Genomic DNA, 56,795 nt, shown 5'->3' with positions numbered 1-56,795 from the left:
CCAGCATCTGGATGAAGAACCACTGATTCCAGCGGTAGTACTCGGGATCGCTGGTGTTGACCTCGCGCTCCCAGTCGTAGCAGTAGCCCAGGCTTTTGATTTCCTTCTTGAAGGACGCGATGTTCTCGGCCGTGCGCACCGCCGGGTGCACGCCGTCCTTGATGGCCGCGTTCTCGGCCGGCAGGCCGAGCGCATCCCAGCCCATGGGATGCAGCACGTCGAAGCCCTTCATCCGGAAGTAACGCGCGTACACGTCCCCGAGCAGGTAGTTGCGGACATGCCCCATGTGCATCTTCCCGCTGGGGTACGGCAGCATCTCGAGCACGTACTTCTTGGGTGCACCGGGGCGGCTGCCTGCCCGGAAGATGCCCGCTTCGTCCCAACGGGTCTGCCACTTACCTTCAATCGCCTGCGGCTCGTAACGCTCGTTCATCACCATACCCATCGAGTCTCTTAGAGGAGGGACGTGCCCCAGGCAACAGTCTCGCCCGGAGAAATCCGTCCCGAACGGACGGCTGCCCCAGGATCGGCTGACGGGCGGCCCCGGGGCCTGGCCGCAGCGCAGGCCCTAGACGCGCAGCAGCCTCGCTGAGAACAGACGCAAGTCCAGCGGGCTCCAGCGGCAGGCAAACATTCCCGCCAACCTGAATTCAAAGATTAACAATAAAAGTGAGGATATGCCGTTGACGGCCAATCGTTGAGCCAGTGACGATTCGCCTCACCGGCATCCTGCCTTGGGGGGAGCCGTCCATCCGCAGCGAGTGAGGACCGAATGACGCTGAGAAGGGCGTTGATTCCGGGGTGCGTGTTTGCACTCTTCTCGTTGGAAACGCTGGCGCAGGACGAAAATATCGCGCCACCGGCAGCCGAAACACAGACACCGGCGGCACCCACGCCAGGGGTTGCACCGCAGCCAGCGCCCACGGCCCCCGCGCCCGCGCCGGTGAGCGGGCGCACGGTGAAGGGCCGGGTCGCGGACCGGCTCACCAACGAGGGACTGCCCCTGGTGCGTGTCATCATCAAGGGCACCACCCAGGGCGTGGAGACGGAGCTGGACGGCACCTTCACCCTGCCCAACGTGCCGACCCGAGCGGTGACGCTGCTCTTCTCCAGTCAGGACTACGGCGAGCGGGAGGTGCTGATTGGCGCCAACCAGCGCACCGTCGAGGTCGCTCTGGAGAACATCTTCGCGGAGGAGATGGTGGTGGTGGGGCGCGCCAGTGAGGTGGCGCGTAAGAACCTGGCCAACTCGGTGGCCTCGGTGAACTCCGAGGAGATCAACCGCGCCCCTGCCCAGACGGTGGACCAGGCGCTCCAGGGCAAGGTCGCCGGCGCCAACATCCAGAGCAACGGCGGCGCGCCCGGTGGCGGTCTCCAGCTCCGGCTGCGCGGCGTGTCCACCATCAACGGCTCCTCCGCCCCGCTCTATGTCATCGACGGCGTGCTCGTCAGCGACGTGGCCATCGCCTCCGGTGTGTTCGCCATCACCGAGTCCGTGGCCGGCTCCAACGCGAACCCCACCCAGGACAACCAGGTCAACCGCATCGCGGACATCAACCCCAACGACATCGAGAGCATCGAGGTCCTCAAGGGCGCATCCGCCGCCGCCATCTACGGCTCCAAGGCCGCCAACGGCGTCGTCATCATCAACACCAAGCGGGGCCGCTCCAGCGAGCCGCAGTTCGAGGTGACCCAGCGCCTGGGCATGTACACGCTGGCCAACAAGCTTGGCACCCGCCGCTTCAACAGCGTGGAGGAGGTGCGCGACACCTTCGGCGAGGCCGCGGTCCAGTACTACGAGCAGGGGCGAAGGTTCGACCACGAGGCCACCCTGGCCGGCCGCCGCGACCTGTCCTCGGAGACGCTGGCCAGCGTCAGCGGCGTGACGGGCAACACGAAGTACTTCGCCTCGGCGATGATCAAGAACGACGAAGGCATCATCGCGAACACCGGCTACGAGAAGCAGTCGTTCCGGCTGAACCTGGGCCAGAAGCTGGGTGACGCGGTGGAGGTCAACGTCGCCACCAACCTGGTCCACTCCCTGGGGCAGCGCGGTCTGACGAACAACGACAACGCAAGCATCAGCAACTACATGGTGCTGCCGCGCGCGCCGGAGTTCCTCCCGCTAGAGCCCAACTCGGACGGCGTGTACCCGCAAAACCCCTTCCTCTCCAACCGCGCCAACCCATTGCAGACGGCCGCGCTGGTGAAGAACGACGAAAACGTGTGGCGCTTCATCGGGTCCGGAGACCTGACGTGGCACCTGTGGAAGACGGAGGCCCACCACCTGCGCGTGCTGGCCAACGCGGGCGTGGACCGGTTCCAGCAGGAGAACTCGCTCTTCTTCCCGCCCGAGCTCAACTTCGAGCCCATCGATGACGGCCTGCCGGGCTCGTCGCTCTTCGGCACCAGCCAGGTGCGCAACCTGAACTCCGGCCTGAACCTGGTGCACACTTACAAGCCCACGTCGGGCGGCATCGTGGCGACCACTTCCGGCGGTCTCCAGTTCGAAGAGCGCAACATCGATTCCGTCTACATCGTCAGCAGGAACCTGAACGCCGGCCAGCAGAACGTGGACAGCGGCACCGTGGTCAACCTGCGGCAGAACCGCTCGCTGGTGAGAGACCGGGGCTACTACGTCCAGGAGGAGGTCCTCCTGCTGGACGAGCGCCTGACGCTGGTGGGCGCGCTGCGCGGCGAGCAGAGCAGCGCCAACGGCAACCCCAACGCGCTGTTCCTGTACCCGAAGCTGGCCTCCGCCTACCGGATTCCCTCGTTCCACCCGAAGGTGAACGAGTTCAAGGTCCGCGCGGCCTACGGAGAGACGGGCAACCTTCCGTTGTACGGCATGAAGTTCAACGGCCTGCGCGCCACCGGCAACATCGCCGGCAGCCCCGGCCTTGTGGGCACCGGCATCGCGGGTGACAGGAACATCAAGCCGGAGCGGCAGCGCGAGATTGAAGCCGGCGTGGACGCCCTCCTGTTCGGCGGCGACGTGGTCGCCGAGGTGTCCCTCTACCAGCGAAACATCAGCGACCTGCTGCTGCAGCGCGCACTGGCCCCGTCCAGTGGCTTCGCCACGCAAATCTTCAATGGCGGCTCGCTGCGCAACCGTGGCGTCGAGGCCATGGTCCAGGTAACGCCCGTGCGCGGCGGCTTCGAGTGGACCAGCGGCGCGACATTCGCCCTCAACCGCAGCCGGGTGACGGCCCTGCCCGTTCCCGCGTTCCTCGCCGGCGGGTTCGGCACCGGACTGGGCGCCTTCCTCATCGAGGAAGGCTCGACGGCGACGCAGATTGTCGGCAACGACGGCGTCGACGAGAACGGCCGCCCGATTGTCCGGAAGATTGGTGACACCGAGCCCACCTTCCGCATGTCCTTCACCAACAACCTCAAGTACCGGGACTTCAGCCTGTCCTTCTTGTTCGACTGGCAGCAGGGCAGCGACGTCATCAACCTGACGCGGTACATCTACGACAGTGCAGGGACGTCACCGGACTTCACGACGGGCGGGCGCGAGCGGCTCGCACGGCGCCGCACGCAAGCGAGCGCGTACCTCGAGGACGCCAGCTTCCTCAAGCTGCGTGAGGTGACCTTCATGTACCAACTGCCCAAGGACTGGGTGTCCATGGTCCCCGCGGTGAAGTCCGCCCGGCTCAGCCTGAGCGGGCGCAACCTCATCACCTTGACTGGCTACTCCGGGTTGGATCCCGAGGTGAGCAACTTTGGCAACCAGGCCGTCGCCCGCAATGTGGACGTGGCCCCCTTCCCTCCCAGCCGCAGCTTCTGGACCTCCATCGACGTCGGGTTCTGAGCCATGACCATCCAATTGACCAAGAAGACATTCGTGGGGCTCTTCACCGTCCTGGGCCTGAGCGGCTGCGGGAGCATGGACGTTCCGGACCTGAACAACCCCAGTCTCGATGACTTCCGCGAGCGGCCCTCGCGCCCCGCGGTGCTCACCGCTGCCACGGGCCTGCTCGTCGGCCACCGTGCGGGCGTCGCGGCCCCCAACGGCTACGTGGCCCAGTTGGGCATCATCGGGCGCGAGGTGTACGTCATCGACCCTGCGGACCCGCGCTCCATCGATGAACTGTTGGGCCCCACCATGGACCCCGGCACCCCGGCGTTCGGCGGCAATCACTGGACCAACCCCTACCTGAACATCCGCAACGCCAACGCGCTGCTGGAGTCCCTGGGCAAGGTCCCCAACACGCCAGACGCCGAGAAGGAAGGCATCCGCGGCTTCGCGAAGACAATGCAGGCCCTGGACTTCCTCGTGGTCATCAACACGCGGGACACCCACGGGGCGCCCATCGACGTCAACCTGCCCATCGGCCAACTGGCCCCCATCGTCGGCAAGGAGGCGGTGTTCGAGCGCATCGCCGCGCTGCTCGACGAGGGCCACGCCCACCTGGAGAACGGGGGTGAGACCTTCCCCTTCCAGCTCAGCCCGGGCTTCGCCGGATTCAACACGCCCACGACGTTCCGGCAGTTCAACCGCGCGCTCGCCGCGCGGGTGGCTGTTTACCGGGGGCGCTACCCCGAGGCGCTCACCGCCCTGAGCCAGTCCTTCCTCAACCCGAGCGCATCGTTGGACCTGGGCGTCTACCACTCCTTCGGGACGAACTCCGGCGACACCGACAACGGCCTCATCAGCGTCAACGTCTACGCGCACCCGTCGACCGTCACCGACGCGGAGTTCCAGGAGAATGGCACCGTGGATGACCGCGTCGTCCGGAAGCTCACGCGCCTGCCCGAGGCCACGACCGCGGCGGACGGGAAGGTGTCGACGGAGTGGCGCTTCCGCATCTACCCCACGAACAGCTCGCCCGTGCCCATCATCCGCAACGAGGAACTCATCCTCCTGCGCGCCGAAGCCAACATCGGTGAGCGGAACCTCGGACCGGCGGTGGACGACCTCAACTTCATCCGCACTACCTCCGGCCGGCTATCCCCGCGCCTGGACATCGATGAGAACAATGCCCTGGACGAACTGCTGAAGCAGAAGCGGTACTCGCTCCTGTTCGAAGGCGGCCACCGGTGGATTGACCTGCGGCGCTACAACCGGCTCGACACGCTTCCCCGCGTGCTGGACCCGAACTTCGCGCCCCACGAGCGCTTCCCCATCCCCGCGTCGGAGATGAACGCGCGGCAGTAAGGGCTTCTCGCAATCTCTGAAGCTCCAGGTGCACGGCAGTCAGGCGTGCACCTGGAGCGCGGGCGCTCAACCGCCCTGCTTCAGCCCGGCCCGTTCGGCGACGAGCGCCCCCAGCGCGGACCAGTCCAAATCGCCGTGGCCCTGCGCGACGCCTCCCAGGAACTGGTCCTTCACGAGGCTGGCCAGGGGCATGGGCACCTCGGCGGTGCGCGCGGCGCCCAGGACGAGCTCCACGTCCTTGAGGCCCAGCCGCATCTTGAAGCCCGCCGGGCTGTACTTCTCCTCGGCGATGAGCTGCGCGTACCCCTCGAAGATGGGTGAGCGTGCGAAGACGGACTGGAAGACCTCCAGGAACACCTTCGGCTCGATGCCGGACTTGCGCGTCAGGGCGAAGGACTCGGCGAGCGCCTCCATCATCGACGCGATGAGGAAGTTGCCCGACAACTTCACGACGTTGGCCGCCGGGGCACTTTCACCCAGCACGGTGAGGCCGCGCCCCAACGCCTCCAGCAGCGGGCGGCAGCGGTCCACGTCCTGCTTCGGACCGGCGGCCACCACCCACAGTTGCTTCGACGCCGCGGCGGTAGGGCGGCCGAACACCGGCGCGGAGAGATACCGCTGGCCGGCGCTCGCATGCGCCTCCGCCAACCGTTCGGAGAGTGCCACGGAGAGCGTGCTCGACGAGACGTGCACCGCGCCCGGCGCCAGTCCCGCCAGGAGGCCGTCCTGGCCGAACACCGCGGATGTCACGGCCGCATCGTCCGCCAGCATGCTGAAGACGACCTCCGCGCCGCGAGCCGCCTCCGCGGGGCTGCGGGCGACGCGCGCCCCCTTCTCCTTCAACGGCGCGGCCTTGGACTCGGTGCGGTTCCACACCGTCAGCTCGTGCCCCGCGGCCGCCAGGCTCGCCGCCATGGGCAGCCCCATGTTGCCCAGGCCAATGAATCCCACCTTCATGCGCGTCTCCTCTCTGGAAACAGCCCGGATAATCCGCGCCCGGGAGCCCCACCACCGCAAAGCACGCGCACGTCCAGGAGCGAACGGGACGACCTATTCTGGCCGGTCCTCGGAGACATCCAGGCGCTCGAAGGCGTGGCCCAGCGCCATGACGCCCAGCCACACCTCTCCCACCAACACCCCCGCCGCGACGAAGCCCGCCACGGGCAGGGACCAGGGGCCCAACAGCGTCGACACAGGGAGGCCCACCACGAGCGCCGCCAGCCCCGCGGGAATCAACCCCACCAGCATCACCACCAGCGTGCCCACGACGGCCAGCAGGCGCTGCCCCATCGCCTCGATGCCGCGTGCCCGTTCGCCTGTGTCCGCCGGTACCCACGAGGGAAAGAGGACCACCGCCGCGTTCTGCACGAAGAGACCCGACAGCGACACGGCCGGAAGCAGGAACGCCAGCGCCAGCCCTCCTGGCCACCACCAGCCTCCCAGGCGCGACGCCTCCACACCGGGCCCCAGGACGAGCGCCACCGCCAACAGCGCGAGCTGGAAGGAGGCCAGGGCCAGCGAGGATGCCGCCAACTGCGCGCGCACCACCTGCCTTCCTGTCAGTGGCATGGCGCGCAGCAGGTCCAGCTTGGGCAGGTCCATCCGCAGGTCCATGCGGAACGCGCTCGGCCCCACCACCGTCAGCATCACCGACAACGCCAGCGCCACCGGCCCGAGCACCCGCCGCGTGTCCGTGAACAGACGCGTGTCACCCATCATCGCCGCGATGACGCCGCCCAGGATGATGAAGGCGAGGAACACCGCGAACCCGCCCCCCATCCGCTTGCGCGCAATCAGGTTCTTCCAGATGAGCGCCACCTCCGGCCGGCCTCGAGGCAGCAGCCGGAATGGCGGGCGGCTCAACGTGAGCGAGCCCACCCGCGTCATCCGCCCCGAGGCCCGCAGCATGCGCTCCCGTGAGCGGGACTCCGCGCGCACCACCGCCGTCTCCTCGAACGGAACTTCGGCCCAGAGCACCCAGCCGTAGTGCGCCGCCATCAGCGCCAACGCCAGTGGCAGGGCCCACAGGAAGTCGTCCACGCTCTGCGCCAGCGCTGGCGCCACCAGCAGCCGGCCCGGCCACAACACGGCCGCCACGCCGGGTGACGCCGTCAGCGCCTGCAACCACCCGCGAAGCGCGCGGCCTGACGACAGATCCTCGGGCACCGGGTGCTCTCGCAGCGAGGTGAACACCGCCAGCGCCACGAGCGCCAGGACACCACCCACCGCGCCCCAGCGGACCACCTGGCCCCAGAGGCCCCATGCCGACAGCCGCGTGCGCACGAAGGACGCCGCCGTCGAGTGCAGATAGAGCGTGCCCAGGGCCAGACACGCCCCCACGAAGAAGAGGACGGGATGCGGGCTGATGGTCCTCCCGAGGAACAGCGTGGCGAACAGCGCGCCCAGCGACGTGCCCAGGAGCCCGCGCACCAGCTTGTATTGCAGCAGGGCCCGGCGAGCGACGGGTGCGGGGAAGAGCTGCACCACCTCCGTCTCCGAGAACGTCAGCGACGGCCGGTCCCGGCCCAGCGCCCACGCGGCGAACAATGTCCCCAGCGCGGAGCCGACCAGCGACAACTCGGCGAACAACCGCACACCTTCGGGCACCGTGCCCACCGGCCCACGGAAGTCCAGACGCCGGAAGAAGACGGAATAGAGATACGCCGCGCCTACCAGCACGCCCAGGAGGTAGCGCGGCTTGCGCAGCCGCTCCAACTGCCGCCGGATGCGATTGCGCCAGGTCGCGGCCCAGAGGAAGGCCACCGCGCGAGGGAAGCTCACGGCGCCTGCGTTCCCGCGCTGGTGATTCGGACGAAGAGCTCTTCCAGCGAGGCGTGCTCCCCTTCCGCGCCACTCAGTCGCGCGCGGATGTCTTCCAGGCTGCCCAGCGCCATGGCCTTGCCGCCCGCGATGACGAGCAGCCGGTGGCACAGCTCCTCCACCAGCGGCAGCAGATGCGAGGACAACACCAGGGCCGCGCCCTCCTCCGCCCGGCGCCGCAGCGATGCCTTCATCCGCCGGATGCCGATGGGGTCCAGGCCGGTGAGTGGCTCGTCCAGGAGGATGAGCTTTGGCGAATGCAGGAAGCCACAGGCGATGGACAGCTTCTGCTTCATGCCTCGCGACAGCTCGCCCGGCAGGGACTTCTCCTTGCCCATCAGCTCCATCTCCTCCAGCAGCGCGCGGCCCCGCTCCTCCCAGTCCTCCACGCCGTAGAGCCGCGCCGTGAAGTTCAGGTGCTCCCATACCGTGAGGTATTCGAAGAAGCGCGGCTCGTCCGGCAGGAAGGCCAGCGCGCGCTTCGCGTCCACCGGCGTCCGCGACAAGTCATATCCCGCGACCAGGATGCGGCCCGAGCTGGGCGGCAGGATGCCCGCCAGGCACCGCAACGTGGACGTCTTCCCCGCGCCGTTGGGCCCCACCAACCCGAGCACCTCGCCGGGCGCCACCTCGAAGGTGAGCCCCTGCACGGCCTTCACCTCGCCGTACGCCTTCTCCAGGCCCTCCACCCGCAGGACGGAATCCATTCGTGCGCGCTCACCTTCAGTCCAGCTTCAGCAGGTCCCGAACGGTATCCAGCACGACCTTCGCCTGCACGGGTTTCACCAGGTACGCGCTCGCGCCCAGCTTCATCGCGCGCTCCCGGTCCGCCGCCGCACCCTCCGTGGTGACGACGATGATGGGGACGTTCCGGTACTCGGTCGCCTGCCGGATGTGGCTGATGAGCTTCAGCCCGTCCATCAGGGGCATGTTGATGTCCGTGAGCACCAGGTCGAAGCGGCCCTGCGTCAGCTTCTTCAAGCCCTCGGCGCCGTCCTGGGCCTCGGTACACACCACGCCGGACAGGCGCTGCAACGCGTACATGATGCTGCGCCGCATGGCCTGCGAGTCATCCACCACCAAGGCTCGAATCTGCTGCGTCATGGGCCGGGGACGTTAGCACCCGTGCGCCAGGGGCCGGAGTTTCAGCGCCGCCGCCGCGCCAGGGCCGCGAGCGCCGGGCCGATGTCACCCAGTGGAATCACCCGCTTCACCGCCCCGGTGGCGATGGCCTCCCCCGGCATGCCGAACACCACCGAGGTCTCCTCCGACTGCGCCCAGACCTCGCCGCCAGCGCGGTGCACCGCGCGCGCGCCCTCCGCGCCGTCGGCGCCCATGCCTGTGAGCACCACCCCCAGGGCCTTGGCGCCGAGCACCTGCGCCATGCTGACGAAGAGGCGGTCCACGCTGGGCGCGTACTTGTCCACGGGCGTGGACGGCGGCGTTTGCAGCTCCAGCCGGGAGCCTCGCTCGGCCACCACCATGTGCCGCCCACCCGGAGCGATGTACACGTGCCCGGGCTGGACCAGGTCTCCGTCACGGGCCTCCGTCACCGAGAAGGGGCCGATGCGGTCCAACCGGTCCGCGAAGGCGCGGGTGAACTGCGGCGGCATGTGCTGGCAGACCAACACGCACGGCGTGGGCTCCACGGCCAGTCCCTCCAGCACCCGCTGCACCGCGGGGGGCCCCCCCGTGGAGGCGCCCACGGCCACCACCAGCGGCGGCTCGCCCGCCACCGCCATGGCGCGAGCCCCTGGCGCCGCGTGCCGGTAACCGGGGCGCACGTGCCGCGCCGCCCGGACCTTCTCCAGCAGCTCCACCCGAAGCGCCTCCATGGCCTCGAACGTCGGGTGCTGCGGCTTGGCGATGAAGTCGAACGCCCCCAACTCCAGCGCCTTGAAGACATCCGAGCGGTGCGAATAGCTGGAGATGACGATGACGGGCGTGGGCGCCGTGCGCATCAGCAGGCGGAGGAACGTGTACCCCCCGAGCTTCGGCATCTCCAGGTCCAGCGTCACCACGTCGGGCTTCAGGTCCACGACCTTCTTCAGCCCCTCTTCGCCATCCGCCGCGCGGTCCACCACTCGCACGTCCGGCTCCGACTCCAACATCGTGGAGAGGGTCCGCCGGTTGTGGGCCGAGTCGTCGATGACCAGTACGGAGATGACGCCCTTGCTGCTCATCGACGCGCTCCTTCGTCCAGCTCCGGCCTCCGGTACACCAGGTCCCCGCGCAGGTGAACGAACTCGAAGTCCGAGCCCAGGTTCAGCAGGTTCTCTGAGTGTCCCAGCAGCAGGTACCCCCCTGGCACCAGCCGGTCCCGAACGATGCGCAGGAACTTCCGGCGTGCCGCCAGGTCGAAGTAGATGAGCACGTTGCGGCAGAACACCACGTCCATGCGTGGCACCAGTTGGCTACCCACCTCGTCCAACAGGTTGTGGTGGCCAAACGACACCCAGGCGCGCACTTCGTCCCGGACGCGCACGCGGCTGTTGCCCAGCGAAACGAAGTGGCGCTCCAGCAATTCCGGCGAGGTGGCGCGCAGCGCGGAAGGCCCGTACTCCGCGCGCCGCGCCATGGCCAAGACGCGCCGGGAGATGTCCGTGCCCAGGACTTCCACGTCCCAGTCGTCGAAGCGGCGGCTGTCCTTGAGGAGCATCGCCAGCGTGTAGGCCTCCTCCCCGGACGAGCACCCCGCGGACCACACCCGCAGGCGCCGCAGCCGCGCGTTGCGCCGCGCCACCACCGGGAGCAGTTCGTCCGTGAAGGCCTTGAGCTGCATGGGCTCGCGGAAGAAGTACGTCTCGTGCGTGGTGAGGGATTCGACGGCCGCCTCCAGCTCGGCGTGCCGGTTGGCGTCGTAGCGCAGGTAGCGGTGGTACGCGCCGTAGTCCGGCAGCCCCAGCAACTCCAGCCGGGGCCACAGCCGGCGCTCCATCACGAACTTCATGTCCTCGTGCACCAGGATGCCGCAGTGCGAATACACGTGGTCCCGGAGGAGACGGAACTCCTCCGCTGACATCTCCGGACGTCCGTCGTCGAAGCGTGCCATGGAGCCCTCTCAGCGCCGGAGCAGGCGCTCCACGGCATCGGAGAGGGCTCGCAGCGCCAGGGCGTCCGACTCCGCCTCCAGCGCCTCCCGGGCGGCGGACAGACACTCCGGCCCCGCCGAATCTCCCAGCACTCGCGCCGCAGCCGCGCGGACATCCCAGCGCGCGTGACGCAGCAGGGACAGCGCCATCGTCACCCCGGCTGACGACTCCGCCCCCGCCGCCAGCGCGGCCTTCACCACCTCCACGTCCGGATGCCCCGCGGCCTCCCGCAACACCCCGGGGCCCGCCGCTCCCATGCGCGCCAGGGCCCGCACCGCGGCCACCGCCAGCGCGCCATCCGCATCCCGCGTCAGGGCCACCAGGTCCGGCACCCGGTCCAACGCGCCGCAGTCCCCCGCCGCCTCCACCGCGGCCACTCGCACGGAGGGGTCCTCATCCCTCAGGACCGGAGACAGCAGCGCGCCCGCGTCAGGTCCGCCCAGTCGCGCCAGGGCCCGCGTGCCCGCGATGCGCACCGGCACGGACTCATCCGCGAGCGCCGCGCGCACCAACTCCCGACCGACGTCGCCATCCAGCTCACACGCCGCCACCACCGCCGCCGCGCGCCACCGAGGGTCCTCGTCCCGCGCCAGCCGCTTCAACGTGGGCAGGGCCGGCACGCCACCCACGCGGGCCAGGGCGGCGACCGCCGCGGGCGTGGCCCTGCGCGCCACCGCGTCCTCCAACGCCTCCAGCACCGCCGGCCGGCACGACTCCGCCAGCCCGGCCAGGGAGCGCGTCGCCGCGCCCGCGAGGGATGGCTCTTCCAGCAGGGCGACGAGCGGCGACACCGCCGAGGCCGCGCCTGTCCGCCCCAAGGCACGCACCACCACCGCGCGAAGCTCGTCCTCCACCCACTCCAGCAACGCGCACAGCGGTGCCACCGCCGAGGCGTCGACCAGGTCCACCAGCGCTTCGGCCGCGGCGGCCCGCGCCGGCAGGGACAGGTCCGGCAGTCGATGAAGCAAGGTGCGCCCGCCGTCCGGCCCCAACCTGCCCAGCGTGTGCAGCACCTCGCGCAGCAGCCGCGCCTCGCGCGCACACTCCGCCACGGGCACGGCCAGCGATGCATCGCCCAGCGAGGCCACCGCCACCAACGTGCCCGCGCACACCATGACGTCCTCGGACGCCAGCGCCTCGGTCAGTCGCGGCGTCATGCCGGGCAGGGGCAAGAGCGCCTTCCGCACCACCGCCTCGAGCTCCCCGCGCCGCGCCCCCGCGGCACGCGCGGCCTGGGTCCCCAGCGCGGACAGCGCCGCCTCTCTCACCGAGCGCAACTCCGACGTGAGCCCCTGGCAGATGCGCACCGTCGCGTCCGCCTCCGGAAGGAGGCCCAGCATCCGGTAGGCGCTCCGCTGAAGCCGAGGGTCCTCCAGCAAGGCCTTCACCACCGGCAGGGGCGCCGCATGCTGAAGCAACGTCAACCCTTCCAGGGCGGACAGGCGGAGCAGCGGCTCCGGCTCGGCCAGCAGCGCCTCCAGCGCGGTGACGGCCTGCGCGCCGCCAATGCGTCCCAGCGCCTCCGCCGCGGACACACGCACGTTGAGGTCCGCGTCCGAGAGCGAACGCACCAGGGGACCCTCCGCGTCGCGCCGCCCCAACTGCCCAAGGATGTCCGCGGCGAACTTGCGTTGGTCCGGGTCCGGATGGGTCAGCAGGTCCACCAACGGGCCCAACGCGACACTGCCCATCCCCGCGAGCGCCTCCGCCGCCGCGTTCCGAGCCCCCGTCTCCCCTCGCTCCCCCAGCACGGAGATGAGCCGGGCCGCGAGCTCGCTCGAGGCGGGCATCCGCTTGAGGGCCTCCGCCGCGACGTGGCGCACGCGCCAGCTCTCGTCATGCAAGCCGACAATGAGAATCTCCAGAACGCCCGCGGTGCACGGGTCCAGCGACTGGAGTGCGAGGTAGCGCGCCTCTTCCTCGACCGGGGGCTCGGAGTGGGGGCTCATGTGTCGAAGACCTGGTCAGAGCCTGGCTGGAGGTAGAACCAGAGGGCGTAGGCCCCCAGGACCGTGCCCAGGGGAACATTGGGAATGGCGAGGATGCCCAGCACCAGCGTCAGCGTCCTCGACCACGCTTTGCGGTACAGCAACCCGAAGCCGGTGATGACACCCGGCAACCCCAGCAGCGCCAGGCACCCGCCCACGCCCATGCCCACGGCAACAATCAGCGCCCGTTCCTCGGGCTTCGCGCTTGGCAACATCCCGCCCATCGCCCCGAAGAACAGCATCACTCCCACGGCGATGAGCACCGACAGCCCGTTGATGACGATGAAGAGGATGCCGAGGATTCGACGGTGCTGCTCCAGTCCTTGATGGTCCATCTCAATCCCCCATGTGTGCGCCTACGTCGTGTTCCTTGAAGACTCGCGCTCCAACTCCACGCGCAGCAATGCCTTGAGGTCCAGCAGCAGCCGGAGCCGGTCCGGTGGTCCACAGACACCGACGACAAAGGGCGTGTGTCCCGCCACCCTCAGCGCGGGCGCGGGCTTGATGTCGCCACGCCGCACGCGCAGTACCTCCGCCACCCGGTCCACCTTCACCGCCACGCGCCGCGTGCCCAGCTTGCAGACCAGCAGCCGCGTCTTCGGCGTCTCCAGCCCCGGCGCGCCCAGGAGCCGGCACCGCAGGTCCACCGCCGGCAGGATGAGGCCGCGCAGATGGAGCACACCCTCCACGAACGCCGGGGCGTGGGGGATGGGGGTGATGCGCTGGAGCGGGAGGATTTCCTCCACCCGCATGATGTCCAGCACGTACTCCTCCGCGCCGATGAAGAAGGCACAGAGTTGCACCACCGTGTCCGCGGCCGAGGACACTTCATCCGGGACCACGTGGGGACGCCGCGACAGCAGGTTGACGGAGTCCTTCATGGAGCGAGCGCCTGTTCCGCGTCCAAGAGGATGTAGAGCATGGGGCCACGCCGGCCCATGCCCACCACGCAATCCCTGTCACCCACGCGCATCCCCGGTGGCGGTGCCTCCAGCATGGACGGCTTGAGCTTCACCACGCCCACCACGCCATCCACCCACACCCCCGCGGGCCCCGTCTCGGTGCGCAGCACGAGGATGCGAGCACTCCGGGGCGGCGCCGGCGCGTCGGGCCCGGCGACCAGGGGCGCCCGCTCCGCCAGCCGCAGCCGCACCTTGACGTCGTACACGGGCAGCAGCTCACCGCGCAGGTTCATCACCCCCAGGAGCTGAGGCTCGGCGCGGGGAATCTCCGTCAGCGGCGGGACCTTGGAGATTTCACGCACCCCCCGGATGGGGACCGCGTAGCACTCCCCTTCCAGGCGGAAGGCCAGGTACTCCTCGGGCACCTCTTCAGGGGTCGCGGGCAATACGCCGTCGCTGCCCGCCGCGAAGTCCTGGAGCCCGGAGACGTCCTCGTCAGGACGGTAGAAGAAGTCGTCGAGCAGTTCCGAGAACCGGGACACAGCGACGCAGGATAGCAGCCGGCGCGCCCGTCCGCAGCGAGGGTCAGGCGCGACGCCGCTCCACGGCCATGCCCTCTTCCAGGAGCGCCGCCACGTCCAGCACCAGGACGGTGCGCCGGTTGCCCAGTTCGGTGGCGCCGGAGATGCCCCGGACGGACTGGAGCCGGCCCCCCAGGGGCTTGGTGACGATGTCCTGCTGACCGTGCAATTCGTCCACCGCGATGCCCAGGCGCTCCTGGGCCAGGCCCACCACCACCACGAAGTGGCGACTCACCGGGCGCTCCGGCAGGGCGAACATGCGAGACAGCCGCACGAAGGGCAACGTCTGTCCGCGCAGGTCCAGGACCTCGCGCCGCTCCACGGTGCGGATTTCCTTGGGCTGGACGGAGATGATTTCCAGCACGCTGTTGAGCGGCACCGCGTAGGTGCGGCCACTGACGCCCACCAGCAGCGCGCGAATGATGGCCAGCGTGACGGGGAGCGTGAGGTGGAAGGCGGTGCCCTTTCCGCGCTCGCTCCACACGTCGATGATGCCCGACAGATTGCCCAGGTTGTTCTTCACCACGTCCAGGCCGACGCCCCGGCCGGAGAGCTCGGACACGCTGCGGGCGGTGGAGAAGCCGGGCTGGAAGATGAGGTTGAGCAGCTCCCTCCGGCTCATCTCCTGGGCTTGCGCGAAGGTGATGAGGCCGCGCGTGATGGCCACCTCGCGCACGCGCAACTCGTCGATACCGGAGCCGTCGTCACTCACCTCGATGACGACGTGGTTGCCCTTCTGCTCGGCGCGCAGGCCCACCACCGCGCGCCGGGGTTTGCCTGCGGCCAGACGGGCGTCGGGGGATTCGACACCGTGGTCGATGGCGTTGCGGATGAGGTGCATCAGCGGGTCGCTGAGCTCCTCGACGATGAGCTTGTCCAGCTCCACCTCGCCGCCGCTGATGGCGAGCTCGATTTCCTTGCCCGCCTCGCGGGTGATGCGGCGCACCAGCCGGGCCAGCTTGTCGAACACCTGGCCAACGGGGACCATCCGCGCTTCCAGGAGGCCTTCCTGGAGGGCTTCCAGCTTGCGCTCCAGGCCCCGCGTTTCGCGCGCCAGCTCCTGGCCGAACAGCTTGGAGAGCGCCACCGCACCGTCCTGCCTCGCGGACTCCGCGAGCCGCTGGAGGTTGGCCTTGATGAGCAGCAGCTCGCCCACCATGTTGATGAGGCCATCCAGACGACCGATGTCCACCCGCACGGTCTGCGTCAGGGAGCGCAGCGACGTGTCCGCCGTCAGCGCCGCTGGGGTGCTCACGGGGGCACCGGCCGGTGCCGCTGGGGCCACCGAGAGCCCCTTGGGTGATGCCTTGGCGGCGCCCTGGAGGTAGGCGACGACGGGCACGCTGGAGGGTCCAGGCGCGGGAGGCGGTAAAGGCGAGCCGCCAGAGTTGGCAGGTACGTCGGCGTCCGACGTGGGCCATTCCAGGGGCCCAGGCTCCGTGTCTTCCGGTACGTGCGAAAGGAGCGGCTGCTGCGCCTCGGGAGGCATCGCGGCGGGCGTCGCGCGTACAGCCTTCTTCTTGCCGCCGCCCTTGGGCGACGTCGAATGCCCCGCCGCGGGCGAAGCCTTGGTGTCCGCGGACGTGCCTCGGGAGCCGCGCGAGGGCGTTGATCCCTTCCGCGACGCCTCCGGGGCCGCATCCGCCACGCGGACGGGCACATCAGGTGCCGCGAGGGCCCCTGCCGCTGCGTCCTGAGCAGTGCCAGTGTCCCCATCGTGCGTCGCCGTGTCTCCAGGCCGCGTCTCCGACTTCGCGCCCACGGACGCGCGAATCGTCGCGGCGGGTTGCGCGGCCTGAAGCAGCGCGCTCGTCGCGGCCGCCGCGGCCGGGCGCACCGTCAGCGCGGACAGCTCCGCGGGCGTCCCTTTCAGTCCCGTCTCCAGGGACACACGGTCGACCTGCGCACCGAAAATCAGGTCGAACGCGATGCCATGCGCGCCACCCGGCTGCGCGGACGGCAACGTGCTGATGACCTCGCCCAGCGGCTTGAGCCTCGCGTTGAGCTCCGCCAGTCCCTTGTCGAAGTCGGACAAATCAAAGGCGGCCCGCACGCGCCACAACGACACACCCCGCCGCACGTTCTCCCGCAGCCGGTGTTCCTCGTACTCCGTGAAGACGGAGCGGACCTGCGCCTCCAGCTCCAACCGGTCCAGCGGGTCGTCCGCAGCAACCTCCGCCGGAGCGCCCATCGACGCCATCCGCGCGGCCATCGCCTCCACGCGGGCGGACAGGCTTTCGCTCTCCGCGCCGCGAGCGGCCTCGCCCAGCAGCGCCTGGAACGCATCCAGCGCTTCAATCAGCGCATCCAGGACCGCGCCGTCCAGCAGCAGCTTCCCCAGCCGAAGCCTGTCGAGCAGATCCTCCGTCCCATGCGCCAGCCGGGAGATGCGCTCCTGGCCGAACAGCCCGGACAACCCCTTGAGCGAATGCGCCGCGCGGAAGATGCCGTTGACCAGGTCCGGGTCCGCCTCGGAGCCCCGGCGCTCGTCGAGCGCGAGCAGGTCCCTGGCCAGGGCGTCGAGAATCTCCGTTGCCTCGGCCACGAACTCGGCCAGCGCCTTGCTTCCCGGACTCACGGCAGCTTCAGGTAGCGCCGCAGGAGCGCTTCGAGGCTCCCGGGGAGGAAGGGCTTGACCAGATACTCCGCGGCGCCCAGCGCGAGCCCGCGCTCGCGGTCTTGATCGCGCCCCTCCGTGGTGATGATGAAGAGCGGCACTTCGCGGTAGTTGGGGTTCTTCTTGACGAAGTTGATGAGCTCCAGCCCGTTGATGTCAGGCATGTTGATGTCGGTGATGATGAGCTCGAAGCGGTGACGCGGCAGCAGCTTCAGGGCCTCGAAGCCGCTCGAGGTCACCACCACCTCGACGCCCTCCACGGCCTCGACCATCGCGGCGATGTACTCGCGCGATGCTTTCGAGTCCTCGACAATCAACACCTTGACACGCATGTGCGCTCGCCCCGGGCGAGACATGCTAGCAGAAGGCCCGCCCGCCCGCCGAGCGTCAGCCCTTGCGTGCAGGCAGCGACTTGACGAGTCCCTTGTCCGCCAGGACGGCCACCCGTTCGCCCTTGAACGCAGGCAGGAAGCCCTTCTGGAAAGCCGCGACCCGCGCGGCGTCCTCCACCTGGCCACCGGCGGGCACTTCCAGCGCCACGGACTCCACCCGGGCCTTGGACAGCACCCGTCCCGCTTCAGCCATCGCGTCGTTCAACGTGCCCGCGTCCAGTCGCTGACGCGCGCCCAGCCCCACGACGAAGATACGGGGCACCGCCAGCTTCCCGTCCGAGGGCAGCAGCAGCCAGTCATCCTTCGCGCCCGTGAAGAAGCCGGCCTTGAGCACCCGCGAGAGCGAGCCACACAGCCGCCAGTCCACGAAGCCCGCGGAGGACGGCAGGGGCCGGTCATCCTCGGCGATGAAGAGGCAGAGCGCGTCCACCCCGCCGAGCGTGTCCAGGCCCTCCAATCCAATGTCGTGCGTCGTCGTCTGGCTCACGGCGCGTCCCTCGCGGCTGGCGTCAGCGGCTCACGGCTTGTTCAAGGCGACCGCGACGCGGTCCAGGAGCCCGTTGACGAACGCGCTCGATTCTTCATTGCCGAAGTTCTTCCCCAGCTCCACCGCCTCGTTGATGGACACCTTGCGGGGGATGTCCGGGCGGTACTTCAGCTCGAAGATGCCCAGTCGCAGCACGTTCCGGTCGATGCGCGACATGCGGTCCAGGCGCCAGTTGTGGCTGTGGCGCTCGATGAGCTGGTCGATTTCGTCCCGGTGGGACTGCACACCTTCCACCAGTTCCCGGGCGAACTTCACCGCGTCCGGGTCCCTCTTGCTGCTCTCCTCGGCGGCCGACCAGGCCGACTCCAGCGCCTCCGCCGTCGTCGCGGTGGCCATCTCCAACTGGTAGAGCGCCTGCAGCGCACGCTCACGTCCCGTTCTTCGCGCGCCCATGGCTTACGCCTTCCTTCCGTCCGTCGCCGACATCTTCGCGTACAGATTGACCATCTCGATGCAGGCCAGTGTGGCCTCCGCTCCCTTGTTCCCCGCCTTCACGCCCGCCCGGTCGATGGCCTGTTCCACCGTGTCCGTCGTCAGCACGCCAAACGTCACCGTCGTGGCGGGGGTGGCGGCCGCGGCCTCGAAGGCCACCGCGCCAATGCCCTTGGCGCACTCGCCGGCCACGTAGTCGAAGTGCGGCGTCCCGCCCCGGATGACGGCGCCCAGGGTGATGACGCCCACGTACTGCCGCGTCTCAGTCACGCGCCGGACCAGACCGGGCAGCTCATAGGTTCCGGGGCAGCGGTACACGTCGATGTCCGCGTCGGCCACGCCGTGGCGCACCAGCGTGTCCACGGCGCCCTTGGCCAGCTCCTCGGTGATGAAGCCGTTGAAGCGGGCCACGCAGATGGCGAAACGGCCCTTGGGGGGTAGAAAGTCACCGTCGAAGTAGCGAGGCATGCCGCGCTTCCTACACCACCCCGGGGCCCGGCGTCGCCTGCTACGGCGTGCCAAACCCCGCAGCCGCGATGGCCGCCGCCGTCAGCCCGCCACCTCCCCCGGGAGCCCCCTGGCCCCGCTGGAGCGCGAACAGCCGCGCCACGTACTTCCCTATCTGGTCCGCCTCCAGATTCACCTTCGACCCCACGCCCCGCGCCTTCAAGGTGGTGCGCTCCTGCGTCTCCGGGATGAGCTGCACCCGGAACCGGTCCGCCTCCACCGTGTTGACGGTGAGGCTGATGCCGTCGATGGCCACCGAGCCCTTCTCGATGAAGTACGGCGCCAGTTCCTCCGGCAGCCGGAACCCCATCACCCAGGAGCCTCCCTCCGGGTACGTCTCCAGCACCTCGCTGACGGCGTCCACGTGGCCAGAGACCAGGTGCCCACCCAGCCGGTCCCCCAGCGCCAGGGCCCGCTCCAGGTTCACCTGGTCTCCGGGCTTCACGGAGCCCAGCGTCGTCCGGCGCAGCGTCTCCGGCGCGGCCTGCACGCGGAAGCTGTCGCCGGTGCGCTCCACCACCGTGAGGCAGGCGCCGTTGACGGCAATCGACTCGCCCAGCTCGAAGGCCGCCGCGCCCAGCGAGGTGTGAATCCACAGGTCGGTCATCCCGCCGGGAATGACGCGCTCCACCCTGCCAAGGTCCTGAATGAGGCCGGTAAACATGGGGCCGCTTATAACGGACCGGCCCCGCCTGCGCCCACGGCCGCTCGTGTCCTACAGCAGCGCCTGGAGCAGGATGTCGTCACCGTGGCGTTCGAAGGCGAGGTCCTTCACCGCCAGGGCCTGGGCCATCTCCTTCACTCCCAGGTCGCCGGCCCACGACAGGCCCGGGCTGCCAATCAGCTTGGGCGCCAGGAACAGCGCCAGCGAATCCGCCAGGTGCCCACGCAGGAAGGAGCCGTACATCTCCGCGCCGCCCTCCACCATGACGTGGTTGTGGCCCCCCTTCGCCAGCCGCCGCAGCAGGGCCTTGAGGTCCACCTGTCCCGCCTTCTCGCGGAGCTGCCAGACGTCCACGCCCTGGGCCAGGAAGCGCCGCGCCTTGCGGCCCTCCGGGTCCTCCAGCGTGGCCACCACGGTGCGCGCGGGGCTGCGCTGCGTGAAGAGGGTGTAGCCCGGGGACAGGCGCAGGTGGCTGTCCACCACCACGCGCAGCGGGTCCTTCCCACCGCCTCCGGGCAGCCGCGTGGTCAGCTTCGGGTCGTCCTTCCGGACGGTGTTGGCGCCCACCAGGATGACGTCCACCGAGTCCCGCAGCCGGTGGACCCAGGCGCGCGCCGGCGCCCCCGTCACCCAGCGCGAGTCACCGGTCGCGGTGGCCAGCTTCCCGTCCAGCGTCACCGCCGCCTTGAGCGTCACCCAGGGCAGGCCCGTGCGGATCATCTTGAAGAAAGGCCGGTTGAGGCGGTCCGCATCCTCCGCGAGCACGCCCGTGAGGACCTTGAGGCCGGCGCGCCGCATCCGCGCCACGCCCTTGCCACTCACCTTCGGGTTGGGGTCCGCCGACGCGCAGATGACGCGCCGGACGCCCGCCTCGATGATGGCCATGCTGCACGGCGGGGTACGCCCGTAGTGGTCGCACGGCTCCAGCGTGGTGTAGAGGTCCGCGCCCTTGGCGCGCGCACCGGCCGCCTCCAGCGCGACGACTTCCGCGTGCGCGCTGCCCGCCTTCTTGTGGTAGCCGCGGGCGATGATGCGCCCGCCCTTCACCAGCACCGCGCCCACGACGGGGTTGGGGCTGGTGCGGCCCAGGCCCTTGGCGGCTTCCTCCAGCGCGATGCGCATGAAGAACTCAGCCACCGCCCGGTCGAAATCCGCCGCTCGCTTCGCCCGGGGCGCCCGTGTCGCTTCCAACCTTGCCCGTGTCAACAGCCGCATGTGCTTTCTCTAACCGCCCTTGTCCACCGGTGCCGAGGGAGGCGCCTGGCGCTGCTCGCGCGCCTCCGCCTCGCGCAGGGCCTTCAGCTCGTCCATGAACTCCGCGATGTCGCGGAAGCTGCGGTACACGGACGCGAAGCGGACATAGGCCACCTCGTCCAGCTGCCGCAGCCGGCGCATGATCTCCTCGCCGATGACGGACGAGGGCACTTCCTTCTCGCCCATGCCCTGCAGCTGCCGCTCGATGGCGACCACCGTCTCCTCGAGCTGATCCGCGGACACGGGCCGCTTCTCACACGCCTTCTTCAGCCCGTTGACGATCTTCTCCCGGTCGAACGCCTCGCGCCGCCCATCCTTCTTCACGATGAGCGGGTAGAGCTCCTCCACCCGCTCATACGTGGTGAAGCGGCGCTTGCAGGTCAGGCACTCGCGGCGCCGCCGGATGACGGAGCCCTCGTGTGACTCACGGGAGTCGATGACCTTGTTCTCGGCGTCCTGACAGAAGGGGCAGCGCATGGAAGGGTACGGCCCGCCAATCTACTTCAACCGCGAGGCGTAGAGCGGGAACCCCTGCGAAAGCTCCTTCACCTGCCCCTTGATGCGGGCCAGCGCGGCGTCGTCCTGCGCGGCGTCCAGCGCCTCGCCGATGAGCCGCCCCACCACCGCCATCTCCGCCTCGCGCATGCCGCGCGTGGTGATGGCCGGCGTGCCCACCCGGATGCCGGACGTGGTCATCGGCTTCTCCGGGTCGAACGGAATCATGTTCTTGTTCACGGTGATGCCGGCCTTGTCCAGCACCTCTTCGGCCACCTTGCCCGTGAGCTTCTTGGGGCGCAGGTCCACCAGCATCAGGTGGTTGTCCGTGCCACCGGACGTCAGCCGCAGGCCCGCGCGCTGGAGCGCCTCCGCCAGCGCCTTCGCGTTGGCGACAATCTGCCGCTGGTACGCCTTGAACTCCGGCGACAGGGCCTCCTTGAAGGCCACCGCCTTGCCGGCGATGACGTGCATCAGCGGGCCGCCCTGGATGCCGGGGAAGATCTGGCTGTTGATGGCCTTGGCGTAGGGCTCGCGGCTCAGCACCAGGCCGCCCCGCGGACCGCGCAGCGTCTTGTGCGTGGTGCTGGTGACGATGTCCGCCACCGGCACCGGCGAGGGGTGCACGCCCGCGGCCACCAGGCCGGCGATGTGCGCCATGTCCACCAGCATCGCCGCGCCCACCGCGTCGGCGATCTCACGGAACTTCGCGAAGTCCAGCGTGCGCGGGTACGCACTGGCGCCCACGACGATGACCTTCGGCTTGTGCTCCTTGGCCAGCGACTCCACCTGTGCGAAGTCGATGGTCTCCGTGTCACGCGTCAGGCCGTAGTGGACGACCTTGTAGAGCTTGCCGGAGAAGTTGAACGTGGCGCCGTGGGTGAGGTGGCCGCCGGAGTTGAGGTCCAGCGACAGCATGGTGTCGCCCGGCTTCATCAGCGCCATGAAGGCGCCCATGTTGGCCTGGCTGCCGGAGTGCGCCTGCACGTTGACCGCGTCCGCGCCGAACAGGTCCTTGGCGCGGGCGATGGCCAGGTTCTCCGCGACGTCCACCACCTCGCAGCCGCCGTAGTAGCGCTTGCCGGGGTAGCCTTCCGCGTACTTGTTGGTGAGCACCGAGCCCACCGCCTCCATCACCGCCGGAGAGACGAAGTTCTCCGAGGCGATGAGCTCCAGCCCTTCCTCCTGGCGCTGGGTCTCCTCGCGGAGGACGCGGGCAATCTCCGGGTCCACTTCGGCCAGCGTACGGATGTTCTCCATGGCGGACTCCCTCGAACGACGGGTACGGCGGGGCCGTTAGCCCTGGGACTCGGCCTCGCGAATCATCTGGACGCGCCGCTCGTGGCGGCCGCCTTCGAAAGCAGTGCTGAGGAACGCCTCCAGGATGGCGCGGCCCACGCCGGCCCCCACCACGCGCTGGCCCAGGCACAGCACGTTGGCGTCATTGTGGGCCCGGGCCATCCGGGCCTCGAACTCCGTGGTGCACAGGGCCGCCCGGATGCCCTTGTGCTTGTTGGCGACGATGCTCATGCCAATACCGGTGCCACACACCAGCACGCCCAGGGTGGCCTCCCCGGACGTCACGGCGCGGGACACCCGCGCGGCGAAGTCCGGATAGTCCACCGAGTCCCGCGTGACGGGACCCACGTCTTCGTGGGCCACGCCCCGCGCGGTGAGCGCGGCCACCAGCTCCTGCCGGAGCTCCAGGCCCGCGTGGTCTGAAGCGAGGATGACTTTCACGCGGGTTTCTCCTGAGACGGCTAGAAGCGCTTGAACACCAGCACGGCGTTGGTGCCGCCGAAGCCAAACGAGTTGCTCATCACCGCGTCCACCCGGACCTCACGCGCCTGGTTGGGCACGTAGTCCAGGTCGCAGTCCGGATCAGGCGTCGTCTGGTTGATGGTGGGCGGCAGGATGTTGCGCGCCAGCGCCAGCGCGCTGACCACGCCCTCGAAGCCACCCGCCGCGCCGAGCATGTGGCCCGTCATCGACTTGGTCGACGACACGGCGAGCTTCCGCGCGTGGTCGCCGAACACCGTCTTGATGGCCTTGGTCTCGTTCGCGTCGTTGAACGGCGTCGAGGTGCCGTGAGCGTTGATGTAGCCCACGTCCTCCGGGTTCATCCCTGCGGACTGGAGCGCCAGCCGCATGCAGCGCGCCGCGCCCTCGCCCTCCGGCGCGGGCTGGGTGACGTGGTACGCGTCCGAGTTGGCACCGTACCCCACCACCTCCGCCAGGATGTTGGCGCCGCGCTTCTTCGCGGCCTCCATCTCCTCCAGCACCAGGATGCCCGCGCCCTCGCCCATGACGAAGCCGTCACGGTCCTTGTCGAAGGGACGGCTGGCCCCGGCCGGATCATCATTGCGCGTGGACAGCGCCTTCATCACCGAGAAGCCACCCAGCCCCAGCGGGGTGATGGCCGCCTCGGCGCCGCCGGCGATGACCGCGTCCGTCTCACCCAGGCGGATGGACTTCCAGGCCTCGCCAATGGCGTGGGCACTGGTGGCGCACGCGGACACCGGCGCCCAGTTCGGCCCCTTGCAGTTGTACCGCATGGAGATGAGGCCCGGCGCCATGTTGATGATCATCTGGATGATGAAGAAGGGCGACAACCGGTCGAACCCCTTCTCCAACCCCTTGCGGTGCTGCTCTTCCAGCGAAGAGATACCGCCGATGCCCGAGCCGACGATGACGCCGACCTTCTCCGGCGTGTAGCCGTGCGGCGCATCCGGGCCAATGGGAATGCCCGACTCCGTCACGGCCATCTGCGCGGCGGCCAACGCGAACTGCGCATACAGGTCCATCCGGCGCACTTCGCGCTTTTCGATGAACGCCTCGGGCTCGAAGTCCTTCACCTCGCCCGCGATGCGCGTGTCGATTTTGCCAACGTCAAAGCGCGTGACCTGGGCAATACCCGACTTGCCGGCGATCAACGCCTGCCAGTTCTTCTCGGTTCCGGTTCCCAGAGCCGAAACAAGCCCGGTTCCGGTGACGACGACTCGACGTTGTGACACGGTCCTCTCCGGTGGCGCCTGGGACACCGGGGACGCCGCGCATCACGCGGCGCCGCCCCGCACCCCGGCACGCCGTGGTGCTGCCTACTTCTTGTGGGTGTTGATGTAGCTGACGGCGTCGTTGACGGTCTTGATGTTCTCCGCCTCTTCGTCGGGAATCTCGACCTCGAACTCCTCTTCCATCGCCATGACGAGCTCCACGATGTCGAGGCTGTCCGCGCCCAGGTCCTCGATGAAGGAGGACTCCGGCTTGATCTCATCCTCTCCGACACCAAGCTGGTCGGCGATGATGGACTTGACCTTGGCCTCAATGGTTGACGTCGACATAAGTGTAGAACCCTCCAGGAACCAGATGTGGCCCGGCTGGCTTCCCGGACCATGTCGAAAGCGGGCGCGGTATATCCCACGCCCGGCGGCAATCCAACCGTGGGTTACATGTACATTCCGCCGTTGACCTTCAGGACCTCGCCGGTGATGTAGGACGCGGCGTCCCCGGCCAGGAAGAGCACGGCACCGGCGACCTCCTCCGGATTGCCCAGCCGCCCCAGGGGGATGCCCTCCAGCATCTTCTGGCGCATCTCGTCATTGATCTGATGCGTCATGTCCGTCCCGATGAAGCCGGGGGACACGGCGTTGACGCGGATGTTCCGGCTGGACAGCTCGCGCGCCACGGACTTGGTCAGGCCGATGAGCCCCGCCTTGGACGCCGAGTAGGCCGCCTGACCGCCGTTGCCCATCTCCCCCACCACGGAGGTGATGTTGATGATGGCGCCGCCCTTCTGCTTCATCATGGGCCGGCTGACGGCGCGGATGAGGGAGAAGGCGCCCTTGAGGTTGGTGTCCAGCTGCTTGTCCCAGTCCTCGTCCTTCACCCGCATCACCAGGCCGTCCACCGCGACGCCCGCGTTGTTGACGAGCACGTCCAGCCGGCCGTGGCCCTTGACGATGCCGTCCACGGCGCTGGCGCAGGCGGCGCTGTCGGACACGTCGAAGCGGATGGCCTCCGCCTTGGCGCCCTCCGCCTGGAGCAGGGCCACCGTCTCCTGGGCCGCCGCCTCGTTGCCCGCATAGCTGATGACCACGGTGGAGGCCCCCGCCTTGGCGAAGGCCACCGCGCACGCCCGGCCGATGCCGCGCGAGCCACCCGTCACGAGCACGACCTTGTCCTTGAAGCCGCTCATGGTGCCACCCCCAGTGCCGCGAGCGCCTTGTCCAGGCTCGCGGAGTCCTCGACGTTGAACAGCTCGATGTCCTTGGTGATGCGCTTGACCAGGCCCACCAGCACCTTGCCCGGCCCCAGCTCGATGATGCGGGTGACGCCTTCGGCCTTCAGCGCCTCCACACACTCAATCCAGCGCACCGGCGAGCTCACCTGCTCCAGGAGCAGCGGCACCACCCGCGACGCGTCCGCGTTGGGACGGGCCTCCACGTTGGTCACCACCGGCACGGACGGCGCGGACACCTGGATGCCGCCCAGCACCTCCGCCAGCCGGGGCTGCACCGGCGCCATCAGCGCGCAGTGGAAGGGGGCGGACACCGGCAGGGGCATCACGCGCTTGGCGCCGGCCTCCTTGCACTTCACCCCGGCGCGCTCCACGGCCGCCGCGTCACCGGCGATGACCGTCTGCTCGGGCGAGTTGTAGTTCGCCGGCGACACCACCTGCCCCTCGGCCGCCGCGTCACAGGCCGCCTTCACCTTCTCCGGAACCAGGCCCAGCACCGCGGCCATGGCGCCCACGCCCGCGGGCACCGCCTCCTGCATGAAGGTGCCGCGCGCGCGCACCGCCCGGACCGCGTCGCCCAGGTCCATGGCGCCCGCCGCCACCAGCGCCGAGTACTCGCCCAGCGAGTGCCCCGCCACGAAGGACGGCGCCGGTCCCCGCTTCGCGAACACCGCGTGCGCCGCCAGCGACACCGTGAGGATGGCCGGCTGGGTGTTGGCCGTGAGCTTCAGCGCCTCGTCCGGGCCCTCGAAGCAGAGGGTGGAGAGCTTCTCTCCCAGGGCGGCGTCGACCGCGTCGAACACGGCCCGGGCCTCGGGGAACTTCTCATACAGGTCCTTGCCCATCCCCACGGCCTGGCTGCCTTGCCCGGGGAACACGAACGCGACCTTCGACATGCGGACTCTGCCTCCTCTTCAGCGGCCGGGGCCGCAGGCTGGACGCCCTGTTGCCGTACCTGACCAGGTTGAGCCAGCAATTTCCGCGAGGCGCCCCGCCACCAACCCGAGGCGGCCTGCACGCTCCGGGCGAAGGCTCTAATCGGAAACGCCCGCGTCTGTCGCTCTTTTTCCCTTCGGATGGGTCGGAAGCCACGCCGCCGCGCGCCCGATGCAACGCGTCAACTCCGCCTGCACGCCCCCCTCCGCCATGGCCAGCGCCGCGCCCAGCGCGTTGAAGAGGGCCCGGGGCGTGGAGCGCCCATGCGCGACGATGCCCACCCCCTGGATGCCCAGCAGGGGTGCCCCGCCGTACTCGGCGTAGTCCACCACCCGGCGAAGCCCGGCCAGCGCGGGCTGGAGCAGCATCGCCCCCACCTTCTCCGCCAGCCCGCCGCGCCGCTCGATGGCCTGACGCAGCATGCCAATGACGCCCATGCCCACACCCTCGGATGTCTTCAGGACGACGTTTCCGGTGAACCCGTCCGTCACCACCACCTGCACCTCGCCGGAGAAGAGGTCCTTGCCCTCCACGTAACCCACGAAGTCCAGATCCGAGCGCCGCAGCAGCCCACTGACCTCCCGGGTGAGCGGCGTCCCCTTGGAGGACTCCTCACCATTGGAGAGCACGGCCACCCGGGGCCGGGGCACGCCCATGCGCGCGCGCACGTAGGCCTCCCCCATGACGGCGAACTGGGCCAGGTGCGACGGCTTGCAGTCCACGTTGGCGCCCGCATCCAGGAGCAGGCACCGGCCGCCGCCCTTGAGCGCGGGGAAGAGCGCGGCGATGGCGGGGCGCTCCACGCCCGGCAGCCGTCCCAGCGTGAGCAGGCCCCCGGCCATGACGGCGCCGGAGTTGCCCGCCGAGACGAGCGCCTCCGCCCGGCCGTCCCGCACCAGCTCGAAGCCCACCCGGAGGGAGGAGTCCCGCTTGCGGCGGAAGGCGGTCGAGGCGTGCTCGTCCATCTCCACGACTTCAGAGGCATGGTGGACCTGGAGATTGGACGGAGGCCGCAGCTTGCCCAGCAGGGGCGCCACCTTCGCCTCGTCCCCCACCAGGAGCACCTCATGGCCGGGGTGGGCCCGCGCGAAGAGCACCCCACCCTCCACGGGGGCGGCGGGCGCGTGATCGCCGCCCATGGCATCCAGCACCAGCCTCATCCCCACCCTCTCCTTGCCCGCCCGGCGTCCGGCCGGCTGTCGGTGTCGGTATCCCACCCGCCGGGGGCGGGCGGCGCGCAGCACAGCAGGAACCCTGCAGGGGGGCAACGACTGGCTGATACGCCCTGGGGCACGGCCGGAAGAATGGCGCCCGCGCCATGGACGTTGTCACCGGGCACCGTCCGGGATAGACGGTGCCCGGGAGATAACGGGCCCTCCCGCGTTGCCGCATTGACTCGGGGGCTTCGAGCCGCTAGGGTCCGCCGCCTTCCGAAGCCGGACATGGAGTACGGGAGCCTTCGTGCGACCGCCCCAGACCGGTTTCGAGCAGAGAGTGTTGCGCACGGAGCCGGGGACCCCGGCACAGCGCGAAAGACATTGGACTCAACCGGTCCGGACCGGCGCGAACGCTCCGGGTCGGGGTCGAATATAGAGGTGAGCCGTGGGTGTCCCCAAGAAGCGTACTTCGAAGATGCGTCGCGACCGCCGCCGTGCGGCCAACAACAACCTGCGGAGCGCCGTGCAGGTGACCAAGTGCCCGAACTGCAAGGAGCCGGTGATGCCTCACCGCGCCTGCACGTCCTGTGGCCAGTACAAGGGCCGGGAAGTGGTCGCTCAGGCCGAGGCCTGACGCACAGTCGCATACAGCGCCCTTCCCGGGCGCTGAGAAACACGACGGGCCGCGTCTCCATCCAGTGGAGGCCGCGGCCCTTGTCGTTTCAGGGCCCCCTCTCACGAGGCGGCCCTGCACTCCAGGCTCACTTCAGTTGTTGAGCTTGATGTTCTTCAGCGGCGCCAGGCGCGGATCCACCGGCCGGGTGTCACAGGTGCAGGCGACGTCGTTGCGGTTCGCGCCGCACTGCGAGCACAAGCCCTTGCAGTCGTCCCGGCACACGGCGTTCATCGGCAGGGCCAGCAGGAGCTGCTCCCGGACGATGGGGTCCAGGTTGATGGTCTTCCCGTCGAAGAGTTCCTGATCCGCATCGTTCAGCTCGAAGGAGCCGCCAGACTCACCCTGGCTGCGCTCCTTCTTCTCCATCGCCTTCTCGTCGTCATCCTTGAAGTCGTCGCCCCGAGCCAGGGACTCCGGCACCAGGTTGAGCGTGAACTCCACGGGGACCTTCATGGCCACGTCGGCGAGGCAGCGCTTGCAGGGGCTGGTGACGTCCACCGTGAAGCGCCCCTCCAGCAGCACGCCGCCGCTCAGCTTGCGCAGCGACGCCTTCAACGTCGCCGGGGCCGTGGCTCGGAATCCGGTATCCTCGCCGGAGGCAGCGCCTCCCAGCGTCTCACCGAGCAGCTCGAGATTGACGGGCTCCTCGAGCTTCAGCCCTGCGTCCTTGATTTGATCAACCTTTACGAGCATTTACGCTACTTCCAGGCCAAAAGGGGCGCGCAACATAGAGGGTGGCCCCTCCAGCGTCAACACGCCCTCGTGCAACACCGCCACGAAGATGTCACCGCGCCGTCACCCCCGACGGGCCGGCCTTCGTGGATTCTCTCGATAACGTTTTGATAGGTTCGAATCGATGCACGCACATGGCTGGCGGTTGCGCGGGTGGGCCCTCATCCTGGTGCTGGGCCTGAGTGCCCGACCGGGCTGGAGCCGGCCCCTCTTCCCTGAGCCTGTTCTCTTGCAGCTCGGCCCGGCCAGCCCGGCCATCACCGAGGCCCGCGAGCAGTTCGACCAGGGCGAATTCGAAGACGCACGTCGCACCCTCCTGGAAGGCCTGGATGCGCCGGACCTGACGGATGATCAGCTGGTGGAGATGTACCGCCTGCTGGGCCTCACGGCCCTCTACCTGGGGGACGAGCCCCAGGCGCGCGACGCCTACGAGAAGCTGCTCCAGGCCCGGCCGGACTACGAGCTCCCCCGCAGCTCCCCGCCCAAGCTGCGCGCCCTCTACGCGCGCATCCGCGAGGACATCAAGAGCCGGCGCGTCCGCCCCGTCACCCTGGACGTGGACCCCATCCCTGATCCACCGGGTGGCGAGCCCGTCGTCGTGGAGGCCTCCATCCAGGACCTGGCGCTGGGCGCCCGCGCGCGCCTCTTCTACCGGCGCGCCGGTGACGAGGCCTACAGCTCGGTGGACTTCGCGCGTGAGCGAGGCCCCGACGGCCGCCCCCTCGAGCGCTACCGCGCGGTGTTGCCGGCCTACGAGGTGCCCACCGAGGCCGAGGCCTACGAGATGGAGTACTACTTCGAGGTCGCGGACGCGGCGCAGCGCCGGCTCGCGGGCCGGGGAGACTCCTTCCAGCCGCTCATCTTCCAGGTGGCGCCCCGGGCCGTGCGCGCCGGCGCCGCCGCCGACCCGTCCTCCCGTCCCTGGTACAAGAGCCCCTGGCTCTGGGTGGGCGTGGGCGCGGTGGCCATTGGCGCCACCGCCGGCATCGTGGCGCTGACCTCCGGCGAAGAGCGGGGCCGCGTTCCCATCACCATCCGCGTGGAGCCCCCCGCCCCATGAGCCAGCGCCTCCTGTCCCCGCTGTTGCTGCTCGGCCTTCTTGGCGCGTGCGGCCCTGACGCCGAGCCCGCGGGCCGCTTTCCGCTCGCCCTGACGATGGAGCGCGCGGTGGCCAACAACGTCCAGGCCCTGCAGGTGGCCGTGGTGTCGCGGGGCTCCAGCCGCAGCTGCACCGAGATTCAGCGCACGTGCCTGGGTACCCAGGTGCGGCGTGACGACCTGGTGGTGCTGAAGGACGCCCAGGGGCGCGAGGGCAGGGCCCTCCGCTTCCCCGTGGACCTGGCGACCCTCCAGTCGGGAGGAAGCCTGGAGCTGGCGGTGGATGTGCCAGTGGGCCGAGATTACGCGCTCGTCATCGAGGCGATCACCACGGGGACCCCGCCCGGCTTCCTGGGGAGTTCCTGCAACTACCTCCGTGAGGTCAACGCGGGCGACAACGCCCCGGTGATTGCCGCGCCCCTGACGCTGACCGGTGGAGATTGCAATCCGTCCATCGCGCCCTGAGCGCGGAGGGACTCGAGAGGGCTTCATGTCGCGCATCCTGATTATCGAGGACGAGCAGGACCTGGCGGGTCTCGTCGAGTACAACCTGCGGGCCGCGGGCTTCGAGACGGAGACGGCGAGCACCGGCGCGAGCGGGCTCGCCAAGGCGCGCGCGCATCCGCCAGACCTGGTGCTGCTGGACCTGATGCTGCCGGACGTGGCGGGCAGCGAGGTGCTGCGCATGCTCAAGACGGACACCGAGCTGCGCAAGGCGTCCGTCATCATCGTCAGCGCGAAGGGCCAGGAGTCCGACCGGGTGCAGGGCCTGGAGCTGGGCGCGGACGACTACGTGGTGAAGCCCTTCTCCGTCCGCGAGCTCCTCCTGCGCGTCAAGGCCGTGCTGCGCCGCGCGGACGCGGAGGACGGGCCCTCCGCGGTGCTCGCCTCCGGCGACATCAGCCTGGACACCACCCGCCACCAGGTGCGCGTGAAAGGCGAGGAAGTGCTCCTCACCGCGCTGGAGTTCCGCCTGCTGCGCACGCTGCTGGAGCGCTCGGACCGGGTGCAGACGCGCGAGGTGCTGCTGTCGGACGTCTGGGGCATCCAGGCGGAGATCCACACCCGCACCGTGGACACGCACATCAAGCGGTTGCGCGAGAAGCTGGGCCCCGCCGGGGACATCATCGAGACGGTGCGCGGCGTGGGCTACAAGCTCAGCCCTCCGTGAGGCCGCCCCGCCCATGCCCCTGCGCGCCACACTCCTTCCGCTCCTGCTGCCCGCCGTCGTCGTCGCGACGCTCGTCGCCCTCCTCGACGGGCCGAAGGAGGTCTTCGCCGCGGCGCTCGTCGCGCTCGCCGGCTCCCTCATGTCCCTGGGCGTGAGCCGCGGAACCCTGCAGCGGCAGCTCGACCTGCTGGCCCGCCACACCCGGGAGCGCGCCGAGGGCGCCCCCCCCGCCGCTCCTGGCGTCCCCGAGCGACTGGACGAGGTGGCCGGGCTCGAAGGCGCCATCGACTCGCTGCACGCCCAACTGTCCGCGCGCAACGCGGCGCTCACCCAGGAGGCGCGCACCCTCACCGCCGTGCTGGACGGCATGACGGAAGGCGTCTGGGTGACGGACGCGGAGGGCACGGTGGTGCGCCACAACGACGCGCTCCGCCCCCTGCTGGCGTCCACGAGCAGTCCGCTCACCGGCCAGCGCCCCCTGGCCCTCATCCGGAACGAGGCGCTGCACGACGCCGTGATGCGCGCCTGCCGGGAGAGCGCATCCAGCCACCTGGAGCTCACGCTGGACGGCCACTTCCCGCGCACGCTCTCCATCCGGGTGACGCCGCTGGCCAAGGATTTGCCGGGCAGCGCCGCCGTCTTCCACGACGTCACCGAGCTTCGCCGGCTGGAGAAGGTGCGCAAGGACTTCGTGGCCAACGTGTCGCACGAGCTGCGCACGCCCATCACCGCCATCCGCGGCTACGCGGAGACGCTCCAGGGCGGCGCCCTCAATGACCCCGTCATGGCGCCGAAGATGGTGGAAATCATCCACCGCCAGTCCGAACGCCTGTCCGAACTGGTGGAGGACCTGCTGGAGCTGTCCCGCCTGGAGTCGCGCGAGGTGAGCCTGAAGCTCGCCCGCGTCACCCTGGCCGACGCCGCCGCCCGCGCCGCCGACACCGTGCGCCCCAAGGCCGAGGGCAAGGGCCAGGCGGTTTCACTCCATGTCCCCCCAGGTCTACTCGCGGTGGGGGACCCCCGGGCCGTGGAGCAGGTGCTGCTCAACCTGCTGGACAACGCGGTGAAGTACACGCCCGCGGGTGGCCGGGTGGATGTTTACGGTGCGTGCGAGCAAGGCCGCTGCGTGGTGCGGGTGAAGGACACGGGGGTGGGCATCGAGCCCAAGCACCAGTCGCGCATCTTCGAGCGCTTCTACCGGGTGGACAAGGGCCGCAGCCGGGACATGGGCGGTACCGGACTGGGGCTCGCCATCGTCAAGCACCTGCTGCAGGCCATGGACGGCGAGGTCAAGGTGGAGAGCGAACCCAACGAGGGGAGCACCTTCACCATTTTTCTGCCCCTGGCGGCTTCATCGAGCGCGGCGACAGGGTAGGATGGAGTGACCATGCGGGTCGCCATCCTCGCGGACATCCACGGCAATCTTCCTGCCTGCGAGGCCGTCCTCGAGGACATCGCCCGCTCTGTAGCGCCCGACTACATCGTCGCGGCCGGAGACCTGGCGCTGCGTGGCGCCCATCCCCGGGAGACGGTGGACCTGCTCTTCGACCGGTGTGACTCCGTCCTGATGGGCAACACCGACTGCTACCTGGCGGGCAACTACCTGGGCGGTGCCTACCGGGAGAAGGACCACTGGAAGACGGAGCTGCTGCGCTGGACGCGGGACCAGCTGGGCGGCGCGCTGCTGGAGAAGCTGGGCGCCCTGCCCTTCTCCGTGCGCTACACGCCACGCAAGGGACAGGACCTCTTCGTCTGCCACGCCAACCCGCGCAACCTCGAGGAGTCGCTGGACCCCACGCTGGATGACGTCGCGGTGCGCCGCTTCTTCAGCCACCTGGACGCGGCGGCCTGCGCCTTCGGGCACCTGCACTTCCCCTACCGCCGCCGCGTGGGCCGCATGCTCATCGCGGACGTGGCCAGCGCGGGCATCCCCCGGGACGGAGACCTGCGCCCCGCCTACGGCGTCTTCACCTTCACGCCCAAGGGCTGGCGGGTGCAGATTCGCCGGGTGCGCTACCCGGTGCGCAAGGCCACCCAGGCCCTCACTGCGCGCCGCGTCCCCGGCGGACCGCTCCTGGTCCACAAGCTGGTGGAGGCGCGCTACCGCCACCACAACGCGCTGATGGAGGCCGCGCGGCGCCACTCCGGCCTGCCACCGCCGGGCCCGGTGCTCCGCCCGCCGCCAGGGGCCGCCTCGCGCGCCGCGGCCACGCCCATGGACAGTCGTCCCTCCCCGGAGGTCGACCCCGCCTCGTTGCCCACGGACCTGGACGGAACCGTGACGGGCGCGGCGCCGCTGCCCCTGGACGCGCTCAACGATTTCGAAGGGTAGACGTTGTCGCCAGTCCGTTGCTTGCGTGGGGACGCCCGGAGTGATTCACGGCGCTCACCATGTCTGCACGCGAGCTGCCGCTGCTGTTCATCCGCCACGCCGTCGCGGAGGACTCTCACGTCCTGGGCGATGAAGCGCGCGCCCTCACCCCGGAAGGCCGCGCGGCCTTCCGCCACCACGCACGCAAGCTGGCGCGCCTCACGCCACTGCGCGGCATCATCACCAGTCCGCTGGTGCGCGCCGTCCAGACGGCGGAGCTGCTCGCCGAGGCCTTCGGCGTGTCCGGTGTGGAGGTCCACCCCGCCCTGCTACCCCAGCGCGGCGCGCACAAGCGCATCGTCGACCTGGGCCGCGAGCGCGGCGCGGGCTGGGCCCTGGTGGGCCACAACCCCTCGCTGGAGCGCGCGGCCATTCGCGCCCTGGAACATGAGCTGCCGGACAAGCTGCGCAAGGGCGCGGCGCTGGCGCTCCATCCCCTGAAGAACGGCGGCTTCACGCTCGCGTGGTGGGCCACGCCGGGCAAGCCCGTGAAGCGCCCCGGCGACCTGCGCTGACGCGCCTCAGTGCGCCGCGCCCAGCAGGAAGGACAGGACGAGCATGGCCAGCACCGTGGCGGTGATTCCCACGTAGAGCCGGTCCTTCTGCTGGCGGAAGATGAGCAGCGACAGGGCCACCCGCATCACCGGCACGGCCATCATCACCAGCAGTCCCGCCATGACGAACGCCTGGCCCCGGGCGGCCAGCGCCCCCGCCACGACGTCCCTCAGGGTGTGCGGCACCGGGTGCGGCGAGGTGAGGCGCAGCAACGCCTCGGAAGAGACGAGGTAGTCCGGGTGGCGGAAGAAGGTCACCACGGTGCCCAGCGTCACCAACGCCAGGCTGGCGGCCACGCCGTACCGCAGCAAGTCACTGATGAGCTGCTCCGGATGGAGCAGCGAAGCGTCCTCGCCGTCCTGCACCGCCGCGGCGGCGGCCTCGGGACTTCGCGGCTCCGGCTTCGGTGCCTCGCTCATGACGCCCACCCCTTGCGCAGCATCTCGAAGGCCACCCACAGCAGCACGCCCACGAAGAGCGCGCGCAGCCACGTGCTGTTCACCCGGGCCATCAGGTGGCGCGAGCCCAGCCACGCGCCCAGCGTGACGCCCACGCACACCGGCCCCGCGATGAACGGGTCGATGTTGCCGCGCGCGAAGTAGACGCCCGCGCTGGCCGCCGCCGTCACGCCAATCATGAAGTTGCTGGTGGCCGTGGACACCTTCAGCGGCAGCCGCATGGCCAGGTCCATGGCCGGCACCTTGAGCGCGCCCGAGCCGATGCCCAGCATGCCGCTCACCGTGCCCGCCACGTACATCAGCCCCAGTCCCGCCAGCGGCCGCGTGACGCGGTAGGACACCTCACGGCCCTGCGACTCATCCCAGTAGCTGCCGTGCAGCGCCAGCCGGTCCGCCAGCGCGTCCGCGGGCACCGGCGCCTCGGCGCTCGCCCGCATCCGCCGCAGCATCACCAGCGCCGACCACGCCATGACGCCGCCAAAGACGAGGTACACGCCGCGCCCACCCACCAGCCCGGACATGTACGCGCCGCTGAGCGCGCCCGCGGTGGTCGCCAGCTCCAGGAACATGGCCACGCGGGTGTTGGCCATCCGGTCGCGCACGTAGGCCGCCGCCGCGCCGCTGGACGTGGCGATGACGGAGACGATGGACGCCCCCACCGCGTACTGGATGTCCACTTTCAGGAGCAACGTGAGCACGGGAATCAGGATGAGCCCGCCGCCAATCCCCAGCAGCGAACCCAACAGCCCCGCACCCACGGAAAACCCCAGGACGACGAGCATGAAGAGGAAGGGAGTCATCGAAGCTGCTCCCCATCCTCTCCCCCTCACCGGCCTTTGGCCACCAGGAGAATGGCCCGATTCGAGCCGCTCCCCTGGTTGCCTGCTTCCACCGGGCTACTGCGCGCTGGCCACCACCGCGATGCGCTGAGCACCGTTGCCGTTGGCGAGCGCGCCGGGGGCGTGGGTGTCCGCGCCCAGCTCGCGCAGCAGGGCTTCGCCCACCAGTTCGTCCATGGGGATGAAGCGGCCCAGCAACGGGCGCCAGGCGTGGACCTGCGCGGTGGCAATGTCGAACCACCAGCCGTGCAGCCGCAGGGTGCCCGCGTCGAGACGCTCCTTCACCCACGGATAGGTGGAGATGTGCTCTATCTGCACCAGCACGTTGTTCTGGGACAGGCGATCGTAATCCGACCGGCCCTCACCCAGCGTCGGGTTCGCCTCCATCCGCTGGAGCGCGTCCTTGCCGTGCTCGAGCCAGCCCTTGAGGTTCGGGTTCTCAGGACCCACGCCGCCAGCGAGGATGGCCTTCATCGCGCCGCAGTTCGAGTGGCCGCACACGACGATGTCCTCCACTGGCAGGTTGCGGAGCGAGAACTCCAGCGCGGCCGCCTCGGACTGGTCGCCCGTGGACTGCCCTTTCGAATCCGACGGCGCCACCATGTTGCCGACGTTGCGGACCACGAACAGGTCGCCCGGGTCCGTGGACACGAGCAGGTTGGGCACCACGCGGCTGTCCGCGCAGGCGATGAAGAGGCAGTCCGGCTTCTGCTCCTGCGCCAGCAACGCGAACTTCTCCCGGTAGCTGGAACGGGCGTTGAGCTGAAAGTCCAACAGACCGCGAATGAGCTTCCTCACTGCGCACCTCCAGAGACAAGCGAGTTGTGATTGGGACCGTCAACGACCACGGGGCTGCTCGGCTTCACCGTGCCCTTGCGGCTCCAGACGTCTTCGAGCGACTCGGCGAACACCGAGCCACCCGTCTTGCGATGCGTGTCACACCAGCTCTCCAGGGCTTCGTGCCCGGAGTGGTCCAGCGTCTGCACCGCCAGGTCCAGCTCCACCTTGGAGCCCGACGGAACCTGCGCCAGCGCGGTGGACAGCTTGGGGACGCCGACGAACGTCAGCGCGCCCGAGATTCGTACCTGATAGGACGCATGCGCCTGCTGGTGCACGTCGACCTTGATGCTGCCCAGGTGCCACAGCAGGCGCAGCACCGCGAACGCCAGGCCCATGCCGATACCGGCCAGCAGGTTGACGCCCACCACGCCGGCCACCGTCACCAGATACACGGCCAGCTCCCCACGCTTCTGGAGCTCACGGATGTGGTGCACGTTCACCAGCTTGGCGCCGACGAAGACGAGCAGCCCCGCCAGCACGGTGAGGGGAACGAGCCCCGCCACCGAGCCGAGCAACGTGATGAACAGGAGCAGCCACACGCCGTGCAGCGTGCCCGACAGCCGCGTCTTCGCGCCGGCGGTGATGTTGGTGGCGCTGCGGACGATGACGCCGGTGATGGGCAGGCCACCCGCCAGACCCGAAATCGTGTTCGCCAGACCCTGGCCGAAGAGCTCGCGGTCCAGGTTCGCACGGGGGCCCGTGTGCATCTTGTCCGTGGCCACCGCGCTCAAGAGCGACTCCGCGCTCGCGACCAGCGCCAGCGACAGCACCGCCGTGCCGAAGGTGACCCAGTCGCCCTTGGGGAAGGTGGGCAGCTGGATGCTGGAGAAGATGTTCTCCGGCAGGTCCACCCGGGCCACATCGGCGCCCATGAAGGTCGCCGCCGCGGTGGCGCTCACCACGGCCACGAGCGGCCCGGGGACCTTCTTCAACTTTCCGGGAACGAACTGCCACGCCACCATCAAGCCGATGGTCAGCAGGCCCAGCAGCGTCGCGGCGCCATGAAGCTCCGCAATCTGCCCCGGCAGCTCCTTTACGTTCTGCCACGCGCTCGACTGCGGCGCGCCGCCCATCACGATGTGGACCTGCCCCAGGACGATGAGGATGCCGATGCCGGCCATCATCCCGTGTATGACGGCGGGAGAGATGGCGAGCGCGCCGCGCGCCACCTTCAACCCACCGAGAATCATCTGCACCACGCCCGCGACGGCCACCGCCGCGCACGTCATCGCCAGGCCCATCTGCTGGATGAAGCCAAACACCATGACCGCGAGGCCCGCCGCGGGACCGCTCACCTGGAGGGGCACGCCTCCAAAGAGCCCCACCACGATGCCGCCAATCACACCCGCGATGAGCCCGCTGACGATGGGCGCGCCTGAAGCCAGCGCGATTCCCATACACAACGGCAACGCCACCAGGAACACCACCAGGGAAGCAGGCAGGTCCGTGGCCAGCGCCTTCCAGGGGGAAGCAACGCCCTCAGGACTCTTCGAAGTCGACATCACACCTCCACACAAGTCGCCGCGACTGCCGCGTGCGCTGGTTCACGTGGAGGCCCTCCGCAAAGAGCGTGCCGTCCGCCTTTCGACAGGCTCAGAGGGAACGCGAGGTGATTGCGGTCGGGAATATGAAAACGATTTTAAGTCCCGAATCCAGACTTAAAAATCCTTGAGGCCGCCGACCTCAAGAATCTTGAAGCGCCCTCGCCTACTCCTCCTCGAGCCGGCGGAGGAAGGTGGGATAGGAGAGCCCCAGCACCCGGGCGGCCTCCATCCGGCGCCCATCCAAGCGGGCGAGGACGTGCCGGACGTACAACCGCTCCACGTCCTGCAAGGGGCGCGGAGCCCCGGAGACGACGAACGCGTCGGGGTCCACCTCGGGCGGGCCGCTGGTGCCCTGCGGCTCCAGGGAGGCGAGCTCCAGTTCGGGTCCGGCCTCCAGCACCAGGGCCCGTTCGAGCACGTTGCGCAGCTCACGGACGTTGCCGGGGAACGGGTAGCGCTCCAGCCGGGCGCGCGCGGCGCTGGAGAAGCTCACGGTCCGGCGCCCCAGCTCGGCGCCCAGCTCCGCCACCAGGGACTGTGCCAAAGGCAACAGGTCCTCGCGGCGCTCGCGCAGCGGCGGAATGTCCACCCGGAAGACGCTCAGGCGGAAGTAGAGGTCCTCGCGGAAGCGGCCCTCGGCCACCTCCTTGGTCAGGTCGCGGTTGGTGGCCGTCACCACGCGCGCGCTGCTGCTCAGCTCGGCGGTGCCACCCAGGCGGCGGAAGGCGCCCTTGTCCAGGAAGGTGAGCAGCTTCGCCTGGAGCTGAAGCGGCAACTCGCCCACCTCGTCCAGGAAGAGCACGCCGCCCGCGGCCACCTCCACCAGGCCGCGGCGGGCGGTTCGCGCGTCGGTGAAGGCGCCGCGCTCGTGGCCGAAGAGTTCACTTTCCACCATGGTGGCGGGCAGCGCGGCGCAGTTGACGTGGACGAACGAGCCCTGCCCGCCTTGCAGCGCGTGCAGGTGGCGAGCAATCACCTCCTTGCCCACGCCCGTCTCGCCCAGCAGCAGCACCGGGCTGCGCGGCGCCTTGGCGATGCGCTCCAGCATCTGCAGCGCGGCGAGCATCTTCGGCGAGTGCGGACGCGACAGGCGCCGCCGTCCGCCCAGCTCGCTCTCCGCCAGCCGCAGCCGCTCCTGGAGCTGCAGGTCCGCGACGGCGCGGCGGGCGCGCAGCACCAGGTCATCCAGCTCCACCGGCTTGGACAGGTAGTCGCGCGCGCCCGCCTGGATGGCCTCCACCGCGCTGGCGATGTCGCCGTGCGCCGTCACCATCAACACGGGCGTGTCCGGAAGCTGGGCGCGCAGCTCCGGCAGGATGTCGATGCCGTCCCCGTCCGGCAGGCGCCGGTCCAACACCACCAGGTCCGGCGCCTCGCGGGACATGGCCCCACGCGCGTCATGGAGTGAATGCGCCAGCGTGACGCGGAAGCCCTCGTGTCGCAGCACGGAGGCCGCCAGCGAGGCGAAGGTCCGGTCGTCATCGACCAGCAACAGATAGGTGCTCATCGGGCCACCTCCAACGGAAGGCGCAGCGTGAAGCGGCTTCCCAGCGGACTCCGGACATAGTTCAGACTGCCACCATGGGCCTCCACCGAGGCACGCGCCATGGGCAGCCCCAGCCCCACGCCCTTGGCCCGTCCGGTGGCGAAAGGCTCCCACAACCTGGGCTCGAGACGCGGATCCACGCCGCCCGCATTGTCCTCCACCACGAGCACGGCGTCATGTTCCTCCCGCGTCAGACGCACGCTGACCCACGGGGCCAACTGCATCCCTGTGTCCTTCGCCACCGCGCCCGCCTCCACCGCGTTGCGCAACACGTTGTCGATGGCGGACACCAGCAGCGCGGCGTCCCCCTGGACCATCAGGGACTCCTCCAGGGACGTGGTCAGTGCCACGGCCTCTGACTCCGGCAGCAGCTTCACGCCCTGGAGCGCGTCCTTCACCAGCAGGTGCACCTCGCAGCGGCGGCGCAGCGCGGCACGAGGCGCCCCGAAGGACAGCAGCGAGCGCGCCAGATGGCTCAGGCGCTCCACCTGCGAGCGCAGCGCGCCCACGGGCAGCTCGCTGCCCGCGGGGGTATGCCGGAGCACGGACAGCGCGGCCTGGATGCCGTTGAGGGCGTTCTTCACCTCATGCGCGATGAGCGAGGCCGCGGTCCCCAGCGCGGCCATGGTCTCCTGGCGTCGCAGCCGCTCCTCGGCCGCCAGCAGCGACCGGTAGGAGTGCCGCAGCAGGAGGATGAAGATGATGAGCGTGCTGCTCAGCAGGGCGATGTGGAACGCCAGTTGCCGCAGGAAGCGCGCCCGGAGGCCCGCGGTGGCCGTCTCCTCCTCCAGGACGACCAACAGCAGGTCGCTCTTCCCCACCCACGCGCCCGCGCCCATCATGTGCTTGTCATCCAGCGTCAGCGGCCCCGGCATGTTCGCCAGCGCGCGCAGCCGCCCCGTGATGTCCCCGGCGCCCAGCTTGAACCCCACCGGCATCAGGATCTGCCCCTGGTCATCCATCAACACCAGTGACGTCTGCGCGGTGGGCCGCGTGGGCAGCGCGCTGGCGCGGAGCTCTCCCAGCAGCACGCCCTTGAAGCGGCCGTCCTGGAACATGGGGACGGCGACCACGATGGGCCCCCCCTCCCCTTCCAGCAGGTCGATTTCCGGCTGGCGGCCCTCCACCATCCGGCGGAACCAGGGCCGCTGCGTCAGCGGCGAGCGCCCCAGCGGCATGTCCGGAGGGTCGCTCCAGACGCGCTCGCCCTCGGGCGTCAGCAGGGCCACGCCCTCCGAGAAGAGGGACGAATGGTAGAAGGCGCTCTCCAACAGGGCCAGCTCCGCCGGAGAGGCGCCGTCCTCAGGAGACAGCGCGGGGTGCCCGGCCACGCGGGCCAGCTCCGCCTCCAACAGCCCCAGGTGGACGCCCAGCGCCTCCGACTGCACCTGCGCCTGGTTGAGCAGCCGGCTCAGCAGCTCCTCGCGCGCGTTGCGCACGTCCTCCACGTAGCCCAGCACGGGGCTCGTCAGCGCCACCAGCCCCACCAGCCCCAGACCGACGAGCGCGGAGCGTCCCCCGCGCCGCTGCGCGTGGGCCAGCTCGCCCGGCGTGGGGGTCAGCGTCGGGAGTGGAGGTGGCGTCGGCGGCAGGTGGGCGGAAGTCATGACAGAGCTCCCTGGGGTTTACCCCGGCGCGGAAGCACCTTCACGCGCAATCAGGCCAACGGGCAGGGGGCCCGCCCGCTGGAGGGCCGACCATCGCCCCGGGGCGACCGTTCCCGCGCGTGTTCCCGCCATGACGAAGTTGTTGCACATGCGTCACACGTTCGGAAAAGGGGGCGCGCAGAGTGGCGGCCCGCCATGCCCCATGTCCTCATCATCGACGACGAACGCGACCTCGCGGAGCTCATTGATTTCAACCTGCGGGGTTCCGGCCTCACCACGCACGTGTCCCATACGGGCGAAGAAGCGCTGGTGGCCGCGCGCGAGCAGAACCCCGACCTCGTGTTGCTGGACCTGATGCTGCCGGACATGTCCGGCATCGATGTCTGCCGGCAGCTGCGGGCCAGCCCCCAGTCCCGGGGCGTCCTCATCGTCATGCTCACCGCCAAGGGAGAGGAGTCCGACCGCATCCGCGGCTTCGAGGTGGGCGCGGACGACTACGTGGTGAAGCCCTTCAGCGTGCGGGAGCTGGTGCTACGGCTGAAGGCCATCCTCCGCCGCGGCGCGCCCACGGCTGGGAGCACGGCGCCGCTGGCGCTGGGGCCCCTGCGCCTGGACGTGGCGTCCCACCGCTTCTTCGTGGAGGAGCGCGAGGTGGCCCTCACCGCGCTGGAGTTCCGGCTCCTGGAGCACCTGCTCGCCCGCCTGGGCCGGGTGCAGACACGTGAACAGTTGCTGGAGGAGGTGTGGGGCCTGTCCTCCTCTCTGGAGACGCGCACCATCGACACCCACGTCATGCGCCTGCGCGACAAGCTGGGCCCGGCGCGTGCGCTGCTGGAGACGGTCCGCGGTGTCGGCTACCGGATGCTGGACCCAGCCGCGGGCTGAGCGACGTGACGGCGATGTCACGTGGCGGACGCGAAACGGACACCCACGTCACGTAGAAGCGCGGCGTCTTCGCGCAAGCCTCACACCGCGTCCAGATTCCGATTCACATCTTCCAGCCAGGAGAAGTCCCCCATGAAATCGCTCCTCAAGCCCCTGCTCGCGGTGTTCCTCCTGGCGCTCCCCGCCGCTGCCCAGGCGGGCACCGTCACCATCAAGGGCTCCGACACCATGGTCATCCTCGGCCAGCGCTGGGCCGAGGCGTTCATGAAGAAGAACCCCACCATCAAGGTCCAGGTCACCGGCGGTGGCTCCGGCGTGGGCCTGGCGGCGCTCCAGAACGGCACCACGGACATCGCCATGTCCAGCCGGGAGATGAAGAAGGCGGAGGCCGACAAGCTCCGCGCGCGCTTCAAGGGGCCGCCCGCGCAGCGCTCGGTGGCCAAGGACGGCGTCACCTTCTACGTCCACCAGGGCAACCCCGTGAGCGCGCTCACCACCGAGCAGTTGATGAAGATCTACGTGGGCGACATCACCTCCTGGAAGCAGGTGGGCGGCGCGGACGCGCCCATCGTCGCGTACTCCCGGGAGAACTCCTCCGGCACCTACGTCTTCGTGAAGGACATGGTGCTGGAGGGCGAGGACTTCGCCCCCGCCATCCAGACACTGCCCGGCACCGCCGCGGTGGTGAACGCCGTCTCCAAGGAGAAGAACAGCCTGGGCTACGGCGGCGCCGCGTACGCAGAGGGCATCAAGGAGCTGAAGGTGAAGAAGGGCAACGAGGAGATCGCCCCCAGCGCGGACAACATCAAGAGCGGCAAGTACCCGCTGGCGCGCGACCTCTTCTTCTACCTGCGCGCCGAGCCGACCGGCGACATCAAGGCCTTCATCGACTTCGCGCTCTCCCCCGAAGGTCAGGCCATCGTCACCCAGGTCGGCTACTTCCCTGTGAAGTAGCCACGGAGCGTCACACGAATGTCACAAGAGGCGCTGAATCCCTATGGATAGACAGGCGACCATGGAGCAAGGTCTCACGCGGGTCGTGGCCGCGCCGCGCCTGTCCGCGGCGGCGCGGAGGCGTCAACTGCGGGAGAAGGCCGTCGCGGGCTTCATCACCCTGATGGCGTTCACGGGCATCGCCGCGCTCATCCTCATCATCGTCTTCGTGGCCAAGGAGGCGCTGACGCTCTTCACCGACGCGGACGCCCGCCACGAAGCCAGCCTCGCCAAGATGTTCCTGCCGCAGGAGGGCCGCTACCCGTTCCGGTGGCAGCCCGTGTCGGACACGCCCAAGGTCAGCATGATTCCGCTGTTCGTGGGCACGCTGAAAATCACCCTGGTCTCCATGCTGGTGGCGGTGCCCATGGGCGTCTTCAGCGCGCTCTTCGTCGCGGAGTTCGCCCCGCGCCGCCTGCGCGAACTGCTCAAGCCCGTCATCGAACTGCTGGCCGGCATCCCCTCGGTGGTGCTGGGCTTCTTCGCGCTGATGGTGCTGTCCCCGATGGTGAAGGACCTGTTCCACCTGGATCGGCCGCTCAACGGCACGCTTGCGGGGCTGGCGCTGGCGCTGGCCATCGTCCCGGTCATCTTCACCGTGTCCGAGGACGCGCTCACCGCGGTGCCCCGCAGCTACCGCGAGGCCTCGCTGGCGCTGGGCGCCACGCTCTGGGAGACGGCGTGGAAGGTGGTGCTGCCCGCGGCGGCCCCCGGCATCCTCGCCGCGTGCGTGCTGGGCTTCGGCCGGGCCATTGGCGAGACGATGATTGTCCTCATGGCGTCAGGCAACGCGGACATCGTGTCCTGGAACCTGGGGGACTCGGCGCGCTCGCTGTCGGCCACCATCGCGGCGGAGATGGGTGAAGTGGTGGTGGGCAGCCCGCACTACTCCCTGCTCTTCTTCATCGGCGTGGAGCTGTTCATCTTCACTTTCGTCCTCAACATGGTCGCCTCCACGTGGACGAAGAAGGTCCTCCAGCGGCTGACCGGGAGCGCCTCGTGAAGTACACCACGCGCCGGGCGGTGGGGCTGGGCCTCACCGGACTGACGGCCCTCGCGGCCTTCTTCATCGTGGGCATGCTGGCCCTCATCCTGCTGGACGTCGCGCGCAACGGCGCCCGTCACCTCTCCTGGACCTTCCTCACCCAGCCCCCCAGCGACGGCATGATGGGCGGCGGCATCTTCCCCGCCATCTTCGGCACCGCCGCGCTCACGCTCCTGATGACGCTGGCGGTGATGCCGGTGGGCGTGCTCACCGCCGTGTACCTCCACGAGTACGCGCCGCCGGAGTCACGCTTCGCCCGCTGGGTGCGCGTGGCGGTGGTCAACCTCGCGGGCGTGCCCTCCATCGTCTTCGGCCTCTTCGGGCTCGGCTTCTTCATCCTCTTCGTCGGCGGCAACCTGGACCGGATGCTGGGCTACGAGGAGATGCACTGGGCCCAGCCGGGCATCCTCTGGGCCTCGCTGACGCTAGCGGTGCTGACGCTGCCGGTGGTCATCGTCTCCACGGAGGAGGCGCTGCGCGCGGTGCCGCTGGAGCAGCGCACCGCCAGCCTGGCCCTGGGCGCCACCCAGTCGCAGACACTGGCGCGGGTGGTGTTGCCCGGCGCCCTGCCCGGCATCCTCACCGGCGCGGTGCTGGCCATCTCCCGCGGCGCGGGCGAAGTCGCCCCCATCCTCTTCACCGGCGCCGCCTACTTCCTGCCGGACCTGCCCACGCACCTGGACTCCCAGTTCATGCACCTGGGCTACCACACGTATGTCATGGCCACCCAGTCACCGAACGTGACGGAGGCCAGCGGTCCACTGTATGCGACGGTGCTGGTGCTGCTGGCGCTCACCTTCGCCCTCAACCTCGTCGCGGTCATCATCCGGACGCGCACGCGCCGCAAGGCCGCCAGCGCCCACTGACGGTACGCCTGCCATGTCCCTCCAACCCCAGAATCCCCGAGCGAAGATGGAAGCGCGGGAGCTCACCCTGCGCTACGGCCCCAAGACGGCCATCCACAAGGTGTCCCTGGCCATCCTCGACCGGCGGGTGACGGCGCTCATCGGCCCCTCCGGCTGCGGGAAGTCCACCTTCCTGCGCTCGCTCAACCGGATGAACGACCTCATCTCCGGCACCACGCATTCGGGCACCATCCTGCTGGACGGCATGGACATCCATGACCGCGGCGTGGACGTGGTGGACCTGCGCCGGCGCGTGGGCATGGTCTTCCAGAAGTCCAACCCCTTCCCCAAGAGCATCTTCGAGAACGTGGCCTACGGCCTGCGCGTGGGCGGGATGAAGGACAAGGCGGAGCTGGCCACGCGCGTGGAGAAGTCCCTGCGCGGCGCCGCGCTCTGGGACGAGGTGAAGGACCGGCTGGACGAAAGCGCCCTGGGCCTGTCCGGCGGCCAGCAGCAGCGTCTGTGCATCGCCCGGGCGATGGCGGTGGAGCCGGAGGTGCTGCTGATGGACGAGCCCGCCAGCGCGCTGGACCCCATCGCCACCGCGAAAATCGAGGAGCTCATCCACGAGCTCAAGTCGACGTACACCATCGCCATCGTCACCCACAACATGCAGCAGGCCGCGCGCGTCAGCGACCGCACCGCTTTCTTCTACATGGGCGAGCTGGTGGAATGCGGCCCCACCGAGCAGATCTTCACCAACCCGCGAGAGAAGCGCACCGAGGACTACGTCACCGGCAAGTTCGGGTGAGCGGAAGAAAAAGGGGACCGGACACATGCCGTCGACGCATACGGACAAGGCCTTCGAGGCGGACCTGAGGGATTTGCGGGAGAAGCTGCTCGCCATGGGCGCGAAGGTGGAGACCCTCATCGTCCAGAGCATGAAGGCGCTCACCGACCGCGACAGCACCCTGGCCGAGAAGGTCGTCGCCGCCGACAAGGACGTCAACCGGCTGGAGGTGGACATCGACGAGCTGTGCCGGAAGATTCTGGCGCTGCGCCAGCCCGCCGCCAGCGACTTGCGCCTCATCACCACGGCGCTGAAGATCGTCACCGACCTGGAGCGCATCGGCGACCTGGCGGTGAACATCGCCGAGCGCTCCATGGACCTGAACCAGGCCCCCCCGCTGGCGCCCTACGTGGACACGCCCCGGCTGGCGGAGCTGGCCCAGCGGCAGGTCCGCATGTCGCTGGACGCCTTCGTCTCCGGCGACGTCGCCAAGGCGGAGGAGGTGCTCCGGGGCGACGACTTGCTGGATGCCCTCTTCCTCAAAATCTTCAACGAGCTCCTCGCCTACATGATGGAGGACTCGCGCAACATCCGCCGCGCCACGGCGCTGATGTTCATCGCAAAGCACCTGGAGCGCATTGGCGACCACGCGCTGAACGTGGCGGAGATGGTCGTCTACATGGTGCGCGGCAAGGACATCCGCCACCCGCAGAGCCGCAACCTGGCGGAGTAACCCGCGGGCGCGGGCTTCACCGCCCTGTCACCGCGAATTGCCCGGCCCGCCCCGGGCGCTTCGCGGGGCTGACGTGGAGGGCCTCTAGCGTGGCAACCGTGGTCGCGCCATGACGGCGCACCGGCCCCGGGGATTGCCCGCGAATGTTGCTCGCCTCCACCGTCCTGCTGCTTGCCGCCTGCCTCGGATTGTTCGTCCTCACCGTCCAGTTCGCACTCGTGCTGCGCCACCGGCGCGAGCCGTCCCCCTCCGCGCGACCGGGCACGCCCCGCCCGGGCATCTCCATCCTCAAGCCGCTGTGCGGCGTGGATGACGACCTGGAAGCCAACCTGGCGCGGTTCGCGAGGCTGGACTACGCGGGCGCGTACGAGGTGGTGCTCGGCGTCAAGGATGCCAGGGACCCGGCCTTCGCCATCGCCCGCGCGGCGGTCGCCCGCTGGCCCCACGTCATGCGCCTGGAGGTCCAGGAGGGCGAACCGGGCCGCAACCCGAAGGTGAACCAGCTCATCACCCTGGCGGACCGGGCGCGCTACGACGTGCTGGTCATCAGCGACAGCAACACGCGGGTGGCGCCGGGATACCTGGAGGAGATTGCCCAGGCCTTCGAGGACCCGGAGGTGGGCTGTGTCACCCACCCGGTGGCGGGCATGGGCGAGCGCACCTTCGGCTCGCTCCTGGACAACCTGCACCTGGGCGCCAGCGCGGCGGCGGGGATGATTGCCGCCAAGCGGCTGGCTGGCCAGGACATCGTGGTGGGCAAGTCCATGGCGCTGCGCCGCGAGGACGTGGACGCGCTGGGGGGCTTCTTCTCCGTGAAGGACGTGCTGGCGGAGGACTACGTCATCGGCCAGTGGGTGACGCGGAAGCTGGGCCGGCGCGTGGTGATGGCGCACACGCCCGTGTTCAACGTGTCGCTGCGCAAGAGCGTCCTGTCCTTCTTCCAGCGCTATCTGCGCTGGAGCGTGATTCACCGGACCGCGGTGTCCCCGGGCACGTACCTGGCCCAGGCCCTGCTGAACCCCACGCCGCTGGCCCTGCTGGGCGCGATGCTGGCCCCCTCCTCCGACACCGCGGCGCTCTGCCTGGGCGTGGCCCTGGGCAAGGTCGCGGTGGACCTCTCCACCGTGCGCGCCCTGCGTCCGCAGGCCCTGTCGTGGGACGCGGTGCCCGCCGTCTTCGCCAAGGACGCCCTGCTCTTCGCGGCCTGGAGCTACGCGCTCTTCTCCCGCACCGTGAACTGGCGCGGCACCCGGCTGCGCGTGGGCCGGGGCACCCGGCTGATGCCGGTGCGCACGGCGGGAATGACGCCCGAGCCCGCGCTGCCCCAGGGCGACCGCATCCTCGCGGGCTGAGCCAACGAAGCGCCCTTCCAGGGCCTGCCTGCCCGAATGCTGGACGGGCACCATGTCACCGCTCGCGGAGAATGATGGCGCCCTTCAGCAGCGTTCATCTCAAGTCGGGGGAGGACGATTGGCGCGACTGGCAACGGATTACGGCGCAAGAAGGGTCTTGGTCGTCGATGACGACGCGGACTGGAGGGAATTCCTCCGGCTCAGCCTGGAGGACCTTGGCTACGAAACGACCGAGGCCTCGGATGGGCAGGAGGCACTGGAGGCGCTGAGGCGTGGCGGACGCTACGGGGTGATGCTGCTGGACCTCAACATGCCGGGCATGTCCGGGCTGGAGGTCGTGGAGCATCTGCCACGCGGGCCGCATCCCCGCATCGTCTTCCTGACGTCCGCGGCGGCGCAGGATGTAGGCAGTGCCCTGCTCTCGGGGCCACACTACTACCTTCCAAAAGGTGCGAGCCGCGACCAATTGTCGCTCCTCTTGCAGTCACTTGGTGAGTGAGCAGCCCGCCTCCGGCGTATAGGGTAGAGGGCCCCTGAGAGGAGGGCCATTATCGTCACCGAGCTTCTCATCATCCTGTTGCTGGTCCTGGCCAACGGCATCTTCGCCGGTGCGGAGCTGGCCATCATCTCTGTCCGCCGGACGCGGCTGCGGGAACTGATTGAAGAAGGCAGCACCTCCGCGAAAGCAGTGGAGGCCCTGCGCGGCAACCCTGAGCGCTTCCTGGCCACGGTGCAGATTGGCATCACCGTCATCGGCGCCACGGCGGCCGCGTTCGGTGGCGCGAGCATCGCCACGCGTCTGGGTGACTTCCTCACGGGACTGGGAGTGCCCGAGCAGCAAGCGGACGAAGTCGCCCTGGCGGGCGTGGTGGCCTTCGTCTCCTACCTCTCGCTGGTGCTGGGCGAGCTGGTGCCCAAGTCGCTCGCGCTGCGTGCCGGCGAGCGCTACGCGCTGCTCATCGGCCGGCCTCTGCGCGGCCTGGCGTGGCTGATGCAACCGGTGGTGTGGTTCCTCACCGCCAGTTCCAACGTGGTGCTGCGCCTGTTCGGCGACCGGACGAACTTCACCGAAGGCCGCCTGTCCGCGGAGGAGCTCCAGCAGTTGGTGGAGGAGGCGGCGAAGCAGGGCACGTTGGATCCACACGCCGGCGAAATTGCATCACGCGCCTTCGAGATGGGCGACGTGACGGTGGGCGAGCTGTCGGTGGCCCGGGACGAGATGGTGGCCCTGCGGCGGCACTCCAGTCCGGAAGAAATTCGCCGCGTCCTGCTGGAGGGCGGCCACTCGCGCATGCCGGTGTACGAGGGCACGCTGGACAACATCGTCGGCTACGTCATCGCCAAGGACCTGCTGGGGGTGGCCTGGGAGGGCAACCTCATCATCCTGGAGGACGTGATGCGTCCGCCCTTCTTCGTCGTGGAGACGATGCGGGCCATGGACGCGCTCAAGGAACTGCAGAAGCGGCGCATGCAATTGGCGGTGGTGGTGGACGAGCGCGGCGGTGTGGTGGGGCTCGTCACCGTGGAGGACCTCGTGGAGGAGCTGGTGGGCGACATCCTCAGCGAGTCCGAAGTGCCGGAGGAGTACGTCAAGCGCGAGGGGCCGAACACCGCCCTGGTGCTCGGCACCGCGAGCATCCGCGACGTCAACCGGGAGCTGTCCCTGGACCTGGACGAGGACCAGGACTACGCCACGGTGGCCGGCCTGTGCATCGCCCTGTCCGGTGGCGCCATCCCCGAGCCGGGCACCAAGGTCCAGACGGAGGGAGGACTCGTGCTGGAGGTGGTGGCGTCCTCTCCCCGCCGTGTGGACACCGTGCGCTTCCACCTGCCCCCGCCCGAGGAGCCGGCGGAGGCGTGAAGCCTGGCACCCAGCCTTTGGCTCAGGAGGCCAAAGGCGTGGGAGGTGCGGCGCGGCCTCAGGGACGCAGCGAGTCAAAGTAGCAGTAGAGCTCCACGGAATCTCCAGCCCCAAACGCACTCCGGGCGACGAGATAGAACCGCATGGGGTTCCCTTCGCGAGGAATCTCCGGGAGGACGTAGCGCAGCTCGGTGGTGAACCACGCGGTGTAATTGCCGCCGAGCAACGTCTCGATACGGTAGTCCACCACCGGGTGCCCATAGTCGAACTCGGGCGGCGTCCAGGCGAAGGTGATGTTCCCGTCCGAGGTATCGCAGGTGGCATTGCGCGGCGCTGACGGACGTCGGGATGGCATGCTCACGATGCGCTCCGAGACGGTACCCCACCCCGCCTCGTTCTGGGCGACGACCGTGAAGTGATAGGTCGTCGCGTTGAGCAACCCCGTCACGTTCAACGTCAATTCGGTCGTCTCCACGGTCCGCAGGACCTCGTCGTTCAGGTACACCGTCACCAGATAGCCGGTGATGGGGCGGCCTCCCGTGTCCTCGGCGGTCCAGCGCAAGAACACGCGCTCCGTGTACGGATTGGCCGTCAGCGTGGGAGCCCCTGGCGTCGTGAAGGGTGTGGCAGAGACGGAAATCCCAGCCCCCTTCGCATGTCCGTTGTCGGCGACGACAGTGAACGTGTACGCCGTCCCGTTCGACAACGAGACCAGCGTGGCCTGCGTCTCCGTGACGGTGACGGTCACCGGCTCGGCCTCAGCCCCCGCATCCTCGGCCTGCACGGTGATGACGTAGCCAGTCAGGGCCATGCCCTTGCTATCGGCGGCCTCCCACGTCAGCACGACCTCCTGGTTCCCAGGCACAGCCACCAGGTTGCTCACCGCGCCGGGCGTCACGTGCGGCGTGACGAGGGCCGTGCGCGTGGACGCAGCACCACGGCCCCGGTCGTTCACCGCGAGCACGCTGAACGTGTAGGCCGTGCCGTTGGTCAGGTCAGGGATGAGTGCCTGGGTCGCGGACGCCGGCAAGGTCACGACCCGGACCTCGGTCTCCCCGGAGAAGACATGCACCGCATATTCGAGAATCGCGCTGCCACCGTCGTTCGCGGGCGCCGCCCACGTCACCGTGACCTGTGAGTCCCCCGCCACCGCCGCCACCTGGGTCGGCGCCTGGGGGACTGTCACCTGCGGTCCCTGGGGAGGCGGGTCATCCGAACCGCCACATCCCATCCCTCCAAACAGCCCCAGCAGCACCGCGGCCAAAAACCGGATTCGTCCGTTCATCACGACAGTCCTCCCCCATCACTGGGAAACGCAGGCCTACAGCATCACGCCCGCCTCCGGGAAGAGAGGCGGCATGGACCCTGCCCTTCGGAAGGAAGTGCTCGCACAGCCCTGGCGCAGGACAACCGCCCACCTGAACAAGCCCATGGGAAGAGCGGGCACTCAGCCCTTACAAACGCTCAGAACTCTGGAGATTCGGAACCAGGGACCATCCAGCCGAATCTCGTCGCGACATCCCGGCCGCGCGAAAGACAAGACGCGTTGACCTCGGTGCGCGCGCACGCGTCCACGCGCCCCTGGCCCCATTCGAATCATCCAAGCTGGCCCGAATGAAGTTCCCCAGGTCTTCTGCGTGCCGCGGTTGAAAACCGTCACGTCCGCGTCGGACCAGGTGAATACCTCTCCCCAATTGAAGCTGATCTGCCCCCGTTCTTCGGACCATGCGTTACGAGAGTCCTGCGGCGATGCCTTTGCCCATCACAACTGCGCAATTGCAGCCATGGGCGCGGGCATGGAGCCCGTCTTGTCGGAGAAGAGCCCCGCGCACGAAGAGCGGGCGGCATTGTTTCAGCGCCTCCTGCCAAGCACGCTCGAATCCGTGCAGTTGGCTCACGTGCTCTTCTCCAGGCTCGAGAGTACCGGGCAGCAACTGGCACGCCGACAGACTGCTGGGCGCGCCCATCACCATCGGGCTGCCCGGCGTCGCCGCTGAGCATCGCTCGTTCGGGCGCCCTGCGGCCCACGCCTGACGTCAAGCCAGCCCCACTCTGAGGTGGCCAGCCTCGGCCTCGGGTAGCGCCCCATACGGGCCTCCCCAGCCGGATGCCACGTCGGGCCAGGTCCAGAAGGTGGCGCGGAGCGCCTCTACAGCGAACACCCGCCGGAAAAGCGAAGGGCCTGGAATCAGCGGGGAAATTCCCCAATGATTCCAGGCCCTTCTACCAGCGCGCGATGCAGGATTCGAACCTGCGGCCTTTGGCTCCGGAGGCCAACGCTCTATCCAGCTGAGCTAATCGCGCAACCGCCTCTCGGCTGAAGCGGGGCCACAAGTAGCCGAAGTCCCCGGCCGAAGCAAGCACGCAATCCCACAACGGACGCCAGAAGACATCCCATCCCAGCGGGGTGGGATGAGGCCCGCCTGCTCACACGCGCCGCCGCCTGGCGGCCATCAGGACCCATCCTGCCCAGCCCAGGAGCATCAAGGGGACATGCCCTTCGCCACCCGCGGCACAGCTCAATCCGCCGCCTCGCGAGCTCACCCGACGGATGATGTTGATGGACGGATCCACCGTGAACGAGGATGCCTGCGACTCGGGGCCCATGTTCTGGGCCGCATCGCGCGCCAGCGCGCTGACCGTGTGGGGCCCTTCGCTGATGGCCGTGGTGAGGGTCAGACGCCACAGCCCGGATGGCTCCACGGGCGCGACACCGCGCTCGACGCCGTCAATGAAGAGCACCACCTGACTCCCCGGTTCTGCGCTGCCCTGGAAGGTCGGCGTCAGAGAACCCACGACCCCCTCAGGGGCCGGCGCGGTGATTTCCGGCGCCAACGGGGGCGTCATGTCCACCCTCCAGACATAGACTTCCGGTGTGGTGTCCACGTTGGTCGCTTCATCACGGGCCCGGACCGCCAAGCGGTGCTCACCTTCGGCCAGCTCGTTTACCGGATACGGCGAGGAGCAGTCCGCGAAGGGGGCACCATCCAGGCTGCACTCGAACCAGATGGGCGCTTCGTTGGACTCGAAGCGGAAGTCGGCTTGCTGGGCATTGGTGTCGACCACCGGCTTCTCGACGATGCTGGTGCTCGGCTCCACCGTGTCCACGCGCCAGGTATGGGTGCCGACCTCGTCCGCCACATTACCAGCCCGGTCGATGGCACGAACGGCGAACAGATGCGTCGCATCCCCTACCGAAACAGCGTACGGCGAGGTGCAGGCACTGAAGTCCGAGCCATTCAGGCTGCACGCGAAAGTCGACCCCTCCTCATTGGACGCGAACTCGAACGTCGCCTGGGGCTGATTCGTCAAGCCATGAGGCTTCACGGTAAGCGTCGTCACCGGTTTGATCGCATCGATAATGAAGAACCGGCTCGTCGTGGGGCCAACGTTTCCTGCCCGGTCCTTGAAAGAGAAAAGCAACGTGTGCTCGCCGTCAGGCAGGGCCACCGGGTGAGTGAAGCTCCAGACCGAGCCGGCGCCCTCGATGACCACCGAGTGCACGAGCTGCGTGCCACGATAAACGTCGACGGTGCCCGCCTTGAGGGAGTCATCATTTGGAACCAATCCCTGGAAGAAGGGAGAGCGTTCCTTGATGTACATGCCATCTGCGGCAGGGCTCGTGATGTTCGGCACCCCAGGCGGGGTCAAATCGACGGTCCAAGTGAACAAGTCGGGCGACAGGTCCCGGAACTCCCCCTCCGCCGCAAAGACACTCAAGGTGTGCGATCCCTCCGACATGTTATTAAACATCCTCTCGGGGTTCGCCGAAGTAGCGCAATTCTGTTCAAGCACTCCGTCCAACTCACATGTGTAGACGACATTGGACAGGTTCGAGGAAAACTTGAACCGCGCAGTCGTCTCCTGGGTGAACTCGCCCAACATGACAGCCTCAATGAACGTCATGACTTCCCCCACCGCGACGGACCACGAGTGCGCAGCCGGAATCAAGTCACGATTTCCCGCCGCATCAATGGCCCGGACGAGAAACTGATGTTCCCCCTCGCTGATGAGCGGGTATTGGTCATTGGGCAATCCATAAGGACTGACGCACGAGAAGTAGTCGCTCCCATCATAACTGCATTCAAATTGGACGCCGGGCTCCACCGAAGAGAACTCGAACGTCGCGACCAGCTTGTTCGTCAAGATGGCAGGCTTTGAGTCAATCTGCGTCTCCGGCGGCGTCCGGTCCACCGTCCAACCGTGGTGGCGAGGATCGTTGTCCACGTTCCCCGCGGCGTCTCTCGCACGTACCCACAACCTGTAGTCACCGTCTTGCAATGGCGGCGTCAGGTAGGAGTACGCACAATCCACCCAAAGTGGGCTCACCTCCGCGGGCGCCTCGGGAACAGGTGGTGGTGACGAATCCAGGACACACTGGTAGCCCACCACGTCTTCCGCAGCAGAAGAGAAGGTGAAGAGCGCCTGGTGGGCGTTGCTCAACGTGCCCACCGTGGTGTTCAAGATCGTATCGGGGCGAATCTTGTCCTTCCGCCACGAATGAGTGGCGGGCGTCGGGTCCACGTTGCCCGCCGCGTCGCGGGCTCTCACCAGGAACGTGAATGCCGCGTCGTCGCCTGGCGTCGGGAAGGAGTCCCCGCTCTCACACTCATCGAAGTCCACCCCGTTCAGGCTGCACTCGAAGTCACTCGCGTCACCCACCGGCTCCGACTGGAACGTGAAGACCACCGAGTCCGCGTTGTTCACCGCCGCTGGCAGCGTCCCTGTCAGCCGAGTGTCCGGCTGCGTCAGGTCCACCGTCCAGGTGTGGTGGCGAGGATTGTTGTCCACGTTCCCCGCCACATCCTTGGCCCTCGTCCAGAGCGTATAGGTACCGTCGGTCAGTACTCGCGTCAGGTAGGACGCCGCGCAGTCCTGCCACTGCGGGCTGCCCTCCGCGGGCGCCTGAGTCGTCGCAGATTCGTCCAGGACGCACTGGAACGTCACAGGACTCTCGTTCGAGTCGAACTCGAAGCCCGCTCGAGGCGCGTTGCTCAACGTGCCCACGGAAGCAGTCAACGTCGTGGTGGGGCGAATCTTGTCCTTCCACCACGAATGAGTGGCGGGCGTCGGGTCCACGTTGCCCGCCGCGTCACGGGCTCTCACCAGGAACGTGAATGCCGCGTCGTCGCCTGGCGTCGGGAAGGAGTCCCCGCTCTCACACTCATCGAAGTCCACCCCGTTCAGGCTGCACTCGAAGTCACTCGCGTCACCCACCGGCTCCGACTGGAACGTGAAGACCACCGAGTCCGCGTTGTTCACCGCCGCTGGCAGCGTCCCTGTCAGCCGAGTGTCCGGCTGCGTCAGGTCCACCGTCCAGGTGTGGTGGCGAGGATTGTTGTCCACGTTCCCCGCCACATCCTTGGCCCTCGCCCAGAGCGTATAGGTACCGTCGGTCAGTACTCGCGTCAGGTAGGACGCCGCGCAGTCCTGCCACTGCGGGCTGCCCTCCGCGGGCGCCTGAGTCGTCGCAGATTCGTCCAGGACGCACTGGAACGTCACAGGACTCTCGTTCGAGTCGAACTCGAAGCCCGCTCGAGGCGCGTTGCTCAACGTGCCCACGGAAGCAGTCAACGTCGTGGTGGGGCGAATCTTGTCCTTCCGCCACGAATGAGTGGCGGGCGTCGGGTCCACGTTGCCCGCCGCGTCACGGGCTCTCACCAGGAACGTGAATGCCGCGTCGTCGCCTGGCGTCGGGAAGGAGTCCCCGCTCTCACACTCATCGAAGTCCACCCCGTTCAGGCTGCACTCGAAGTCACTCGCGTCACCCACCGGCTCCGACTGGAACGTGAAGACCACCGAGTCCGCGTTGTTCACCGCCGCTGGCAGCGTCCCTGTCAGCCGCGTGTCCGGCTGCGTCAGGTCCACCCTCCAAGGATGCCCCGGAGGCGCGTCGTCGACGTTGCCCGCTTCGTCCTTGGCGCGAACCCACAGCGAATTGGTGCTGCCATCGCCCCGCGCGGACGTGAAGTATGGATTGCTGCACGGTGCCCACCGGTTGTCGCTCTCAGCGGGGCGATCCAACTCTTGTGGTGAAGCCAGGATGCACTCATACGTGACGGGGGACTCGTCTGATTCGAACCGGAACAGCGCGACCGCCTCGTTGAAGTCCGAGCGAGGCGTCCCCCCCGTGGCAAACCACGTGTTGGGCCGAGACAGGTCGACCCGCCAGACATGCCGAGCGGGCGTCGTATCGACGTTCTGCGCCGCATCCTTTGCCCGAACCCAGAACGTGTAGGACTCGCCACCCGCCAAGGAGGCCGCCGTATGGCTCCCCGCCGCAGAACACGAACCATCCTGCCACTCCGGTGAATTCACCGCGGGTGGTGTGGCCACAGTGCCTTCCTGAAGGATGCACTGGAAGGTCACGCCCGAGGTCTCATTCGACGCGAACTGGAAGGTCACCGTCGAGAAACGGGATGGAGACGCGGGAATACCATTCGCCGTGAAATGCGTGTCAGGCGCGGTGGTATCAACAGTGTAGATTACCGGGTTGCTCTCCTCCCCTTGAATCCCCTGGGCTTCCGTGACGGCCACCAGCGTCGTGTTGCCGGTTCGCAACGCCCGGCTGAGCGTCACAGCGAACGATGCAGCACCTGCCGTCGTACCGACGGCGGCACGGCCATACTCCGGGCCTGTCACTCGACCAGCAACCAACTCGTAGATCACCACTTCGGTCCCTGGCACGCCCGTTCCCGTGAGCGTGGGCAAGGGATTGTTCGTCGTCACATCCGTGGCGGGAACAATCTCTGGCTCGCCCGGTGCGGCCAGTGCTGAATGCATGAGCGTGGCAATGCCCGTATGGGGAAACGCATTGTTCGCGGGTGTGGCATCAAAGCGGCTACCATCGACCGCGTTGCCCGCGACGCCGTTCGCCACGTTGACCGACACCGCGCACGCATTCGCACTCGTTGCCTGAACCAGAATTCTGCCGCCACCACCACCGCCACCAGGGCCGCGCAAAGCTGAATCGGCGTCGTTCGTGTCGCCGCCAGCGCCACCGCCGGCGTTGAGGTAGTTGGCCGCTCCGCATGCGACTTGCGCGACCGTCCGGACATAGATGGTGCCACCC

At 69.0% G+C, this 56,795-nt stretch carries 53 protein-coding genes and 1 tRNA gene (1 of these 54 running past the window's edge); 18 read left to right on the top strand and 36 right to left on the bottom strand.

The window, feature by feature from the left end:
* Nucleotides 1-439 carry the beginning of a leucine--tRNA ligase gene (gene leuS / locus FL344_RS15620; protein WP_141619105.1) on the bottom strand. 2,063 nt of this gene lie to the left of the window's left edge, so 439 of the gene's 2,502 nt are visible here — the first part of the coding sequence; the start codon lies at nt 437-439; its stop codon lies off the left edge, out of view.
* 504 nt (nt 440-943) lie between these two features.
* On the opposite strand from leuS, the gene FL344_RS15615 reads away from it, so the two are divergent.
* On the top strand, nt 944-3,814 hold the full coding sequence (locus FL344_RS15615; protein ID WP_141619104.1) for a SusC/RagA family TonB-linked outer membrane protein: 2,871 nt from the start codon (nt 944-946) through the stop codon (nt 3,812-3,814).
* Nucleotides 3,815-3,817: 3 nt separating this feature from the next.
* Nucleotides 3,818-5,161, top strand: a complete 1,344-nt coding sequence (locus FL344_RS15610; RefSeq protein ID WP_141619093.1) for a RagB/SusD family nutrient uptake outer membrane protein — start codon at nt 3,818-3,820, stop codon at nt 5,159-5,161.
* 66 nt (nt 5,162-5,227) lie between these two features.
* Here the strand turns inward: FL344_RS15610 and FL344_RS15605 are convergent, their stop codons facing one another.
* From FL344_RS15605 to plsX, 25 genes are all read right to left on the bottom strand, one after another.
* Complete coding sequence (locus FL344_RS15605) at nt 5,228-6,118, bottom strand: NAD(P)-dependent oxidoreductase (RefSeq protein WP_141619092.1); 891 nt, start codon at nt 6,116-6,118, stop codon at nt 5,228-5,230.
* Between the two features lie 93 nt (nt 6,119-6,211).
* Nucleotides 6,212-7,942, bottom strand: a complete 1,731-nt coding sequence (locus FL344_RS15600; RefSeq protein ID WP_141619091.1) for a putative ABC exporter domain-containing protein — start codon at nt 7,940-7,942, stop codon at nt 6,212-6,214.
* Nucleotides 7,939-8,688: an ABC transporter ATP-binding protein gene (locus tag FL344_RS15595; RefSeq protein ID WP_141619090.1), complete on the bottom strand. Its 750-nt coding sequence runs from the start codon at nt 8,686-8,688 to the stop codon at nt 7,939-7,941. The genes FL344_RS15600 and FL344_RS15595 overlap by 4 nt, the downstream gene beginning before the upstream one ends.
* A 16-nt stretch (nt 8,689-8,704) precedes the next feature.
* Complete coding sequence (locus FL344_RS15590) at nt 8,705-9,085, bottom strand: response regulator (protein ID WP_011554738.1); 381 nt, start codon at nt 9,083-9,085, stop codon at nt 8,705-8,707.
* 41 nt (nt 9,086-9,126) lie between these two features.
* A complete protein-coding gene (locus FL344_RS15585; RefSeq protein WP_141619089.1) occupies nt 9,127-10,164 on the bottom strand; it encodes a chemotaxis response regulator protein-glutamate methylesterase in 1,038 nt (345 codons plus the stop codon).
* Nucleotides 10,161-11,033, bottom strand: a complete 873-nt coding sequence (locus FL344_RS15580) for a protein-glutamate O-methyltransferase CheR (protein WP_141619088.1) — start codon at nt 11,031-11,033, stop codon at nt 10,161-10,163. The genes FL344_RS15585 and FL344_RS15580 overlap by 4 nt, the downstream gene beginning before the upstream one ends.
* Nucleotides 11,034-11,042: 9 nt before the next feature.
* Nucleotides 11,043-13,022, bottom strand: a complete 1,980-nt coding sequence (locus tag FL344_RS15575; protein ID WP_141619087.1) for a HEAT repeat domain-containing protein — start codon at nt 13,020-13,022, stop codon at nt 11,043-11,045.
* The gene (locus tag FL344_RS15570) at nt 13,019-13,396 is read right to left on the bottom strand and encodes a hypothetical protein (protein WP_141619086.1); all 378 of its coding nucleotides are present in this window, start codon (nt 13,394-13,396) and stop codon (nt 13,019-13,021) included. Before FL344_RS15570 ends, FL344_RS15575 begins: the two co-directional genes overlap by 4 nt.
* Before the next feature lie 21 nt (nt 13,397-13,417).
* Nucleotides 13,418-13,942 (bottom strand): chemotaxis protein CheW, encoded by a 525-nt coding sequence (locus FL344_RS15565; protein WP_141619085.1) that lies wholly within the window; start codon nt 13,940-13,942, stop codon nt 13,418-13,420.
* The gene (locus tag FL344_RS15560; protein ID WP_141619084.1) at nt 13,939-14,505 is read right to left on the bottom strand and encodes a chemotaxis protein CheW; all 567 of its coding nucleotides are present in this window, start codon (nt 14,503-14,505) and stop codon (nt 13,939-13,941) included. The genes FL344_RS15565 and FL344_RS15560 overlap by 4 nt, the downstream gene beginning before the upstream one ends.
* 43 nt (nt 14,506-14,548) lie before the next feature.
* Entirely contained in the window at nt 14,549-17,122 is a 2,574-nt protein-coding gene (locus FL344_RS15555; protein WP_141619083.1) for a chemotaxis protein CheA, read from the bottom strand.
* Nucleotides 17,119-17,493 (bottom strand): response regulator, encoded by a 375-nt coding sequence (locus FL344_RS15550; RefSeq protein WP_011554746.1) that lies wholly within the window; start codon nt 17,491-17,493, stop codon nt 17,119-17,121. The genes FL344_RS15555 and FL344_RS15550 overlap by 4 nt, the downstream gene beginning before the upstream one ends.
* A 55-nt stretch (nt 17,494-17,548) precedes the next feature.
* Nucleotides 17,549-18,040, bottom strand: a complete 492-nt coding sequence (locus tag FL344_RS15545) for a M17 family peptidase N-terminal domain-containing protein (protein ID WP_141590862.1) — start codon at nt 18,038-18,040, stop codon at nt 17,549-17,551.
* 30 nt (nt 18,041-18,070) lie between these two features.
* Complete coding sequence (nusB, locus tag FL344_RS15540; RefSeq protein ID WP_141590860.1) at nt 18,071-18,493, bottom strand: transcription antitermination factor NusB; 423 nt, start codon at nt 18,491-18,493, stop codon at nt 18,071-18,073.
* Between the two features lie 3 nt (nt 18,494-18,496).
* Nucleotides 18,497-19,000, bottom strand: a complete 504-nt coding sequence (gene ribH / locus FL344_RS15535) for a 6,7-dimethyl-8-ribityllumazine synthase (RefSeq protein ID WP_020478482.1) — start codon at nt 18,998-19,000, stop codon at nt 18,497-18,499.
* A 40-nt stretch (nt 19,001-19,040) separates the two neighbouring features.
* Complete coding sequence (locus FL344_RS15530) at nt 19,041-19,703, bottom strand: riboflavin synthase (RefSeq protein ID WP_141619082.1); 663 nt, start codon at nt 19,701-19,703, stop codon at nt 19,041-19,043.
* A gap of 51 nt (nt 19,704-19,754) precedes the next feature.
* A complete protein-coding gene (gene ribD / locus FL344_RS15525) occupies nt 19,755-20,918 on the bottom strand; it encodes a bifunctional diaminohydroxyphosphoribosylaminopyrimidine deaminase/5-amino-6-(5-phosphoribosylamino)uracil reductase RibD (protein WP_141619081.1) in 1,164 nt (387 codons plus the stop codon).
* 9 nt (nt 20,919-20,927) lie between these two features.
* A complete protein-coding gene (gene nrdR, locus FL344_RS15520) occupies nt 20,928-21,434 on the bottom strand; it encodes a transcriptional regulator NrdR (RefSeq protein ID WP_011554752.1) in 507 nt (168 codons plus the stop codon).
* A 21-nt stretch (nt 21,435-21,455) separates the two neighbouring features.
* Nucleotides 21,456-22,712, bottom strand: a complete 1,257-nt coding sequence (glyA, locus tag FL344_RS15515) for a serine hydroxymethyltransferase (protein ID WP_141619080.1) — start codon at nt 22,710-22,712, stop codon at nt 21,456-21,458.
* A 36-nt stretch (nt 22,713-22,748) separates the two neighbouring features.
* A complete protein-coding gene (gene rpiB / locus FL344_RS15510) occupies nt 22,749-23,192 on the bottom strand; it encodes a ribose 5-phosphate isomerase B (protein ID WP_011554754.1) in 444 nt (147 codons plus the stop codon).
* Nucleotides 23,193-23,212: 20 nt separating this feature from the next.
* On the bottom strand, nt 23,213-24,466 hold the full coding sequence (gene fabF / locus FL344_RS15505; RefSeq protein ID WP_141619079.1) for a beta-ketoacyl-ACP synthase II: 1,254 nt from the start codon (nt 24,464-24,466) through the stop codon (nt 23,213-23,215).
* A gap of 84 nt (nt 24,467-24,550) precedes the next feature.
* Nucleotides 24,551-24,793, bottom strand: coding sequence for an acyl carrier protein (gene acpP / locus FL344_RS15500; RefSeq protein ID WP_011554756.1), 243 nt, complete (start codon nt 24,791-24,793; stop codon nt 24,551-24,553).
* Between the two features lie 104 nt (nt 24,794-24,897).
* Complete coding sequence (gene fabG / locus FL344_RS15495) at nt 24,898-25,647, bottom strand: 3-oxoacyl-[acyl-carrier-protein] reductase (protein WP_011554757.1); 750 nt, start codon at nt 25,645-25,647, stop codon at nt 24,898-24,900.
* Entirely contained in the window at nt 25,644-26,585 is a 942-nt protein-coding gene (fabD, locus tag FL344_RS15490) for an ACP S-malonyltransferase (RefSeq protein WP_090495524.1), read from the bottom strand. The genes fabG and fabD overlap by 4 nt, the downstream gene beginning before the upstream one ends.
* Nucleotides 26,586-26,723: 138 nt before the next feature.
* Nucleotides 26,724-27,785, bottom strand: a complete 1,062-nt coding sequence (plsX, locus tag FL344_RS15485; RefSeq protein ID WP_141590850.1) for a phosphate acyltransferase PlsX — start codon at nt 27,783-27,785, stop codon at nt 26,724-26,726.
* Between the two features lie 442 nt (nt 27,786-28,227).
* On the opposite strand from plsX, the gene rpmF reads away from it, so the two are divergent.
* Entirely contained in the window at nt 28,228-28,416 is a 189-nt protein-coding gene (gene rpmF, locus FL344_RS15480; RefSeq protein ID WP_011554760.1) for a 50S ribosomal protein L32, read from the top strand.
* Between the two features lie 132 nt (nt 28,417-28,548).
* On the opposite strand, the gene FL344_RS15475 is transcribed toward rpmF, so the two are convergent.
* Nucleotides 28,549-29,151 (bottom strand): DUF177 domain-containing protein, encoded by a 603-nt coding sequence (locus FL344_RS15475; RefSeq protein WP_141619078.1) that lies wholly within the window; start codon nt 29,149-29,151, stop codon nt 28,549-28,551.
* A 163-nt stretch (nt 29,152-29,314) separates the two neighbouring features.
* Between FL344_RS15475 and FL344_RS15470 the strand changes: the two genes are divergently transcribed.
* From FL344_RS15470 to FL344_RS15445, 6 genes are read left to right on the top strand one after another with little or no spacing between them, the layout of a single operon-like run.
* Nucleotides 29,315-30,250 (top strand): lipopolysaccharide assembly protein LapB, encoded by a 936-nt coding sequence (locus FL344_RS15470; RefSeq protein ID WP_141619077.1) that lies wholly within the window; start codon nt 29,315-29,317, stop codon nt 30,248-30,250.
* Nucleotides 30,247-30,753, top strand: coding sequence for a hypothetical protein (locus FL344_RS15465; protein ID WP_141619076.1), 507 nt, complete (start codon nt 30,247-30,249; stop codon nt 30,751-30,753). The genes FL344_RS15470 and FL344_RS15465 overlap by 4 nt, the downstream gene beginning before the upstream one ends.
* Nucleotides 30,754-30,778: 25 nt before the next feature.
* Nucleotides 30,779-31,459 (top strand): response regulator, encoded by a 681-nt coding sequence (locus FL344_RS15460; RefSeq protein WP_141590843.1) that lies wholly within the window; start codon nt 30,779-30,781, stop codon nt 31,457-31,459.
* A 13-nt stretch (nt 31,460-31,472) separates the two neighbouring features.
* A complete protein-coding gene (locus tag FL344_RS15455; RefSeq protein WP_141619075.1) occupies nt 31,473-32,834 on the top strand; it encodes a cell wall metabolism sensor histidine kinase WalK in 1,362 nt (453 codons plus the stop codon).
* A gap of 12 nt (nt 32,835-32,846) precedes the next feature.
* On the top strand, nt 32,847-33,791 hold the full coding sequence (locus tag FL344_RS15450) for a metallophosphoesterase (protein ID WP_140793614.1): 945 nt from the start codon (nt 32,847-32,849) through the stop codon (nt 33,789-33,791).
* 59 nt (nt 33,792-33,850) lie between these two features.
* Nucleotides 33,851-34,345 (top strand): histidine phosphatase family protein, encoded by a 495-nt coding sequence (locus FL344_RS15445; protein WP_011554767.1) that lies wholly within the window; start codon nt 33,851-33,853, stop codon nt 34,343-34,345.
* A 6-nt stretch (nt 34,346-34,351) separates the two neighbouring features.
* On the opposite strand, the gene FL344_RS15440 is transcribed toward FL344_RS15445, so the two are convergent.
* From FL344_RS15440 to FL344_RS15415, 6 genes are all read right to left on the bottom strand, one after another.
* Nucleotides 34,352-34,804 carry a DUF1634 domain-containing protein gene (locus tag FL344_RS15440; RefSeq protein ID WP_194863121.1) on the bottom strand — a complete coding sequence of 151 codons (453 nt, stop codon included), beginning with the start codon at nt 34,802-34,804 and terminating at the stop codon, nt 34,352-34,354.
* Entirely contained in the window at nt 34,801-35,643 is an 843-nt protein-coding gene (locus FL344_RS15435) for a sulfite exporter TauE/SafE family protein (RefSeq protein ID WP_141590838.1), read from the bottom strand. Before FL344_RS15435 ends, FL344_RS15440 begins: the two co-directional genes overlap by 4 nt.
* 96 nt (nt 35,644-35,739) lie before the next feature.
* Nucleotides 35,740-36,480 (bottom strand): carbonic anhydrase, encoded by a 741-nt coding sequence (locus FL344_RS15430; RefSeq protein ID WP_141590836.1) that lies wholly within the window; start codon nt 36,478-36,480, stop codon nt 35,740-35,742.
* Complete coding sequence (locus tag FL344_RS15425; RefSeq protein ID WP_141619073.1) at nt 36,477-38,024, bottom strand: SulP family inorganic anion transporter; 1,548 nt, start codon at nt 38,022-38,024, stop codon at nt 36,477-36,479. The genes FL344_RS15430 and FL344_RS15425 overlap by 4 nt, the downstream gene beginning before the upstream one ends.
* A gap of 205 nt (nt 38,025-38,229) precedes the next feature.
* Nucleotides 38,230-39,573 carry a sigma-54 dependent transcriptional regulator gene (locus FL344_RS15420; RefSeq protein ID WP_141590832.1) on the bottom strand — a complete coding sequence of 448 codons (1,344 nt, stop codon included), beginning with the start codon at nt 39,571-39,573 and terminating at the stop codon, nt 38,230-38,232.
* On the bottom strand, nt 39,570-41,219 hold the full coding sequence (locus FL344_RS15415; protein ID WP_141590830.1) for a PAS domain-containing sensor histidine kinase: 1,650 nt from the start codon (nt 41,217-41,219) through the stop codon (nt 39,570-39,572). Before FL344_RS15415 ends, FL344_RS15420 begins: the two co-directional genes overlap by 4 nt.
* 195 nt (nt 41,220-41,414) lie before the next feature.
* Between FL344_RS15415 and FL344_RS15410 the strand changes: the two genes are divergently transcribed.
* The 9 genes from FL344_RS15410 to FL344_RS15370 all read left to right on the top strand — a co-directional run bounded on the left by FL344_RS15410 (nt 41,415) and on the right by FL344_RS15370 (nt 49,723).
* The gene (locus FL344_RS15410) at nt 41,415-42,104 is read left to right on the top strand and encodes a response regulator (protein WP_090495539.1); all 690 of its coding nucleotides are present in this window, start codon (nt 41,415-41,417) and stop codon (nt 42,102-42,104) included.
* 132 nt (nt 42,105-42,236) lie between these two features.
* A complete protein-coding gene (locus tag FL344_RS15405; protein ID WP_141590828.1) occupies nt 42,237-43,058 on the top strand; it encodes a phosphate ABC transporter substrate-binding protein in 822 nt (273 codons plus the stop codon).
* 61 nt (nt 43,059-43,119) lie between these two features.
* Nucleotides 43,120-44,100 carry a phosphate ABC transporter permease subunit PstC gene (pstC, locus tag FL344_RS15400; RefSeq protein ID WP_228565075.1) on the top strand — a complete coding sequence of 327 codons (981 nt, stop codon included), beginning with the start codon at nt 43,120-43,122 and terminating at the stop codon, nt 44,098-44,100.
* Nucleotides 44,097-45,008 carry a phosphate ABC transporter permease PstA gene (gene pstA / locus FL344_RS15395; RefSeq protein WP_141590824.1) on the top strand — a complete coding sequence of 304 codons (912 nt, stop codon included), beginning with the start codon at nt 44,097-44,099 and terminating at the stop codon, nt 45,006-45,008. Before pstC ends, pstA begins: the two co-directional genes overlap by 4 nt.
* A 46-nt stretch (nt 45,009-45,054) precedes the next feature.
* Nucleotides 45,055-45,798 carry a phosphate ABC transporter ATP-binding protein PstB gene (gene pstB / locus FL344_RS15390; protein ID WP_222595301.1) on the top strand — a complete coding sequence of 248 codons (744 nt, stop codon included), beginning with the start codon at nt 45,055-45,057 and terminating at the stop codon, nt 45,796-45,798.
* Nucleotides 45,799-45,823: 25 nt separating this feature from the next.
* Nucleotides 45,824-46,510, top strand: coding sequence for a phosphate signaling complex protein PhoU (phoU, locus tag FL344_RS15385; protein ID WP_141590822.1), 687 nt, complete (start codon nt 45,824-45,826; stop codon nt 46,508-46,510).
* Between the two features lie 143 nt (nt 46,511-46,653).
* Nucleotides 46,654-47,862, top strand: coding sequence for a ceramide glucosyltransferase (locus FL344_RS15380; protein ID WP_141619071.1), 1,209 nt, complete (start codon nt 46,654-46,656; stop codon nt 47,860-47,862).
* 52 nt (nt 47,863-47,914) lie between these two features.
* A complete protein-coding gene (locus FL344_RS15375) occupies nt 47,915-48,361 on the top strand; it encodes a response regulator (protein WP_141590817.1) in 447 nt (148 codons plus the stop codon).
* 78 nt (nt 48,362-48,439) lie between these two features.
* A complete protein-coding gene (locus tag FL344_RS15370; RefSeq protein WP_141619070.1) occupies nt 48,440-49,723 on the top strand; it encodes a hemolysin family protein in 1,284 nt (427 codons plus the stop codon).
* Nucleotides 49,724-49,781: 58 nt separating this feature from the next.
* On the opposite strand, the gene FL344_RS15365 is transcribed toward FL344_RS15370, so the two are convergent.
* The 3 genes from FL344_RS15365 to FL344_RS15355 all read right to left on the bottom strand — a co-directional run bounded on the left by FL344_RS15365 (nt 49,782) and on the right by FL344_RS15355 (nt 56,506).
* Nucleotides 49,782-51,008, bottom strand: coding sequence for a fibronectin type III domain-containing protein (locus FL344_RS15365; RefSeq protein ID WP_141619069.1), 1,227 nt, complete (start codon nt 51,006-51,008; stop codon nt 49,782-49,784).
* Between the two features lie 945 nt (nt 51,009-51,953).
* Nucleotides 51,954-52,027: transfer RNA gene (locus FL344_RS15360), tRNA-Arg, on the bottom strand.
* A gap of 123 nt (nt 52,028-52,150) precedes the next feature.
* A complete protein-coding gene (locus tag FL344_RS15355) occupies nt 52,151-56,506 on the bottom strand; it encodes an Ig-like domain-containing protein (RefSeq protein ID WP_141619068.1) in 4,356 nt (1,451 codons plus the stop codon).
* Nucleotides 56,507-56,795 lie beyond the last annotated feature (289 nt).

This window comes from Myxococcus sp. AB036A, from assembly GCF_006547355.1.
In the GTDB taxonomy this organism is placed as follows: Bacteria; Myxococcota; Myxococcia; order Myxococcales; family Myxococcaceae; genus Myxococcus; species Myxococcus virescens.
The sequence above is the reverse complement of the archived record's forward strand: the minus strand, read 5'-3'. Positions and strand labels throughout refer to the sequence as shown.

What these genes read in the sequence shown, in the direction of transcription:
- acpP (WP_011554756.1), bottom strand. Translation starts at nt 24,793, where the DNA reads ATGTCGACGTCAACCATTGAGGCCAAGGTCAAGTCCATCATCGCCGAC.
- pstC (WP_228565075.1), top strand. Translation starts at nt 43,120, where the DNA reads ATGGAGCAAGGTCTCACGCGGGTCGTGGCCGCGCCGCGCCTGTCCGCG.
- ribH (WP_020478482.1), bottom strand. Translation starts at nt 19,000, where the DNA reads ATGCCTCGCTACTTCGACGGTGACTTTCTACCCCCCAAGGGCCGTTTC.
- FL344_RS15475 (WP_141619078.1), bottom strand. Translation starts at nt 29,151, where the DNA reads ATGCTCGTAAAGGTTGATCAAATCAAGGACGCAGGGCTGAAGCTCGAG.
- FL344_RS15405 (WP_141590828.1), top strand. Translation starts at nt 42,237, where the DNA reads ATGAAATCGCTCCTCAAGCCCCTGCTCGCGGTGTTCCTCCTGGCGCTC.
- fabG (WP_011554757.1), bottom strand. Translation starts at nt 25,647, where the DNA reads ATGAGCGGCTTCAAGGACAAGGTCGTGCTCGTGACGGGTGGCTCGCGC.
- FL344_RS15530 (WP_141619082.1), bottom strand. Translation starts at nt 19,703, where the DNA reads ATGTTTACCGGCCTCATTCAGGACCTTGGCAGGGTGGAGCGCGTCATT.
- FL344_RS15450 (WP_140793614.1), top strand. Translation starts at nt 32,847, where the DNA reads ATGCGGGTCGCCATCCTCGCGGACATCCACGGCAATCTTCCTGCCTGC.
- plsX (WP_141590850.1), bottom strand. Translation starts at nt 27,785, where the DNA reads ATGAGGCTGGTGCTGGATGCCATGGGCGGCGATCACGCGCCCGCCGCC.
- FL344_RS15585 (WP_141619089.1), bottom strand. Translation starts at nt 10,164, where the DNA reads ATGAGCAGCAAGGGCGTCATCTCCGTACTGGTCATCGACGACTCGGCC.
- FL344_RS15470 (WP_141619077.1), top strand. Translation starts at nt 29,315, where the DNA reads ATGCACGCACATGGCTGGCGGTTGCGCGGGTGGGCCCTCATCCTGGTG.
- FL344_RS15465 (WP_141619076.1), top strand. Translation starts at nt 30,247, where the DNA reads ATGAGCCAGCGCCTCCTGTCCCCGCTGTTGCTGCTCGGCCTTCTTGGC.
- FL344_RS15445 (WP_011554767.1), top strand. Translation starts at nt 33,851, where the DNA reads ATGTCTGCACGCGAGCTGCCGCTGCTGTTCATCCGCCACGCCGTCGCG.
- FL344_RS15420 (WP_141590832.1), bottom strand. Translation starts at nt 39,573, where the DNA reads ATGAGCACCTATCTGTTGCTGGTCGATGACGACCGGACCTTCGCCTCG.
- pstB (WP_222595301.1), top strand. Translation starts at nt 45,055, where the DNA reads ATGGAAGCGCGGGAGCTCACCCTGCGCTACGGCCCCAAGACGGCCATC.
- FL344_RS15375 (WP_141590817.1), top strand. Translation starts at nt 47,915, where the DNA reads ATGTCACCGCTCGCGGAGAATGATGGCGCCCTTCAGCAGCGTTCATCT.
- FL344_RS15570 (WP_141619086.1), bottom strand. Translation starts at nt 13,396, where the DNA reads ATGGACCATCAAGGACTGGAGCAGCACCGTCGAATCCTCGGCATCCTC.
- ribD (WP_141619081.1), bottom strand. Translation starts at nt 20,918, where the DNA reads ATGCGGCTGTTGACACGGGCAAGGTTGGAAGCGACACGGGCGCCCCGG.
- FL344_RS15460 (WP_141590843.1), top strand. Translation starts at nt 30,779, where the DNA reads ATGTCGCGCATCCTGATTATCGAGGACGAGCAGGACCTGGCGGGTCTC.
- FL344_RS15565 (WP_141619085.1), bottom strand. Translation starts at nt 13,942, where the DNA reads ATGAAGGACTCCGTCAACCTGCTGTCGCGGCGTCCCCACGTGGTCCCG.
- phoU (WP_141590822.1), top strand. Translation starts at nt 45,824, where the DNA reads ATGCCGTCGACGCATACGGACAAGGCCTTCGAGGCGGACCTGAGGGAT.
- FL344_RS15610 (WP_141619093.1), top strand. Translation starts at nt 3,818, where the DNA reads ATGACCATCCAATTGACCAAGAAGACATTCGTGGGGCTCTTCACCGTC.
- glyA (WP_141619080.1), bottom strand. Translation starts at nt 22,712, where the DNA reads ATGGAGAACATCCGTACGCTGGCCGAAGTGGACCCGGAGATTGCCCGC.
- FL344_RS15435 (WP_141590838.1), bottom strand. Translation starts at nt 35,643, where the DNA reads ATGACTCCCTTCCTCTTCATGCTCGTCGTCCTGGGGTTTTCCGTGGGT.
- FL344_RS15440 (WP_194863121.1), bottom strand. Translation starts at nt 34,804, where the DNA reads ATGAGCGAGGCACCGAAGCCGGAGCCGCGAAGTCCCGAGGCCGCCGCC.
- FL344_RS15380 (WP_141619071.1), top strand. Translation starts at nt 46,654, where the DNA reads ATGTTGCTCGCCTCCACCGTCCTGCTGCTTGCCGCCTGCCTCGGATTG.
- FL344_RS15605 (WP_141619092.1), bottom strand. Translation starts at nt 6,118, where the DNA reads ATGAAGGTGGGATTCATTGGCCTGGGCAACATGGGGCTGCCCATGGCG.
- FL344_RS15410 (WP_090495539.1), top strand. Translation starts at nt 41,415, where the DNA reads ATGCCCCATGTCCTCATCATCGACGACGAACGCGACCTCGCGGAGCTC.
- fabD (WP_090495524.1), bottom strand. Translation starts at nt 26,585, where the DNA reads ATGTCGAAGGTCGCGTTCGTGTTCCCCGGGCAAGGCAGCCAGGCCGTG.
- FL344_RS15580 (WP_141619088.1), bottom strand. Translation starts at nt 11,033, where the DNA reads ATGGCACGCTTCGACGACGGACGTCCGGAGATGTCAGCGGAGGAGTTC.
- FL344_RS15590 (WP_011554738.1), bottom strand. Translation starts at nt 9,085, where the DNA reads ATGACGCAGCAGATTCGAGCCTTGGTGGTGGATGACTCGCAGGCCATG.
- FL344_RS15595 (WP_141619090.1), bottom strand. Translation starts at nt 8,688, where the DNA reads ATGGATTCCGTCCTGCGGGTGGAGGGCCTGGAGAAGGCGTACGGCGAG.
- FL344_RS15575 (WP_141619087.1), bottom strand. Translation starts at nt 13,022, where the DNA reads ATGAGCCCCCACTCCGAGCCCCCGGTCGAGGAAGAGGCGCGCTACCTC.
- FL344_RS15355 (WP_141619068.1), bottom strand. Translation starts at nt 56,506, where the DNA reads ATGCATTCAGCACTGGCCGCACCGGGCGAGCCAGAGATTGTTCCCGCC.
- FL344_RS15365 (WP_141619069.1), bottom strand. Translation starts at nt 51,008, where the DNA reads ATGAACGGACGAATCCGGTTTTTGGCCGCGGTGCTGCTGGGGCTGTTT.
- nusB (WP_141590860.1), bottom strand. Translation starts at nt 18,493, where the DNA reads ATGGGCGCGCGAAGAACGGGACGTGAGCGTGCGCTGCAGGCGCTCTAC.
- FL344_RS15425 (WP_141619073.1), bottom strand. Translation starts at nt 38,024, where the DNA reads ATGTCGACTTCGAAGAGTCCTGAGGGCGTTGCTTCCCCCTGGAAGGCG.
- FL344_RS15550 (WP_011554746.1), bottom strand. Translation starts at nt 17,493, where the DNA reads ATGCGTGTCAAGGTGTTGATTGTCGAGGACTCGAAAGCATCGCGCGAG.
- nrdR (WP_011554752.1), bottom strand. Translation starts at nt 21,434, where the DNA reads ATGCGCTGCCCCTTCTGTCAGGACGCCGAGAACAAGGTCATCGACTCC.
- FL344_RS15455 (WP_141619075.1), top strand. Translation starts at nt 31,473, where the DNA reads ATGCCCCTGCGCGCCACACTCCTTCCGCTCCTGCTGCCCGCCGTCGTC.
- FL344_RS15415 (WP_141590830.1), bottom strand. Translation starts at nt 41,219, where the DNA reads ATGACTTCCGCCCACCTGCCGCCGACGCCACCTCCACTCCCGACGCTG.